Genomic DNA, 57,671 nt, shown 5'->3' with positions numbered 1-57,671 from the left:
GCAGAGTGTGCTGCACCGAGCGGAAGCCACAATGGTCGGCCATCTTGCCTTTCGCACTAACATACACATGGCTCGCCGGATCATCACCCACGACAATTACTGCGAGGCTAGGTTCGATGCCGCTTTTCGTTTGGAGCGAGATAGCGCCTGCCTTGACATTATCGATAATCGCTGCGGCGATGCGTTTGCCATCTATGATAGAGGCCATGGCTCACCCCATCCTTTCCGACGCATAGGATCCTGGGCTCGGGGGAAAGACGACAACGCGGTTGCCGTTGATGAAGCAGCGGTGATGGATATGCGCGTGGATAGCTCTGGCTAGCACTTGGCTCTCGACGTCGCGGCCGATCGAGACATAGTCCTCGGCGCTCTGCGCATGGGTGATGCGGGCAATATCCTGCTCGATGATCGGACCCTCATCGAGATCGGCGGTGACGTAGTGCGCCGTCGCACCGATCAGCTTTACGCCGCGCTCATAGGCCTGCTTGTACGGGTTGGCTCCTTTGAAGCTCGGCAGGAAAGAATGGTGGATGTTGATGATCCGGCCCGACATCTTCTTGCAAAACTCATTAGAGAGCACCTGCATATAGCGAGCAAGCACCATCAGTTCCGCGCCGGTCTGCTCGGCGATCTCGATCAGTTCAGCTTCCGCCTTCGGCTTGTTCTCCTTCGTGACCTTGATGCAGTGGAAAGGAATATCATGGTTGACCACTATCTTCTGATACTCAAAATGATTTGAGACGACTCCGACGATCTCGATCGGTAGCGCGCCGATCTTCCAGCGATAGAGCAGATCGTTGAGACAGTGTCCAAAACGAGAAATCATCACCAGGACCTTCATTCGCCTGGAGACGTCGTGAATTCTCGCGTCCATCTTGAATTCGCAGGCGACAGCCCCAAAGCCGTCGATCAACGTGTGGTGGTCGACGCCCTCTTCTGACATAAAGGATACGCGCATGAAAAACTTGCCCGTATTTAAATCATCAAACTGAGCACTGTCTACTATGTTGCAGCCTTTCCCTGCCAAATATCCAGAGATTGCAGCAACGATCCCGCGCCGCGATTCGCACGAAACCGTGAGTACATAGGTTTTCATTCAGAAGTCCGTTCCATCATCTGGCCCGCACAGCCGATTTGTGACAATTCACACGCTTCTTGATACTCACGCGGGACTTCGAAAGGTCGCGGAACGGGCGGAGGACGGTCGAGGGGCCGCTGAACCCTTGCACCCGACTCGTCTATCAACCCTCGGCAATCCAGTCCGAAAGACTGCGTGCGAAACTTCGCGGCACGACAAGCTCGCACGTCGTCTCACCGGTGCGTAGCATGAGCACAGGCACTTTGTGGAAGGACGTCTGCACTGCCCGTTCAGGAGCCGCCGTTGGCGCATGCCAATCAACGGCGAAACATCCGGAAAGGACCCGCGCAATGTTAGATCCCGCCATTTTTAGGCGCACGCGACCTTCGTCAAGGGCGACCGAACAGCCGATAGCAGGGTCGATGGCAAGTGAAGGCGCGGCAGAGCCATCGTCGCCAAACAGCCAGAGACGGCGAGGGGCGATGCGGATAACACGAAGGCCTTTGTGACGAACTGTCTCTCCCACGGAAGCTGGAAGCCTGATGCCCAGCAAAGCTGAGACGCTCGCCTCAAATTCTGCCAACGTGCTTTCCCATCCCTCGACCTGGGAAAGCGCGCAGTCGACCATTGACAGGCTGAAGTTTTTTACTGGGGTGTGGCTACCCATGCTGCCGCTCTCCTTGCGGATCGAGAAATACTGGCGAGACGACGCGGGCGCGCACCATTTCGCCCTTGATCGGATAGACGGCGACGACCTCGTTTCCTTCCGCCGCGACATCGCCCGCAAGTAAAGCCAACGCGACATAGCATCCGAGTTCCGGACTGAAGGTTGCCGAGGTGACTCGCCCGCGGCCATGGCCGGTGATCTTGTCACCTGGCAGGAAAAGGATGGCGCCGCCGCGCAGCCGGCTGTCAGCCTCCGTGCATTTCAACCCGACTAGCCTTTGCCTGTCCGGCGCCAGAAGGTTGGGGCGGCGTCGGAGTACGTCACCAACAAAGCCGGAGCGCTTGCTCACCAGGCGGCCGAAGCCAATATCGTCAAGCGTGGTCCGTCCATCTATTTCCGGCCCTGCGGCATGACCCTTTTCGATCCGCAGCCCGCCGAGTGCCTCGCGACCGCAGGGTCTCAGCCCCAGCGGTTCGCCGACCTCGAGCATATGGGTCCACAATGTCTCGCCGGCACTTGCGCCGACGTAGATCTCGTATTGACGTTCGCCGGAAAAGCTCAACCTCAGGATTCGCAGGGCATGCCCATTCCATTCGCCTTCAAGCAGCCCCATACGCGGCAGCGCCGTATCGGAAACGTCGAAACCAGGGAATGCAGCGCTAAGGATTGCACGGCTCTTTGGCCCAGCCACCGTCATTGCTGCCCATTCATCATTCACAGAGGTAATAGCGACACGCAATTCGGGCCATACCGTGTCGAGCAGGAACTCAAGACGTGGCAGTACGTCGGCGGCCTTGCCGGTCGAAGCGGTCAGAAAGTACCGGTCTTGTGCCAGCCTCGTCGCGGTACCGTCATCGAATACAATGCCGTCGTCACGCAGCATAACGCCATACCTGGCGCGGCCGACCGGCACGTTTGCAGCGCCATTGGCATAGACGCGGTCGAGGAAGATCGTCGCATCCGGACCCTGAACGTCGATCTTGCCGAAGGTTGAGATGTCGGCGAGTCCCGCAGCTTGGCGAATATACCGCATTTCCGCCACATAGGCTTCTTCGACGTTGCGCCCGGACTGGTGATAGAAGTTGGGCCGCATCCAAAGCCCGTTCTCCAGCATTTCGCCACCATTCCTAACATGCCAATCGTGCATCGGCGTGCGGCGTATTGGCTTGAAATGATGACCGATAGCACGACCGGCGAGCGCTCCGATGGCAACCGGGGTGTAAGGCGGGCGGAAGGTCGTGATCCCGGTTTCCGCGATTGTTGTCCTGCGCAGCGCTGCCATTGCTGAAAGCGCTGGAAAATTGCTTGTCTTGCCTTGGTCGGTGCCCATGCCGAGGGTGGTGTAGCGCTTTAGGTGCTCGACTGATTCATAGCCCTCCCGATGTGCGAGCTCGATGTCCTTTGTCGTTACGTCCATCTGAAAATCAACGAACGCCTTCCCACGCGCAACAAGAGGGGGTTGGCGCACCGGTTCCGTTGCTGTTTCCCCAAGATCGAGTTTCGATACTGCGGGCACCGATTCCCGCTTTCCGCAGTATGACGCCGCATCCACGCCGGCGGTGTGACCGCCTTCAATCGCTTGGGCAGTCGAACAGCCTCCCATCATCGAGCCGGCTCCGAAATGGCCCGCCGGAAAGGCACCGGGAACAAAGGCGTCGATATCATCTCGATATCGGGGTTTGATTCCCAAATGCGACGTGAGGTGCACAGTTGGCGACCAGTCAGCCGACATGCACACCAGATCGCAGGCGACGTGGGAAAGGCCGTACGGTCCGACAAGCTTTACGCCCGTCACAGCCCGAGCACCGCTAACGTCCACGATGCGGGTCGCGGAAAGGACTGTGACATTGAGTCGTGCTGCCGACGCCACAAGTGCGGCTGGCAAGGAGGTGCGCAGATCGGCAACCGTCACCTCGGCGCCAGCATTGGCCAGATCGAACGCGGTGCGCCAGGCGCTGTCATTGTTAGTGGCGATGATGACCTTCTTGCCGGGCAGAACGCCGAAGCGGTTAAGGTAAGCGCGAGCGGCAGACGCAAGCATCACGCCCGGCCTGTCATTGTTCGAAAACACCAGCGGCCGTTCAATGGCACCCGCAGCAAAGACGATCGAACGGGCGCGAAGCATAGTGAAGGTCTGTTTGTTTTCTCCAGTCGGCCGGGGACCGGTGGCGCCATGTCGCCCGACCAACCCTATGACGTTCCCGTCATAGGTCCCAAAAGCTGTCGTCGACTTCATGAACGTGACGCTTTCGGACCTCTCTAGTTCGGCTTCAGTCTGCCTCAGCCAAGAGGCAGCCGCGCTGTCGAGCGGCTCAGTCAGCAGGTGGCCGCCGAGCAGGAAATCCTGCTCGACGATCGCGACACGGGCGCCGGCAGCTACAGCGGCTCGCGCCGCCGACAGCCCCGCCGGCCCGCCGCCGACGATTGCGACGTCCGCAAACGCATGTTGAACCTGGTAGCGATCTGGGTCCCTGTCTGTGCTCGCTTTGCCGAGACCGGCCGACTTGCGAATGAAGTGTTCGTAAAACATCCAGGCCCGACGTGTCGGACCCATGAAGGTCTTATAATAGAAGCCGGCCGACAGAAACGGCGCAAAGAGACCATTTATACTTTGCACATCCAAAGCAAGCGACGGCCAGCGGTTCTGGCTTTCTACGACCATACCGTCCTCTAGCTCCAACGTCGTCGCCGGTAGGTTAGGCTCACGCCTTCCTCCGGTTCCGAGAGTCACGAGGGCATTCGGTTCCTCAGGTCCTGCGGAAAAGATCCCGCGCGGTCGATGGTATTTGAAGCTGCGTCCGACTAATGCGACGCCGTTGGCGAGCAACGCTGATGCAAGTGTGTCACCGCGATATCCAACAAGCTTGCGGCCGTCGAAGGTGAAAGTGACCGGATGCTTGCGGCTTACGCGGCCCCCTGCCGACAACCGTCTCGGATTAGAACTCATGCTAACGATTTCCTGGCGAAGTTCACAGATGCGATGATGTGGTTTCGAGTGTCGCGTTCGACCACTAGCCATTCTCGGCAACCGGCCACGTGTTGCCAGAATTCCCGGTGCTGGCCCGCCGGGTTGGGCCTGACAAAGACATAGCGGTACCAAGCATGTGGATCGGGATCGTTGTGGGCCGGACGCGTAACCGAAGCGTCACCGCCATAGCGGAACTCGTCATGATCGCGCAGACCGCAGCATGGGCATTCAATGCGCAGCATTTCAATGGCCTCCTAGTGCATCCAAGCGAACGGGCCGATTCCGGCCTCGTCGATGGTTCGCCCGGCGCGAAACCGGTCCAAGCTGTACGGGACGACGAGCGGATGTGGCTTGCCGTTCGCAATAGTATGCGCAAAGCACCAGCCGGAAGCAGGCGTCGCTTTGAACCCGCCATAGCACCAACCGCCGTTGAGGTAGAGGCCGTCGATGGCCGTCGGGCAGATGATCGGACTGGCGTCAGGCGTCATGTCCATGACGCCGCCCCAGTGGCGCACTATGCGAAGGCGTGAGACGCACGGCATCAGAGCGATTGCCGCCTCCATCGTTTCGCGGATGACGCCGAGATTGCCGCGCTGGGCATAGGAGTTGTAGCCGTCGATATCACCGCCCAAGACCAGCCCACCCTTGTCCGACTGGCTAAGGTAGTAATGACCGGCGCCGTAGGCGACGACCTGGTCCACAAGTGGTTTCAGAGGTTCGGTAACGAAGGCCTGCAGGACATGGCTTTCGATCGGCAGCTCAAGGCCGGCCTTGGCGCCGAGCACCGATGTATGGCCGGCCACGGCGAGGCCGACCTTGCCGGCGCCGATCCGGCCTTTTGTCGTTTCGACGCCGACGATCCGTTCGCCGTCGCGAATGAAGCCCATCACCTCGCAATTCTGGATGATGTCTACGCCATGGCCATCGGCCGCGCGCGCATAGCCCCAGGCGACAGCGTCGTGCCGCGCCGTGCCCGCGCGGCCCTGGAAGATGGCACCGTAAATTGGAAAGCGCGCCGTATCGGAATAATCGAGATAGGGCAACATCCGCTGAACTTCGTTACGGTCGAGGATATCGGAGTCGATGCCGTTCAGCCGCATGATGTTGGCACGGTGGCTGAAGGCACCGAGTTGGTCGGCCGAATGCGCAGTGACAAGCTGGCCGCGCTGCGAGAACATGACGTTGAAATTCAGCGCTTGCGACATGCCCTCCCAGAGCTTCATCGAAAATTCGTAGAATTGGGTGTTGCCGTCGAGCAGATAGTTGGAACGGATGACGGTGGTGTTGCGGCCGACATTGCCACCGCCGATATAGCCTTTTTCGAGCACGGCGACGTTGCGGATGCCGTGGTTCTCGGCGAGGTAGAAAGCGGTGGCGAGGCCGTGTCCGCCACCGCCGATGATGATCACGTCGTAGGACCGTTTGGGCTCCGCGGCCCGCCAGGCGCGCTGCCAGTTCTTCTGGCCCGAGACCGCGTTGCGGAAAATAGAAAATGCCGAATAGCGCGCCATGATGCGTTCCTAGCGTACGATGGGGCCGGTCGGCGTGCGGGTGAGCAATTCCGCGCCGTTATCACCCAAGAGCACCGTGTTGGAAACGAAGTCGTCTCCCCGCCCGGTCCCCATCAGCCACGAGAGCATGTGAAAGCTCATGCCAGTCTCGATGACGATATCGGAATCGGGTCTGAGCCCGATCACCGAATTGCCGCCGGTCCATGACGGAGGCTGACCGATCCCGATCATATACCCACAGTGGTGCCGGTAGTAATGAGCCAGGCCGGCGTCGTCGACGACAGCTCGCCAGGCCGCGAAAACCTCGCGCGCTATTGCACCGGGACGCAACGCCTTCACTGCGGCATCGAATGCGGCGGCGTTCACCACCGCCATCTCTACGTCCTCGTCCTTGATGTCGCCAATGTGAACGAGCCGACCGAGCGGCGCATGGTAGCGCGAGACGCAGCCGGATAGCTCAATGAGGACGGGTTCACCTTTCCGATAAACGCCATCACCCCAGGTCGCATGCGTTTCGCGCAGACGCGCGCCTGGACGGATGAAAGGTCCAAAGCCCGGAACATGGCCTCCGGCGCGTATCATCGCTGACATGCACTCGGCAGCGACCTCCTGTTCGGAGGCGCCGTCCGAGATCGCCGCAATCGCGGCTCCAGCGGCGGCGTCCGTCACCTTGGCGGCCCGCCGCATCAAGGCTTGCTCCTCGGCGCTTTTCACTCGCCGCATCTTGTCGACCAGACCGGAAACGTCGCTCCATCTTGCGTCAGTCTGCGACTGCAGCGCTACCGCAAGCCCGTGGCTGAGACCTGCCGTCCAGTATTCAAGGCCGATCTGCTTGCTGGACAACCCCATCTCAGCCAGCACCAGCGCGGCAACGTCAGCGGCCGTCTCGCTGTCTGAGTGGCTGCGGAACGTCGCTGCCTTCACCCGGCTTTCGATCGTCCATCTCTCATTGGCACGGGTGACCAGGACAGGTTGACCTTCCTGCGCAACGACAAGCAAATGTGGAGTAAAGTATCCCCAGTGGTCTAGACCCGTGAGATAAAAGACGTTTTCCGGAGAGGCGAAGACCGCCGCGTCCAGATTGCGCTCAGAAAGCAGCACGCGGAGTCTGTCAAGACGCCCTTGGATTTCTGCTTCGGAAAAGGGGTTACGGTCCATCAGGTCCTCGTGCTTGTTGCCGGCTGGTTGCGGGCATAGTCTTTGGTCGGCCGCGATTTCGTGCGCACCATAATCAGTTGATAAGCGCACCACGCCACATGTGCGTTCGCCGCCATTGTCCCTGCGGCACATCCGAGACGTTGTTGTCAGTGACCATTTTCTATTCTCAGCAATAGCTATCCGCACCGGGTATGGGACCGGATGCCGTGTGTCCGCTTCGTCAAAGTACCAGCGTCAAAGGCCGCTATGCGCGAAATCTTTGCCTTTCCACGCAGGAAACCGGCGTTTTCCTATTGGATTTCGCACGTGGGGCAATAGCCGCGCCGGGTCTAGGAGCGTCGAATGACGCCGATATAGTCGCGCAATGGTGGATCGGAACAGGGATGTCGGTGGACAAGTTCAATGCGTGGGGTGTGCTATGCGTCCGCGGTTAGCGCAACCGTTATCCGGCGGTCCTCGCAAAGCGTCGCGAGAAGATCCGACGAGCCCTGCCTGCGCGCGAGATCCATTGAGCGCAACGCGGGAAACATAAATGCAACTTTCCAGCTGCCGTGTACTGATGGGCGCTCCGTGCCGCTATTCATCAACAATTGGCAAAGCCAAGGTAGCTTTGATTCTATCCATCACGACCATCGTCTTAAATCCTTTTATATCCGGATGCTCATAAAAAAACCGGCGAGTAAATGCCTCGTACTCGACCATGTCACGCACAGAAATCGCCAGAACGAAATCTGCTTCACCTGTCACATAGTATGCGCTCATGATCTCAGGCGTGCGCCGGATTGCTTGCTTGAAACGGTCAATGATATCTGATCGATCGCGCTCGAGACTAATGAAAGTCAGCATGATCATTGGCCGACCAACGGCGGCTGGGGAGACTATCGCAACATCGGCCTCGATCACACCTTCGTCTCGAAGGCGCTTCAACCGCCGCTGACACGCGGTCGCCGAGAGCCCCGCAAGTTCGCCCAATTCCTCAGTCGTAAGACGATTGTTGCGCTGCACGGCGATGAGAAGTTTGCGATCAATTCTATCAAGGTCCATCGTCCATCTCTGCAGAAATTGCGAATTTGCGCAGGAAAACTGCGCTCAAGAGCGAGTATTAGCCCGACTTCCGCAATGATCAAGGCCTAAAATGGGACTTCAGCAAACGCCCCATAGAGCCTCAACTGTTTTATTTTCCATGTCCGGAGTCTGCCTATGCAACGCGACCGAAGAAGCGGTTCCCTGGATCCGCACAATTCCTCGCCAATGAACATTGCAGGCAAGCGCAAGTAGTACGCAGATTTTCACCGTTAGTCGCACAAGTGGACCGCCATGCAAACTAATTCTCTTCGTTTGAACCTCCTCCGGGAGGAATTCCCTGCCACGAAAAACGCGATCTATATGGATGTAGCAAACCAAGGACTCATCTCGAATGCAACAATGGCTTCTATTGAGCCGCATTTGAATAATCGGCTACATGGTAGAAATGATGAAGGAAGCATGTTGAAACATGTAGAGCGTACTCGGGCGAGATTCGCGCAACTGATCGGTGCTGAAAAAAATGAAATTGCAATTACAAAGAACGCATCGGAAGGCATTAATATAATTGCCAATGCGATCGAGTGGAGGCCCGGGGACAATGTGATCCTGTGCCCCAAGTTAGAGCACGCTAATAACATCTTGCCCTGGCTTCAGATCAGGAACCGCCACAACGTGGAATTGCGAGTCGTAGAGCCGGCCAGTGGTTCAATGCCGACTGAAGCCATTGTAAAAGCAATCGACTCTCGTACCCGCATTGTCGCACTCGCGACCGTAACAATGGTCCCCGGATTTCGAACCGAGCTGGCACCCATCGCGGAAACCTGCACGCGTGTTGGCGCCTTTCTTTTGGCAGACGGAACACAATCGGTCGGAATACTTCACACCGACGTGACCCAGCTAGGCGTGGACGGGTTGGCGGTTTCGACCGTCAAGGGATTGATGGGGCTTTATGGATCGGGATTTTTGTATTGCCGTCAGGAATGGGCCGATCGGTTGAACCCAGCCTACCTGGCTCGTTTCAGTGTCGATCTGGGGAACGCGCCGGAATCGGCACCGATTCTCAGTTCTGTAAAATTGCGTGACGGCGCCCCTCGTTTTGATATTGGCCACTATAACTTTCCGGGAATGCTGGCCGCTTACGTATCGATGGGGCAATTACTTGAAGCTGGAACCAAGGAGATTGAGCAGAGCGTTACGTCACTGGCAAAGCGGCTGGCTGTTGGTCTTCTGGATCTGGGGCTACCCGTCTGTGGTGGTGCTCCTGGGAGCCACACTGGAAGCATTGTGGCGGTCGGCGATGTGGCTGCGCTCGCAGAGGCGCGCGAGGTCGACAGACGAATTCAATCCCTTCACGATCACTTGCTGAAAAACCAGGTCATCGTCTCGATACGTAGAGGCATGCTGCGCTTTTCACTGCATCTATACAATACCGTGGACGAAGTCGATCGCGTTATCGATTTGGCCAAGGTCTGGTGAATAACCACAAGCACTAGTCGCACAGCAAACAGGAGAGTGCATGCCATCCGTCGCCACAGAAACTGTAGCGCTCCTTCAGGAACTCGTAAAAATCGAGAGCGTCAATCCATCATTGTCGCCAAAGGGAAGTGGCGAAAAGAACGTGGCCGAGTTCCTTGAGCGTTTTTGTAGAGAGCGAACCCTGCCATACGAATTTCAGGAGGTGACAGACGGACGCTCGAACTTCTTGACCTGGGTTCCGGGTGAGAATCCCGACAAGCGCATTCTTTTCATCGCTCATATGGACACTGTGCCTATTGATAAGTGGGAGTCAGATCCGTTCTCCGGCGAGCAAAAGGAGGGGCGAGTGTATGGCCGAGGCAGTTGCGACACAAAGGGTTCACTCGCAGCGATGCTGATGGCGCTTGCCTCCCTTGGAGAACGTCGACCCAAATCCACAATCGTTGTCGCCGCGAGCATTGACGAAGAATTTCGCAAGATTGGGGCTCGTGCAATTGCTCAGTCAGGCCTGACCTACGATGCCGCAGTGGTCGGCGAACCAACTGACTTGGAGCTTGTTGTCGCTCACAAGGGTTCGGTCCGCTGGCAGGTCGAAGTCGAGGGCGTGCCCGCGCATACTTCGAAGCCCCATCTCGGAGTGAATGCGATCACGGGGATGGCTAAGATCGTCCTGGCCCTTGACGAACTCAATCACGCTTTGGCTTTACGTGCGCATCCATTGGTCGGCTCCCCAACTCTCACTGTCAGTCTTATCGAGGGAGGTATAGAACTAACCACCGTACCGCCCGTTTGCCGTATTTGGATTGACCGACGCCTTATACCGGGAGAGCAGCCCCAGCAAGCCATACAAGAGGTGGAGAACGTATTAGACTCTTTCCGCCAAGGCGGAGATAAGATCAAGGTTCGTTCTTTGCTCCCCGCGTTGGAAGATCCCGCTCCAGACAGTGCCGAGTCGAGCAAGATTGCGGCAGTGGCAGCAACGGCCTGTGCTGATATAGCGCGAACTGGGAAATATATAGGGGTGCCCTACGGTACGGATGCAAGTCAACTATCTTTGGTCGGAATTCCTTGCGTCGTTATTGGCCCTGGAAGTATTAATCAAGCCCATACGAACGACGAGTTCGTGGAAATAGATCAGCTAACCATGGCGGTCGAAATATACCAGAAAATCATGCTAAACTATTAGATGGCGCTCGGAGCGGTGGCTGGGCTCCTACGTCTACGGGTGCAGCGGGCGTCCACCCGCGGCATCGCCGTAAGTCGCTGGTAGACCCAGAGGGTTTGCGACGCTCCCTTTTAGGCCGACAGGAGGCCACCACTGGGGTATGTTCTTCTCAAAACCTTGATCTCTTTATTGTCCGGTCTTTCCTTCTGCGCCGTGACCTGCCTCACAGGCGGCATAGCACAGGCGGGATTGCTGGCTCGCTGAGGCAGACGGGACCATGAGTGTCCTCGGGTCGGCTGGCCTGCTGCCGATTTTCGGACACCAGGTTAAGCCAACATTTTGCTCGAACTCGACGGGGCACATATATCCCAATGTCGAGTGTCGTCGCCGAGGGTTGTAGAAGCGCCCGATGTAATCGAACACGTCCGCCCTGGCGCCATCCCTCGTCCCGTGGACCTTGCGTACTCTCCGCTCGGGTGTTCAGCGACGAGAAGAAGCTCTCCATCGCGGCATTGTCCCTGCCCGACCGGCTCATCGAACAGGTGATGCCGTGATCGGCCATCAGGCGTTGGAACCACTGCTCGCTGGTGTATTGGGCGGATTCAAATGGTCATGGCAACACTCTGAAGTTGGAGGTTGCGATGAGCATTGGAAAGCGGAGATCGTCGGGGTCTGGACGAGCGCCATTACCTTGACCAGGACGGCCGCCAGTGGTGGGGCGCGATGAACACGATAGATTCTGGCGGGCGATTGCCGCGCGCAAGCATACATTAAATCGTAAGCTTGCGTGATAGCTTCACTATTTGGCGATATCTCGTCGTCTGGATGGTCGAGCTGACCCATCCATCCCACAATCATCCGAACTGCGTAGATACCAAAATAACGCAGATTCACTGCGCTTGAGCAGTGAATCCGCAGGAAGGCGCGTCCTTTAGCTGCTATATTCTAAGCAGTCCTGCGGTTTGGCATCGGCCATCGGGGTGCGGAGAAAGCCCCGAAGGCGCCGAGGCGTGTTTTCTGCTGCTGGACACGGGAACTGCCGCATACGGCGAGACAAGAGGGAGGAATTTCGTGGATAAACGGCAATACCTCAAGAGCAAGACTGGTCTTTATAGACGCGCCTTCCTGAAGAGACTGGCCGCGGTCGGCATTGCGGCGCTGGCGATTGCCCCGTCTGCTGGATCAGCCTCAGCGCAGTCGCTGCTCGACAAGATCAAGAACGGAGAGACGATACGGATAGGATACTCAAGCCAGGCCCCGTGGGCCTATCCGGGCGAGAACAATGAGCCGCTCGGCTTCGTCAATGCGATGACGCTGGACATCCTGAAAAAGATGGGCACGACCAAAGTCGAGTCGGTCGTCACCGAATGGGGCTCACTCATTCCCGGCCTGCAGGCCGGCCGGATCGACATTATTACTGGCGGCATGTACATCCTGCCAGAGCGCTGTCGCAACGTCCTGTTCACCGACCCTATCGGCAGATTCACTGACGCGCTGGTCGTGCCGAAGGGCAACCCAAAAGGACTGCACTCATACGAGGACGTGCGCGACAAAGGCGTCACCTTCGTTACCGGATCCGGCTACGATTCGGTGCCGATTGCAAGAAAGGTTGGCATTCCCGACGACAAGATCATGCAGGTCGCCGACGATGTGGCAATCGTGCAGGCTGTCAAAGTCGGCCGCGCTGACGCTGGCGGTGTCAACTACTTGAGCGGGAAGAAACTTGTTGAGAAGGAAGCGAGCCTCGAGTTCGCCGATCCGTACACCTCGCCCAAGAAGCCCGGTTTTAGTGCCCTCGCGTTCCCGCTCAATGAGCAGGCTGCGGTCGACGCCTTCAACGCCGCAATGAAGGACTATATCGGCTCCGACGAAATGATGGCGTCGGTTGCAAAATACGGATATGATAAAAAAATGTTGCCGGACGGCACCGCGGCCGCCTCAGCCTGCAAGGGCTAAGGCGCCGTATTGACGGCTCTCCACGACCGACCGCGCTCCTGGCCTTGATGGCCGGGGCCCAGCTGGAAAGGCAAACATGAACGATTTTGCGCTCGGTTTCAGCGTGGCGGCGCTGGCCAACGGCATCCTGGTCACCATAGTCATAACAATCGCGGCATCTCTGGTGGCTATTATCCTCGGCCTGATCGTCGGCCTGATCCGGGTCTCTACCCTTTGGCCGCTGCGCTGGGTGGCGATCGCTTATATAGAATTCTTCCGCGGAACGTCGCAGCTCGTGCAGCTCTACTGGTGGTTCTTCGTGCTGCCGATCTTCGGCGTTACCCTCTCTTCGTGGACCGTCGCCATCGTCGGGATCGGATTGTGCATTTCCGGCTATGGCGCCGAAGTGGTGCGGGGCGCCATCCAGAGTATCGATCGTGGCCAGTATGAAGCGAGCACCGCGTTAAACCTCTCGCGGCTCACTATGATGCGTCGCATAGTACTGCCTCAGGCCCTCCGGGCGATGCTACCACCTTGGGGCAATCTGCTGATCGATGTGCTCAAGGGTACCTCGCTCGTCTTCTTCATCACCATCACCGAGTTCACCAGCGCCGCCAAGATTGCAGGCGACGCCACCGGCAACTACCTGCTGTTTTTCGCGGTGGCGCTGTTCGGCTACTATGTCATCGCGCGCGCACTCATCACGCCCTTCGTGAGCTTGCTGGAGCGTCACTTCTCGCGTGGCTTCGTGCGGGAGGTGTTGGCGTGAACCTCTGGGATTGGTCTTATGTCTGGGAGGCGATGCCGTATCTTTATCACGGAGCCCTCGTCACGGTTCAGGCCACGCTGTTCGGATTCGCACTCGCGCTGGTGCTTGGCCTCGTCTTCGCGCTGATCCGCCAGTCTCCTAACCGCTACGTGTCCCGATCCATGGCGGAGATCGTGGAATTCATCCGCTCCACGCCCTTGCTGCTGCAGGTGTTCTTCGTCTATTTCGTTGGTCCCCAGTTCGGCATCATCATCCCCGCCTGGATCTGCGGGATCGGCGCGCTCGGAATTCACTACGCAGCTTATTGCTCGGAGGTGTATCGTGCCGGGATTCTGGCGGTGCATGAAGGCCAGTGGGAAGCCTGCACAGCGCTTAACCTATCGCGGCGGCAGACTTGGAGCGGGATCATACTGCCGCAGGCAATCCCGCCGGTCGTGCCAGCATTGGGCAACTACTTCATCGGCATGTTCAAGTCAACGCCTATCCTGGCATCCATTGCGATCTTGGAGATGCTGCAGCAAGCTAAGATTTTCGGTAGTAACAACTATCGCTACATTGAGGCGATTACTATGGCCGGCCTCTTCTACCTAGTCTTCACATTGGTCGCGTCCGTGATCGTGCAATCGGTGAGCGTCTGTCTCAACCGCCGCTACCATCTGCAGTGAGAGCTCCGTAATGAACGAACACATGACCCGCCTCGATAATTCTGCAAAACCCCATAGGGCGCCGCGAGCGCTGGACAATATCGATCTCGCGTGCAACGAAAAAGCCATGAGTGAGCCCATAGTCCGATTTGAGAAGGTCACAAAACGCTATGGCGCGCTAACCGTGCTGGACGAGCTCCATCTCGATATCGCCCGTAACGAGAAGGTTTGCATCATCGGCCCTTCGGGCTCTGGCAAGACCACAGTGCTGCGCATGCTTATGACGCTGGAACGAATCCAGGGAGGGGTGATCTGGGTCGATGGAGAGCCGCTTACGCACATGCAGAAGAAAGGCCAGATGGTGCCGGCAAGCGAGCGGCATCTTAGGCGCGTGCGCGGCAAGATCGGAATGGTCTTTCAGCACTTCAATCTGTTCCCACACTTGACGGCGCTGCAGAACTGCATGGAGGCACCGATGTCCGTGCTTCGGCTCTCTAAACAAGAGGCTGAGGCCCGAGCGGCTGAACTGCTCGACATGGTCGGACTCGGCGACAAAAAGAATCACTTCCCTATCCAGCTTTCCGGCGGGCAGAAGCAGCGCGTGGCGATCGCCCGTGCGCTCGCCATGCGGCCCAAGGTGATGCTGTTCGACGAGGTGACCTCGGCGCTCGACCCGGAGCTGGTCGGGGAGGTGCTCAACGTCATTCGCAAGCTCGGCGCTGAGCACGATCTGACGATGTTGATGGTTACGCACCAAATGGGCTTCGCTAAGGAATTCTCCGACCGCGTCTGTTTCTTTTACGGCGGCAAGATCGTCGAGCAGGGCTCGCCCGACCAGCTCTTGGGCAACCCGCAGAACGAACGAACGCGTCAGTTCCTCAGTGCCGTGCTGGAGGCACGGTAGATACAAGGAGTTTTCCGCCCTGCGGAGGACACCAAGTCGGCCGTACTCTGCAAGGGTCATCCGGCGGAGTTGACGCGTATGAATCTCTCACCCACCTCCCTGGCCAGCCCGAGAACCGTATCGTTGCTGCCGGGCTGATGGTTTGCCTGTTGCGGGCTTGGTCCTGTAGATGACCACCCTGGTTCGGTATCGGCGATGAAGAATGCCGAGGAACGTTCGCGCAGAAGTTGTGCAAAGTTCGACCGTAGTAAATCCTGGGGGAATGGTGTCTCACTGCCTTGCCCCCTGTGCCTTTGTTGAGGCGCCACCGCCAGTGGTTTTCAGCCGTCGAGCTAGCCCGACGGCAAAAGCTGCGCCATCGCATCTTCTTCATCATTGCCATGTATGTGCCCGATTCTCCATGGCGCCGTGCAGGGAGCCTCGATTGTCCGCCAGCGAAGACGCGGACCTTGCTGTGGAGAGCAAGGTTAGGCCGCTTTTTGACTTGCTATTAGGACGATCTCCGCTCCCCGTCATTAAAATACTGGTGGATCCTTCCCACTGCCGATCACCGAACATGAAGTTCACGCTTGAAGTTCGTCAGTATTTCACATCCCCCTTCAGTCACCCGGATCGTCTCACTTGTCCCTACGTCGGCAAAACCGAACACCTTGACCAGAGAAGGAATGTGGAAGGTCATATTTGGAAGCAGCTCTCGGGTTTCTCCACGCTTAAAGGAAAGGATATGACCCTCGCCCCAATCCGGCGGAAAGCATACTCCGATCGAGTAGCCCGTTCTCTTGAATCGTCCCTCATAGCCGCCGTCCGTGACGGTGTTCGACCAAACCTTCCAAACTTCCTCCAAGGGGCGCCCAGGCCGGATGGCCTCGAGCATGTTCTCCAGCGCTTTGCGGGACACATCCTCCATGCGCTGTAATTCGCGGCTAACCGGTTTGACGACAATAGTGCGCATGAGGGCCGCACTGTAGCGACGGACAGTACCCGATGGCTCCAACAAAATCGGGTCGCCTTCTTGAATTTTCCGGCCAGCCCATGTTGCATGGGCGTAGCTGGTACGAACGCCTGACGCAACAAACGGCGGATAACCCGGATATTCGCTTCCGATGCTTGTCACGACGCGCTGAATTTCGGCAGCGATATCCTTCTCGCTCGCGCCGACGTGGATCTGGTTTATGCCAGCCTCCATACCCGCTTCAACGATCCGGGCAGCCTGACGAATATATTCGATTTCCAGGTCCGACTTTACCACCCGTACGCTTTCGACGATCATCGATCCGTCCTGGACTCTCGCGCTCTGAAGTCCTTCTCGGATCTTTTCATAGTGGGCAATTGTCAAGAACCAACCGGTTTTCTCGATGCCAATGATGGAGTTGGCGTAGCCCATGTTTCCAATCGTTTCCACGAGGACCTCGATCGGCGATTCGTGGTCCATGTAGCTGGAGCTTTTGGTGAGCCACGAATACGCTTTAACGTTAGTCTGCTCGATGGCGCGAGTCACAATATGCAGCTCGCCGTTGCTTGGCACCAGCAAGAACTGGATAGCTGGATAGCCTAGTGTGTGGTACCCGCTAAGGTAATATATGTTTTCGGGGATACTGACAATCAGCAGGTCCAATCCTCTATTCGTAATCTCCTGTCGAACAGTTTTCAGGCGTCGCTCAAACTCCGAGACCGGAAATGCAAGATCTTTTTCGATAACGGCGTTGTCGATGCCTGAAACTTTCATCTAGTCCATCCTTGGTCCCCGAGGGGACATTCCGTGGTGCTCGATCTACATATCCGGAAAGGTAGCAAGGTCCTATAAGTTGGATGGTGCGAAGTATCCGCTCAGACTGCAGGAAACCAGCGTTTTTGGGAGTTATGTGCACAACATGTCCCCTCGAGTCGGCTGCATCGACTTCTTTGATCCTTGCCAGTCGCTTCGCCCCGGTGAAGCCTCGCCATGAAAGCCGCCGTGGAGGCGTTGACCTAATACGCTTTGGTAGCCACCCCGGATTTGGCGGACGCCATTTACTTGCGGCACGCTGCCGTGGCCAACTCTTGCAGCATGGCTCAGTAGCCCTCCTCGGCTTCGGTCCCGGGGATGTTGCCGGTTGGCTCCTCAAGCAGCCAGCGATCGTTGGATCAGTCGGCCCAGGGCAGCGGATGCGTTTGAACGAAGTCGCTGACGCGGCACTTGGTGCGTGGGTTTGCGGTTGAAGCTTCTGTTGTAAAGGATTGCGGTTAGCAATCTTGACAACAGGAGCAACAAAGATTGCCGAGTTAAGCCCACTCCGCGGCGCACGATCGAAGACATGACGATCCGCAATCTGTCGCCGGCCACGCAGCGATCCTACGTGCACACGGTGGCGAAGTTTTCGCGCTACTTTGGCCGTCGCAGACCGCGTTTGACGGGTTGAACGATGGGACGCGGGGGAGCGCTTCTTTTGCCGTGGCGCAACACCGACGTGGTGCGCCAGGAACTGGCAGCGTAACATGGGATCGTCATGGGGTTCGTTCGGTGGAGCTTCGGGTGCAGCATTGGCGTTGGGAGTTGAAGGCGCAGAAGCGCGCGACAGTTTGGTTGAGACGGCGCCGGGATGTCAGATGCAGATCGACTTTGGCGACACGCGGGTGTGCATCGGCGACGAGCGTGTTCGGCCGCACCTGTTTGCGGCAACGCTGGGTTACTTGGGTCGGCAGCATATCCGTCCCTCGCTTCGTGAGCGCCAGGTGGACTGGTTCGAGGGGACGGAGGAGCTTTCCTCGCTTCCAACGGAAAAGCTGTTCGACAATCCGAACGCGTTGCTCGAACATCACGATGCAACGACGCGGGAGGTGTGGTTCAACGCGCAGCTGCACGCCTCTGCCCGCTACTGGGATTTACGCCGCGGGCTTGTGCGCCCTACGAGGCGCGTAAGAAGGGGAAGGGCGAACGCGGGGTCAGCCACGTCGAGCGCAGTGCAATTGTTGACCGCCGGGCCGAGAATTGGGCGGCGTTCGAGGCGCCGGTGGACGCGCGAGATTGCCGATCAGCGTATGCATGGCACGACCGGCGTGGCTCCTGCGGAACGCTTTGCCGAAGAGGCGGGGACACTTCGCCCTCTCGGCGGACGGGCGCCGTTCGGGCAGCTGCGGGACCTCGTGCGCAAGGTCCAGGCGGACTGCGCAATCGACCTTGACACGACCAGTTACTCGGTTCCCTGTCGGCTGATGGGGGAGAGCGTCCAGGTCGTGGTGCTGGGCGGCACCGTTATCGTGCGTCATGCCGGCGTGGTCGGCGCTGCTGCGCCGGCACGATCGGCGCCGGCGGAGATCGTTGCGCCTTCCGCTCTGTTGCGGCCGCTGGCCGAATATGAGGCGCTGGTTGGAGGAGGTTGGTGATGGCGGCTGTCGATCACGAGATGCTCGTGGCTCAGCTCGACCGCTGAAGCTGGCTGCGATCCGGGACCAACCCGACACGCTGCTGGATGAAGCGGCGCTTTCGGAAATGACTGCGCGAAGCTTTGGCCTTCCCGGTGACGTGCGAGATCGCGCGGCGCGACGAGCGGCGGATCCATTGCAGGCAAGATCGCGCAGTTCCCGTTTGTGCGCGAACTGGACGGCTCCGACTTCGACGCGCAGCCGTCGCTGGATCCGGCGCCAGATCCGGTAGCTTGCGGCCTGCCGCTGGATTGCCTATGGCGACACGGTCCTGTTCCTTGGACCTCCGGGTACGGGCAAGACACATCTGGCGGTGGCTCTCGGGCGCGAGGCGATCCGGCAGAACCATAGCGTCCAGTTCGTCACGGCGGCCACGGTCGTGGCGATGCTGGCCAAGGCCCATGCGAGGTTCACTCGAAAAGCAGCTGACGACCCTGTCGCGGCCGAAAACTGCTGATCATCGACGAGCTCGGCTATCTCCCGTTCGAGGCCAGTGCCGCACATCTGTTCTTCCAGCTGGTGTCGCGGCGTTATGAGGGAGGATCGATCCTGATTACCTCCAGCCGCTCGGTAGGCGAATGGGGCAGCGTGGCAACCGCGATCCTTGATCGTCTGCTTCATCATTCGACAGTGATCACCATCCGTTGTGACAGCTACCGGCTTCGCGAAAAGCGTCGCTCGAGACCAAGGAAACGCAAACCGAATAGAAGGGGGTCAAATCCTCACTTCGCGAGACATGGCTAGAGGTTGCGGTGGCACAATACTGCGCTCCACCGACGGCTTAGTGCAACCGGCGTCCGGACATGGTCGAGGAGGTGATCTACGACCGGCATGGTCCGTTCGTTCCTCAGTGGAGGCGTGGCAGCCTCAGGCCCATTATGCGGCCGCCATTGATCAGGATCGAATCTGGGAGCACCCGTACGACCCAGCGCCACGTCGGCGGTTCGGACTCCGGTACCTTCGCCTCCGATACCGGCTGAACCATCAGCAGACCAGGCGCCACCGGATGGAGCACCGCTTCGAGCTGAGAGAAGGAAGAGCGGATGCGAAGCCGGGCCGCATCTGCCTCAAGCACGATCTCGGCTTCTAGCGCCAGGGTGGGGTCGCCGTAGCGGCCAGTGGCGTTAGCGGGCACGGCCGGGGCCACATCGTCGAGACGGCGATAGCGCCGCTTGCGACCGAACCAGTCGCCATCGATATCACCATCCGGCCGCGGTATGAGGCGAAGCGAGCCTACGCTGCGCTGCAGTGACCGTTCGAACACTCCCGGCTCCACCTCCTCCATCTCATCGCCGCCCACCACGGGAACACCGTTCTTGAGGGCAATTGCGAAGACGTCATCCGTCGTCTCGTCGTGATAAAGGCCTGTAGCGGCTGCAAAGCGTGCACCGGCTTCCGTGGAACATGGAGGACCAGACGGCAACCCGAGCACCGCGTCGACGATGCGCCGAGCCATAAGAAAGGGCGCGATTTCGTCGGTATTCGCAAGGATTAGAATGTCGAGGCCCAAATCGGGGAAGCGTACCCCCTCCGACTTAGCCCCTGCCATCGTCCCACCATGGCCGATGCTGCGATAACCTCGATAGGTGCTCATGTACAGGCCGAGCCCATAGGGGCTCGGACGCCCATTCACCATAGCGCCGGATTGGGCCATCCGCGCCAACTCCACCGCGCCTACCTTCGGATCGTTCAAGTTGGTCAGCCAGATCAGCATATCGTCGAGCGTCGAGACTATGCCGCCATCGCCGTTCGCTTCGTAGCCAGACCAAAAGGCGCGGCGCCATGTACCGTCTGGCCCTCTGGTATGGTGGTCGGCAAGGTTGGGAAGAATTTCGTCGTCATGCTTCATCATCCGGGTATGGCGCATGCCGAGGGGACCGGTGATCCTGTCGTGCAGAAGCTCGTTGTAACTGCGGCCGGAGACCTGCTCGATCACCTGTTGGAGCAGCAGGAACCCGGTATTCGAGTAGCTTAGATCATCGCCGGCCGGGAAATTCACCGCAGAATGCTCGCGCAACATCCGGAGCTGCAGCGCGACCGGCGTCGGCGACAATGGCGATTGGCCAACCAACGCCATGATCTCGAAGTAATCGCGCAGGCCCGAAACGTTGGCGGCTAGGTGCTGCAAAGTTACCGTGCGCGGGAATTCTGGCAGCCAGGGCAGGTGTCGCCGTACGTCATCCTGAAGCGACAACTTACCCTCAGTCTCCAGCATCATGGCCAGCAGCACCGTGAACTGCTTGGTCTGCGAACCGATGCGTATAACGCTGTGTCCCCACAGCGGAATGCTATGCGGCAAATGGGCCAAGCCGTAGTAACCACGATGAATCTCGCGCCCGTCCCGCCGCACGGCCACCACGGCGCCGGGGGAATTCGGCTTAGCCCAAGAGGCAAACAACGCATCGATTCGAAGGGACAGAGCTGCGCTCGAATCGCAATTGTCGTCGAGTGCCGGTATTTGGTTTTCGCTCATCAATATTCCTCAGCAAATTATTCGCGTCAGGTCCGATTTCACGCATCCGGAACGTAGCACCCGCTGGCCGCGCCGCGAATTTTAACAGCTTCTATTGGCCGATGTCGCCGATCAACCTCTGTCGACGCAGGAAATCAGCGAATTCACGGTGAATACGCACAAGAGGCGGCGCTTGCCATAAGCTGGGCGCGACATGCAGGTAGTTTTTGTGAGTGGTTTGGTTTGCCGGATGTTGCTGACGATCGTAACGACCGAGACGCGGATCAGCCACATCGTTGGCGTAATGGTCCGGCATTGGTATGCTGTGGTCACCGCAGCGGCTCGCCAAACTCTCGACTCCATACCAGATCGTACAAACGCGATGGATACCGCGATTAGTCACGGCGCGAGCCTTGTCTCGACAAGTCGGATCCAGAAGGATGTCCCATACAAGATGGCATCGTCGTTGAAGTCGTAAGCTGGATGATGCAATCCGGCACTGTCGCCGTTTCCACAAAGTATGTAAGCGCCCGGAAGGGCATTCAGCATGTAGCCAAAGTCCTCCGCTGCCATAATCGGCCTGGTCGTTTGGACATTGGCTTCCCCAACTAGGTCCTTCGCGACCATTGCCGCCATTTCGGTCTGCTCGGCATGGTTAAACGTCTCAGGAGCCCCGCCTATGAACGACAATCCGATCTGAGCACCGGTCATCTGAGACACCCCGGAAACGATTTCGCGCAAGCGCGCCCTAATAAGTTCATGTACTTCAGACGAAAGTGAGCGGATTGTTCCCCGCAGAATGGCTGATTGAGGGATAACGCCTGGTGTGGAGCCCGCATGAAATTCGGAGATTGAGACTCCCGCTGGTTCTTGAGGGTCTACATTCCGTGCCACGATTTGCTGCAGCGCTGTAATAAGTTGGGCACCGGCAAGAACAGGATCGATGCAGTCGTGGGGCGAAGATGCATGTCCGCCACGCCCTTCAATTTTGATCTCGATGACATTGTAAGCAGCCATCATGGAACCTGGCCGAATGCTAAACGTCCCCACCGGAATGCCGGGCCAATTGTGCATCCCGAAAACCTCGGACAGATCGAAGCGTTCCATTAGCCCGTCCTCGATCATTGCGGCTGCGCCTGCTTCCTCTTCTTCGGCTGGTTGAAAAATAAACACGGCATTTCCTGCGAAATTTCGCGTCTCGGCAAGGTAGCGAGCAGCACCCAGCAACATCGCCGTGTGACCGTCATGGCCGCAGGCATGCATCTTCCCAGGTGTCTTGGAGGAATAAGGCAGGCCGGTAGCCTCCAGGATGGGTAGCGCATCCATATCCGCCCTCAGGCCAATTGCTGGAGATCGGCCCGAGCCGTTCGCCAGTTGCCCTTTGATCACACCGACGACACCCGTCCGCCCAATCCCTTCCACAACTTCGTTACAGCCGAACTCACGCAGCCGAGTTGCAACAAGCGCAGAGGTTCGATGAACATCGTACAGAAGCTCGGGATGTTCATGAATATCCCGCCGCCATCCCATGATGTCTTGGTGCAGATCAGCAACGCGATTGACAATGGGCATCTAAAACCTCCGATGACGCACGGCAGACAGTGGGACTCCCCGAGCAGGGAGGTCAAATATGGAATATTGCCAGGACCTATCTAGGATCCAGATGCACGGCTCTGATGGCTTTCGTTACATTGGTCTTACTGGATCACCCGGCAAAGGACTGAACCATCCGGCGATGGCAGTGTGCTTACCCCCCGGGCCAGGCTTTCAAAGATCGACCGCCACCATGCCCGCGCCAGGCCGGCGTGGACGTCGCCGTGGTGCATCCCGCGAAGCGCGGTGAGCGCCCCACTCGTAGGTAGTGCCACGAGGGGTGAGGCGACGGCCACGATCTCAAATCGACGAGAACTCGTCGCGCACCCTGGGTTTCGAAACCTCGACGCGTTCGTGGCCAGCGGTTTCCGCTCGCGGCGGCCTGCAGCCAGGCATCAAGTACCGCCTCCCCCCATGGCCAGGCTGGACGCCGGTGTCATACGAGCTCGTCACATGCGGCGATGGCCGACCTCCGCAGCTCTCCTTAACCAAGACCGTCCGCTATCTCGTCTACGCCTTCTATGAAGCTAATGGCGCTCGTTAACTATCGCTCGCATCGCTTCCATGCACCTACCGCCATCCGTCCAGGACCCATGATCCTCGCCATGTATGTGCCCGATTCTCCATGGCGCCGTGCAGGGAGCCTCGATTGTCCGCCAGCGAAGACGCGGACCTTGCTGTGGAGAGCAAGGTTAGGCCGCTTTTTGACTTGCTATTAGGACGATCTCCGCTCCCCGTCATTAAAATACTGGTGGATCCTTCCCACTGCCGATCACCGAACATGAAGTTCACGCTTGAAGTTCGTCAGTATTTCACATCCCCCTTCAGTCACCCGGATCGTCTCACTTGTCCCTACGTCGGCAAAACCGAACACCTTGACCAGAGAAGGAATGTGGAAGGTCATATTTGGAAGCAGCTCTCGGGTTTCTCCACGCTTAAAGGAAAGGATATGACCCTCGCCCCAATCCGGCGGAAAGCATACTCCGATCGAGTAGCCCGTTCTCTTGAATCGTCCCTCATAGCCGCCGTCCGTGACGGTGTTCGACCAAACCTTCCAAACTTCCTCCAAGGGGCGCCCAGGCCGGATGGCCTCGAGCATGTTCTCCAGCGCTTTGCGGGACACATCCTCCATGCGCTGTAATTCGCGGCTAACCGGTTTGACGACAATAGTGCGCATGAGGGCCGCACTGTAGCGACGGACAGTACCCGATGGCTCCAACAAAATCGGGTCGCCTTCTTGAATTTTCCGGCCAGCCCATGTTGCATGGGCGTAGCTGGTACGAACGCCTGACGCAACAAACGGCGGATAACCCGGATATTCGCTTCCGATGCTTGTCACGACGCGCTGAATTTCGGCAGCGATATCCTTCTCGCTCGCGCCGACGTGGATCTGGTTTATGCCAGCCTCCATACCCGCTTCAACGATCCGGGCAGCCTGACGAATATATTCGATTTCCAGGTCCGACTTTACCACCCGTACGCTTTCGACGATCATCGATCCGTCCTGGACTCTCGCGCTCTGAAGTCCTTCTCGGATCTTTTCATAGTGGGCGATTTTAGGGCTGCTGGAAAAACCTAGAGCCCGCATCCCTGCCGATCGATCTGCCGTCGCTTAGGACAGTGTATCGGCGCTGGGATGCCCCTGCAGACGGCGCAGGCAAGGTTCGTAGTCCGCCAACCTCAACAAATTGGTATTGGAGGAACTTTCCAGCAAGCTTAATGGAGCGGCCCCCTCGTTCGAACCGAGACAGGCAGCGGGTTGCATAAGGCACCAGCGGTCTCTGAACTCGTGTGGTGAGACGAAGCGGAAGCCGGAGTGCGGCTGGACATTTCGTGGTAGTCGTCGAGCTATTTCGGCGAACAGGGTCACACAGTCGGCGTCGGGCAGAATAACTTTCGGAGTTAGTCCGTTTCAGCGTTTTCACAGTGCCGCGGATATGCCGTTGCGTCGCGCACGGCAGTGAGGCGAGCCTGAGGCCGAGTGCCGCGGCAGCCGTCGCCGTGTCACGGGCGATGCTGCCTAAGCAAACGCAAATTCAAGGTTTCTGAATTCTATGGAGAATTGGAGATTACCGTTGAATTATGGGGCTACAAAGTAGTCTAATTCAGGCTGTGCAGTCGACTCGCGCCAAGAAAACCATCACGGTGGTGTTATCGACCAACCGATTAAGTCGACGGCACGCTGCAGTACAGCCTCCGTCTCAGCATGGCTCGGTGAAGCAGCGATGATATGTCCAATCCTGTCTCGGTAATCGCCTTGCCTGACGATCGGTGTCTTAGGTCCAACATAGAATTTGACCTCGGCGACACCTGATACTGCGGCTGCCCGACTGTCGCCATCGATCCAATCGAGAGTGCCATTGCGATCAGGAGCCAGAAACCGCGCGGCCGCAGTATTCGAATGCCTTCTGCGCAAATCCCATTCCTCGCCGATTGCAAGCTTGATGTGTTCGGTGATGAGATCGATACCGTAAGCCAGCTGAATCAGTTGGGGAGTGGTCCCGCCATGAAGCCGCGGATTGACTTCAATGACGACTGGGCCACGCTTCGTCCACCGGAATTCAATGCCCGTTGGCCCCCAGCCAAGGCCGAGAGCTAGCAAACAGCTCAGCGAAGCATCGGCGATAGGCTCATGCTCGTCATCACTCAGCAGTGCCGGGTAGGTGCCCCCACGAAAGACGAAATGCGGTGGAGGGCCTAACTCCCAGGTGCCAATTGCAACGACCTCCTTTCCCATTATTTCGGCGCTATACAAGGGGCCTTGTGCGAATTCTTCCACCAGTACCTTCGGCGGAGAGCGCCATATGTGCTTTCCGTCCAACAGATAGGCAGTATGTTCGGCCAACTCATCGGTGCTGCGGCACAATCGGACGCCCATGCTGCCACTGCCTACGGCCGGCTTAACAATCACCGGCAGGCCGATCTCGGCAGCAGAGCTTTCTACCTCCGCCGCATTCGTTGCCAACCGATAAGCTGGTATTGGAATGCCGGCCTCCGCGAGGAGCTGACGTTGAGTGAATTTGTCGCAACATTGTTCGATGGATTCGGGGTTCGGTCCCGGTAGATCGAAATGCCGGCAAAGCTTACCAACTGTCGCAGAGACCGACTCGTCGTGGCCGGCAAAGCCGGTAATGCCGGCAATGCCATACGTAGCTCGGAGCCGGGAACATTCGCGAATCAGCGCATCGAGATTGTCTGTATCAACACGAATTGCCTCTATGCCTTCCGCCGCAAGATATTCGTACTGAGCTGGATCGGTTGACAGGGTAATTGGATGAAGACCAAGACGCTGAGCCGCTTGGACGTAGAGCGGACCATTGCGCCTGTGACCTTCGATCAGGATGAGCGCGTTTCTTGCCATTGGCTGTCTCCTCGTCGTGTTGCCTCCTACCTACAGGAGCAAAAATCGGCACCCGCCCGTTCAGCTGTGCCTGACATCGGAAGTGATGTAGCATCGTTGACGATTTGCAGTTGCAAAGATTGTGTATACTTATGCAAAGGATCTGCAACGGTTGGGCTTCGCCCAAGGAAGCTACGGCAGACCGCACAGAAATAGCGTACAGCGGATTCTACCGGGAAGTGCGTCGGACGTGCCTGGATTGTCTGAGACGGTGCAGCTAAAATCCTCGCCCTGACCGACGCTCTTGGCAATCTCGTGCGCTTTCATCTTTTGCCAGGCAACCGATATGACACAGTCGGTGTTGCGCCGCTGATTGATGGCGTCGGTTTCGATACCATCCTTGCCGACAAGGCCTTCGATTCAAATTGGATCATCCAGGAGATGAACCAACGCGGAACCAAGATCATCATCTCCCAACGTCCGCAGCGAAAAAACCCCATCAGCATCGACGCCGAAATCTACAAATGGCGCCATCTCATCGAGAACTTCTTCGCGAAGCTCAAAGAATTCAAAGGCATCGCAATGCGCAGCGAGAAAACCGATCGCAACTTCTCGGCGATGATCTACGCATGCGCTGCCGTCATCAACTCCCGATGATTCTCAACAGCCCCTAGTCAGGATGTGATGCACCGTGTTGTAGACCGGCAGCTTCCACACGATAGCGCGGCCGCCCTCTCGCGAGTGGCTGACGCAAGGCAGCACGATGCCGTCGCTGCGCAACGAGAGGTGGACCTGGCGGATGCTCTGCATCTCAGCGAAGCGGGAGAACACCAGGCGATCGCCTCGCGCACGCGCAAATTGGCGTCCTTTTCGATCCGGTCGCGGCCCGCCCTCACATAGCCGACCGCCACTGTCAGGAAGAGTTCCCCCCGGCGCGCCTTCTGCTTCAAGGCTTCAATCGACCGGGCGCGCAAGATCGACAGCTCGAGCTCGCTCATCGTCCCCTTTCATGCCGAGCAGCAGCCGGTCATTGGGATGTCGCGGCTCATAGATGCCGTCCTCATCGATGATCAGCGTGCCGACGAGACCACAGAACTCGATCAGCGTGTGCCAGTCACGCCCATTGCGCGCCAAGCGTGAGGCTTCGATGGCAAGAACGGCACCGACCCCTGCCTTCGCAGATCGCCGCCAGCAGCCGTTCGAAGCCCGGCCGGCTGATCCCCGATCCCGAACGGCCGAGATCCTCGTCGATGACCGTCACGTCCGTCCAGCCAAGGGCGCGGGCACGTTCGGCCAACCCATATTGTCGCCGGCGGCTTTCGGGATTCTTTACAAGCTGGTCGGCGGTGGATTGCCGGACGTACACGAACGCCCCACGCGCAAGATGCTCAACCGTGATCTTCATCGTCCGTCTGCCTCGCCGGCAGGGTCGATGCGGACTCCTTCAGGAGCGCGCCGATCAGCGGCAGAAGCCGCTTCTGCCGCTCGGGCGGCAGCGGCATTCGCGGCGGCTCGGTGACGAACAGATCCGGTTGGCGGTAACTGGGCTGCCTGCGCTGCATGCTCGTCTCCTCCATGACATGAGTCGTTGCGCAGCAAGCATAGGCAGGCATCGAGTTCGGAACGGAGATCGCGCAGGCATGAAAGCGTCAGACGCGGTGTATCACTGACAGCCATCGTCGCCGCACTGTCCTACATCATCCAGGCCGGCACCACCGCCAGTGTGCCGTCTGGCTGCCGGATGATGAACGGCACTTCACCGCGATAGCGTTGTCGACCGGTCACCGCGACAGCTTCACCGCAGCGCGGATGAAAGACATAGCGGACAATCGAACACGGCAGCCCTGATAGCCGGCAGTATGAAGCTGTTTCGACCGGAACCGGCAAGTCGTGGCTGGCCTGCGCCTTCGGCCGGCAAGCGGCACGGCTAGATCATCCCGTGCTCTATGTGCGCGTGCCGCGCCTGTTCGAGGATTTGGCGCTCGCCCGTCTCGATGGCCGCTTCCCACGCCTCATCGACAAACTCACCCGCGCGCAACTGCTCATCCTCGATGACTTCGGAACCCACTCCCTCACCGACCAACAGCGTTTCCATCTGTTCGAAATCGTCGAGGAACGCTATCGCCGCAAATCCACCCTGATCACCGCCCAGGTCCCGGTGGCCAGATGGCATGACCAGAAGACCCTGAACTTATGACTTTGCGGCGCATTGTGGCCGCGATAGCCGGCGTCGGCGAGAACGCGGCTGATCTCGTTGCCGATGGTCTTTTCCATGTCAGGGATGATCGCTGCGAGCGTGTGGCCATCATAGGGATTGCCGGGCAGCGCTTTTACATGCAGGGCGAACTGGCCACCCTTTGAGCGCAATTAAATTATCTGTCGCAAAGTTTGGAAGTTCTGTTCGGCTGAGTGTCAGGAGGCAGTCCGTCCATCAAGGTTCGCGTGGTCTCGTCAAACAACGCGCATTGATCCATGTCTAATTCCCTAATCGGGCCGCAGCGCGCTAGAAGTTCATTCCCGCGACCTGGTGTTCAGGCATCGTAAGGGTTCGGGCGCGAGGTATGGAATCCACGCGTTACCGGGTCCATCTCGGCGCCAGATGACGACAATACACAAACTGAATTTGACGCAAAATTCCCCCCGATCCACAATCGCCTTAACGGTGGCGCTTAATGGAAAGGGCAACAAATTCGGGAACGTGATGGCGCTCAGTGTGCAAGCAATTCCGCATTTGATCGCCGGGTGCGTCCGTCGGAGTGTTAAGTTCAATAAGCTTACCGCGGAATAGACGCATTTTGTCCATACGTCCGAAAAAAATGGTACCGAAACCTGCAAAAAAATTCGCCACCAGCACGAAATTTTTGGGCTGGTAGAAAGAGTGGATCGACGCGCCACCAACACGAAAGGGGAACTGGAATATGACAATCTCTCGACGCGATCTCATCAAGACGGGCTTGGCCGCCGGAGCAGCTATATCGATCCCATCAGTTCTAAGGGCAAAGGCCGCGTCAGGTAGTACACCGACGGTGCGTATGGTCAAGGCAAGTGACCTGCGCATCTTCGATCCAATTTTTACGGCGACTAACGTCACCGCTGACCACGGCTTGGCGATTTACGATACTCTGTTCGGGGTGGACTCGAAGTTCATGCCGCAGCCGCAAATGGTCGGCAAGTGGGGCGTGTCCGATGACAAAAAGACCTACACATTCGAACTGCGGGACGGCCTAGCTTGGCACGACGACGCTCCCGTCACCGCGGGGGACTGTGTGGCTTCGATCCGTCGCTGGGGGCAAGTAGCTCCAGGCGGACAGTTGATCATGGAGCGCGCAAGCGACATCTCCAAGAAGGACGACAAGACATTTGTGATCTCCCTCAAGGAACCGCTTGGCATTCTGATCGATCTTCTGGCGGATCTGACACCGCCGTGCCTGTTCATAATGCGCGAGAAAGATGCCAGTCGTCCGGCAACCGAACAGGTGACCACGAATGTCGGATCGGGGCCGTTCAGGTTCAATGAAGCTCTCGTCAAGCCGGGCGCGAGCTACACTTACGATAAAAATGAAAAATACGTTCCTCGCAAGGAGCCTGCGGACGGATTGGCCGGCGGTAAGATCGTCAAAGTCGATCGTATAACCTGGGATAATATCTCCGACCCGCAGACAGCATTCGCGGCTTTGCAGGCAGGTGAGATCGATTACGTTGAGCAGCCGCCCAACGACCTATTGTCGGTCATCGAGAGCGATCCCAACCTTGGGGTCGATGTGCTGGACAAATCCGGCAAGAGCATGTTGCTGCGCCTCAATTGTCTCCAGAAGCCATTTGACAACGTGAAGGCGCGGCAGGCGGTGCTTCAGCTAATCGATCAGGAGGCGTTCATGAACGTCCTGGCCCCGAAGTATGGCCGCTCGGTCACTTCGATATTCGGTGGCGATACGCTCTATTCCAACGATGAGAATACGAACTGGTACAAGAAGGGCGGCGACCCAGAAAAGGCCAAACAGCTCTTCAAGGAGGCCGGATACGCGGGCGAAAAGATCGTGGTTCTGCAGGCAACGGATTGGGCGCCTAGCAATGATGGTTCGCAGTTGCTTGCTGCGGCCCTGCACAATATCGGGATCAATGTCGAGCTTGCGCCCAGCGACTGGGGTGGGCTCTCGACGCGCCGCGCAAAAAAGGATTCCGTCGAGAATGGCGGCTGGAGCATGTTCATTACGTCTGAGGTGGATTTCTCCCTCGCCAATCCGCTAGCTACCCCGCTTCTCCTCGCGAACGGAGAGAGCGCCTGGTACGGCTGGCCGAAAAATGATGAATATGAGGCGCTGCGGGCAAAGTGGGCAACTGTCGCAACGCTTGAGGAGCGCAAGGCCCTGGCGCGCCAAATGCAGGGGCTCTGGTGGGACTTCGTGGGTGATGTGCGGTTGGGGCACTATGTCTCGCCGATGGCCCGTCGCAAGACGCTTACCGGCCTTATCGGCATGCCGCAGGTCGTTCCGATGTGGAACATGCAGAAGGCCTGAGCACTGTGGCTGCTTACGTCCTTCGCAGGTTGGTTTCGACTATCGCCGTCATGGCGATGGTCGGGGTATTCGTGTTCCTGCTTCTCAGGCTGGCGCCGGGCGATCCGGCGGCGATGATTGCGGGCAAGTCGGCGACGGCGGAGATGATCGCCGGCATCCGCGAGAAGCTGGGACTGAACGATCCTATGCCGGTTCAGTTCATACATTGGTTGCGCGACATGCTGCGCGGCGATTTCGGCACCTCGATCTTTGCGGGACGACCGGTTCTCGAACTTATGGGTCAGCGGCTCGAGCCGACCCTTTCCTTGTCAATCCTGACTATGATCGTTTCGGGCACGATCGGCGTATCCTTTGGCATCTTGGCTGCGTGGCGCGCTGGCGGCCCAATAGATCGCGTCCTCACTGCCTTCTCGGCATTCGGATTTTCGGTTCCCGTCTTCGTTGTCGGCTACTTTCTCGTCTATTTCTTCGCAATGCGGGCACACTGGTTGCCAGTTCAGGGATACAAGTCCATTAGCCAAGGCCTCGGGCCCTGGTTTGAGCACCTGATCCTGCCAACGACTGCTTTAAGTGTTGCCTACATCGCATTCATCGCCCGGATTACGCGCGCGAGCATGCTGGAAGTTCTTTCTGAAGACTACATGCGAACGGCTGCCGCCAAGGGCGCTTCGTCATATGCCATGCTTTTCCATCATGCGTTGAAGAATGCCGGCGTCCCGATCCTGACCGTCATCGGAATTAGCTTCGCCTATCTTATCGGCGGAGTCGTCCTCACGGAGACGGTGTTCAACATACCCGGTATCGGTCGTCTGGTTGTGGATGCGATCAACAATCGCGACTATCCCATCATCCAGAGCGTACTCATCCTGACTTCGGGTCTGTATGTCCTTATCAATCTCACGGTCGATCTGGCCTACACGCTGATCGATCCCCGGATCCGGTACTGATATGACGCTCATCTCCGCACCAGTTGAAGCCGTGCCGATGGGTCGGCTGCAGCTATCCGATCTTCCGCGTCTGGCAAGGCGACACCCACTGGTCTTCATAGGCGGCGGCCTCCTCATCCACCTGATCATTCTGGCGGTCGCTGCCCCACTTTACGCCGGCGACCCGGTGAACATAAATCCATTCAAGCGCCTCCAGCCGCCCTCGGCCGAAATGTGGTTCGGGAGCGACAATCTGGGCCGGGATGTGTTTGCGCGAACCATCTTCGGCGCCCGGATCTCTCTCCTGGTAGGGCTGCTGTCGGCGGCGTGCGCGGCTATTGCTGGGCTTTTGATCGGTGTCATCGCCGGCTATAGCCGCAGCTTCGACAACGTCGTCATGAGGGTCATGGACGGCCTGATGTCGATCCCGACGATCCTGCTGGCGATTGCCCTCATCTCGCTGACGGGCCCCAGCATCGGCATCCTCATTGTGGCCATCGCGATCCCCGAGACGCCAGCCGTCGCGCGGCTGGTTCGTTCGGTTGTTCTAGGCGTTCGCGAGCGTCCCTATGTGGAGGCCGCACTCTGCGGCGGGGCGCGCCTGCCCAAGGTGCTCTGGCGCCATATCCTGCCGAGCACCATTCCAGCTCTGATGGTCCAGGGAGCTACTGTCTGCGCCAGCGCGATCCTGACGGAGGCGGGGCTGAGCTTCCTCGGCGTGGGCGTGCCGCCCGATATCCCGAGCTGGGGCAACATGATCGCCAGTTCGCGCCTGTATCTCGCTATCGCGCCATTGACGATCTTCGCCCCCGGTATCTGCCTTGCCGTCACCGTCCTTGCCGTCAACCTGCTTGGGGACGGCCTGCGCGACTTGTTCGATCCCCGCGCGAAGCGGAGGCGCTAACATGCAGATGCATCAAACCGCAGGCAACGACGTGCTTCTCGACGTCCGAAATCTGGAAACTCATTTTTACGGCGAAGAGAGCATCACCCGCGCCTTGGGCGGCATCAGCTTCCAGGTGAAGAAAGGCGAGACGCTCGGCGTCGTCGGCGAATCCGGATGCGGAAAGAGCGTCACCGCCCTCTCCATCCTTCGCCTGCTGCCGAAACTGACCGCAAGGACTATTGGTGGCGAGGTCCGCTTTCGCGGACGCGACCTCCTCGAGCTGAGCGATCGGGAGATGCGACATATCCGCGGCGACCAGATCGCCATGATCTTCCAGGAGCCGATGACGAGCCTGAACCCCGTCTACACAGTCGGCCACCAGATCGCCGAGGCGGTGCAGATCCACACCAAGGCCTCGCGGTCCGTTGCCATGGCGAAGGCCGAAGAGATGCTACGTCTCGTCCGCATCGCGGACCCCGAGCGCCGCGTCAAAAACTATCCCCACGAAATGTCAGGCGGCATGCGCCAGCGCGCCATGATTGCCATGGCCCTTGCCTGCTCGCCGGAATTGTTAATTGCCGATGAGCCGACGACTGCGCTCGACGTCACCATTCAGGCACAGATCCTGCGGCTGATCGTCGATCTGAAGGAGCGCATGGGAACGGCCGTCATGTTCATCACGCATGACCTGGGTGTGGTAGCCGAGACATGCCAACGCGTGATTGTCATGTATGCGGGCCAGATCGTAGAACAAGCGAACGTAATAGATCTGTTCGCGCGTCCCGCGCACCCCTATACCCAAGGCCTGATGCGATCGGTGCCTGACCGGCGGCGCGGCCGTCAGCGCCGCCTTCCAGAAATCCCCGGCATCGTGCCTAGCCTGCGCGAGCCCATTGTCGGCTGCAGCTTTGCGCCTCGCTGCCGTTTCGCAATCGATATTTGCCGCGAGAAGACACCGATCCTACGTGATATCGGGTTGAGCCACGCCGCAGCTTGCTGGCGCGCCGAAGAGGTGGTGGGCGCATGAGTGGTCCTTTGCTGAAAGTCGAGAATCTGACCAAGCATTATCCGCTCGGTGCGGGAATCTTCAAGAAAAGCATTCCGGTGATCCGGGCGGTGGAGGATGTATCCTTTTCCGTCGAGGCGGGCGAGACGCTTTGCATCGTCGGCGAATCCGGCTGCGGCAAGTCGACCGTAGCGCGGCTCCTGATGCGGCTCGTGCAGCCGACTAGCGGGCGAGTGCTGATCGACGGCACCGACATTGCAGGCCTCAAGAAACACGCTCTTCACGCCTGGCGCCGTCGGATGCAGATGGTGTTTCAGGATCCCTACTCATCGCTGAACCCGCGCCTTACTGCCGGGCAAATTGTTACGGAGCCTGTCGAGAATTTTGAACGTCTCAGCCGGAAGCAGCGCAACGCGCTCGCCGCGGACCTTCTCAGAAAAGTCGGAATGTCGCCCGAGATGATGCACAGGCTCCCTTCCGAATTGTCGGGCGGCCAGCGCCAGCGGCTCGGCATTGCCCGGGCCCTGTCGCTTAACCCCTCGCTCATCATCGCCGACGAGGCGGTGTCAGCCCTTGACGTGTCCGTGCAGGCACAAATCTTGAACCTGCTTCTGGATCTTCAGCGGCAGATGGGTATCGCCTTCGTCTTCATCTCGCATGACCTCGGCGTCGTAGAGCATATCGCGCATCGCGTCGCCGTCATGTATTTGGGGCGGATTGTGGAGCTCGCCCCGAGCGAGGCGCTCTTCGCGAAACCTGTCCATCCCTACACCGAGGCGCTTATCGCGGCTGCGCCAGTGCCGGATCCGACGCGGGTTCGGCTGGAGGTGCCCCTCGAGGGCGAGGTGCCAAGCCCCATCAATCCGCCGAGTGGGTGCGCGTTCCACCCGCGCTGTCCACTTGCCGTGGCGCGGTGCCGCATGGAGCTACCACCTTTGGTGCCGCTGGCAGATGGGCGCCTCGTGGCCTGTCATGTGCGAGCTCCGGCTACAGACATCCCGGGCCAGCTGGCTGAAGCGCCGAATGTCTCGGCCACGACAGTCCGGCGGTCCATTAAGCAGTCAACCTATTGAGGAAGCAGTGGAAGAAAATTCACACGACAACGGTTCTCACCCAGCCCGGCGGGCTGATGGCTACGATTCGGTCGGCTCGATCGAAACGAACGTTGCGGACGGCTTCACGATGGTGGCAGTCGGCGACCTCATCGTAGCCCGGCCGCTGATGAAAGGCCACCACCCCGGCTTCGAAGCAATTGCCGAGATCCTTCGCAAGGGCGATGCAACATTCGGCAACATGGAAACGCTTATCTTCGATATCCGGTCCTTCAAGGGAAGTCCACAGGCCGAGCATGGCGGTGCGTACCACATCAGCCTTCCAGAGGTCGGACCTGACCTGAAGACGATGGGCTTCAACATCATGGGGCGGGCAAATAACCATACACTTGACTGGGGCCTCGAAGGGATGCGCGAGACCGGCCGTATCCTCGATGAAAGCGGAATCATCCATGCGGGTGCGGGTGAGAGCCTTGCGGCAGCCGGCGCCGCCCGCTTTCTGGAGACGGCGCGGGGGCGGGTCGCGCTCGTGTCATTTACTACGTCCTTCACGCCGATGTCCCGCGCGTGCGATCCCGCCGGTGAAGCGCCGGGCAGGCCGGGACTCTATGCTCTTCGTTTGGCAGAAAGCATCGTGGTGCCAACGACGATGCTCGAAAATTTGCGGCAAGTGCGGGATTCTCTGCCCAATCCAAGTCCCGACTATAAGGACTTGAACCGGGTTGGGCTCGCCGGAGCGAGTTTCAAATCGGGCGACAAGGCCGGTTATAGCTACGAACCCGACGCGGGCGATGTCGCTGATATTCTCCGAAACGTTCGCCGCGGCAAGCAATTCTCTGATTTCTGCATCGTCACAAATCATTGTCACGAGCCCGGAAACTGGAGCCAAGAACCGGCGGATTACGAGCAATCCTTTGCGCGTAAGATGATCGAAGCGGGAGCCGATGCATATGTCGGACACGGGCCGCACCTGTTGAGAGGCATCGAAATCTACAAGGGCCGGCCGATCCTCTACAGTTTGGGGAATTTCTTCTACGACGATCTCCGGACGCCCGTGGGTGCTGACATGTTCGCCCTCTACGGCAAAGACCCAAGAACCGACACAGATGCCGAGGTGACCGTCGACGAAGAGACCAAAGGATATCCCAAGGCAGACGGCTTTGTGGGCGCGCTCGCCGCACCGATCTTCTATGAAAGCATCATCAGCGTCAGCCGATTTGAGAGAAACCAGCTAGCTGAATTGCGTCTCTATCCGATTGAGCTTGGCTATGCGGAGAGGTTTGCTAACCGTGGCATCCCGCGGCTGGTGAACGGGGCGCAAGCGAGGTCTATTCTGGAACGTTTGCAGAAACTCTCGGAGCCGTTTGGGACTAAAATCTCCATCAATGACGGTGTTGGAGTATTAAGGATGCCAGGCGCATCACTTTGATCGGTGATCAGCGTAGATTTCCGGCGATAGCGTTTCTCGAAAATTTCCAGCAGATCGAGACGCTGCTGGTCGGTCAGGGTGCTGCACCCGAGCAGCTTGTCAATGAGACGCGGAAAGCGGAGCCGGGCGGGCCAATGAGGCGATCTTCAGTGCCGAAAACTGGCCGACTTGGAATGGCGGCCGGCTTACGTCGGAATCTGCAGTCGAGGCTCAGAACGAGGCGATCCACGTCTTCGGCCCGCCCACGCCGCCGCATGGCGGGAAACCGCCCGCCGTAGTTTACTTCAACCGCATCGAAACTGATCAGCAGGCGCGGACAGTAGCTTAAACCAGCTAGAAATCTGCCCAAGGATCGAGGAGTAGGTCACTTGGCGCCAGCGCGAGCTGAACGCGTCGCCGGTCAGCTCTTGGAAGAGCACCTACGGTCTGCACAAAGGCTTTGGCCTGCTGCCGGTTTCGTGGACACCGAGATAAGGTGTTTAACGGAATTGGAGCGTTGGAAATGCAAAGAAAGAAGTTCAGCCCGCGAGTTCAAGCTTGAGGCAGTGAGGCTGGTGAAGGATCGGGGGCGTCGCGGTGACCCAGGCGGCCCCGCGACCTCGGTCTCCCGAGAATGTGCTGCGCAAATGGGTGCGCGAGCTATCGGCCGATCCGCAGCATGCCTTTCCCGGCCACGGACAGATGAAGCCCGAGCAGTTGGAGATCGACCGGCTGCGCAAGGAAGTCGCGAAGCTGAAGGCGGAGCGCGACATCCTAAAAAAGGCCGCAGCCTACTTTGCGAGGGAAGTGACATGAGGTTCGCTTTCATCGCGAGGCACCGGGGCATCTGGCCGGTGGCATGGCTGTGCAGTGCGCTGGATGTGTCCCGCTCGGGCTTCCATGCCTGGCTCAACCGCAGCCCCAGCGTTCGCTCCCGGCATGACGAGATCCTCGTTTCCAGGATCGACCGAAGCTTCAAGAGCAGCGACCGCACCTACGGCGCGCGTCGGGTCTGGCACGACGTTCTGGCAGAGGGGCTTTCCTGCGGCCTGCATCGCATCGAACGGCTGATGCGGGAGAACGGGCTGCGGGCCCGGTGCGGCCTCGGCGCCGCGGACTGCCGAAGGACACCGGAGAGCGAGCCGCCGTGTCGGCCAACCTCCTCGATCGCAGCTTCGAGGCATCGGCCCCGAACCAGAAGTGGATCGCGGACTTTACCTACGTCTTGACCGCCGAAGGATGGCTCTACGTTGCCGCAGTCGTCGATCTGTTCTCCCGTCGTGTCGTCGGGTGGGCGATGAAGGCCGAGATGACGGCGCAGCTCGTCACCGACGCCCTCATCATGGCGATCTGGAGGAGAGGCAAGCCCGACAGCCTGCTGCACCACTCCGACCAGGGATCGCCCAATATACGAGCGAGCAGTTCCAGCGACTGATGAGCTTTTTCTCGTCGCTCAAGACCGAGCGGACAGCCCGTAAGGTCTACAGGACGAGGGATGACGCGAGGGCGGATGTGTTCGACTACATCGAGCGCTTCTATAACCCTCGGCGAAGGCACTCGACGCTCGGCTATCTGAGCCCCGTCGAGTTCGAGGAACAAGCTATGCTAGCTTAACCTCGTGTCCGAAAAACCGGCTGCAGGCCCCTTCTCGACTTCTCGCGCCCAGGCAAGACATGCAATCTGCTTGGCGACTTCAGCAACATCCTCAGCGTGCCATGGCCGATCTTCGCCGCGAATTTAAAAAACTTTCAGCATTTCGAAACAAGAGTGTTGCATAGATTTTTCAGAACTTAACCCAAGAAACGAGCATTCCAGGAGATCATGGTGGGGTGTCGCTCAATTATCAGTGCCGGCTCAGAAAAGGTATCTTCCCATGCATATCCTGGAAACGCCGCGCCTCATCCTAAGGCCGCCGACGCGTAGCGACGAGCTACTGCTACATGGACTTCATAGCGACCCGTTCGTGGTAAACGCCATCAGAGATGGATTCTATCCGACGATTGAGCAGTCGAGAGCTTCACTGCTTCAGTTCATCAATCATTGGCAGCACCATCGTTTCGGCTTATGGATGGTGTTCGTCAAAGATGAAGGCCAAGCCAGAGAATTCGCTGGTTATTGTGGATTGACGTGCGGCGACCGGCATCTTCCCGAAGATCCGAATAACGTGCAAATCGTAACCTGCCTCCACCTTGCGGCCTCCGGGAAGGGGATCGCGGTCGAGGCCGGCAGGGCAGTAGTCCAATTTGCTTTTGAGGTCTTAAAGTTCGAGAAAGTGACTGCATTCATTCGACCAAAGAATGTGCGTTCGCTCATAAAAAATATGAAGATTGGCTTTTTATATATCGGTGAAACAGTTGACGAGAAAACCACGAGAATACGTTTAGCTGTTTATCCAACTACGGTCATAAAATCGGAGAATTTGCTTATTTTTGATAGCAAAGAGGCATAATTCTTTCGGAAGCAGTAGTGTCGTCAGCAGAAAAAAATTGTTTTGACGCTGCTTATACGTAGATGGGATTGGCGCAATCTTTGACACCCCTAAGAGACCACTTTGAAATCGACTGGCTGTGGGTTCCGTCTGAGGCTTGGTTATGATTCAAGCTGTGGATGTGGACAAAGCAGACGCGCCATCTTGTCATCCAGCCGAAGGTCCGCTCGAGAGCCCGTGCTCATGCTCGACCGCACACGCGCCCTACTCATGCGACAGCGGACAAAGGCGATGAACGCTTTGCGCAGACATTTGGCGGAATTTGGTCTGATCGCCGCCCAAGGCGCCAAGCATCTAAGAGAGCTCATCGGGGCGATAATCGGCACCAAAGACAAAGACACCACACAACCAGGACTAGCGCGTATCGCGCTCTTGCCGCTCGCCTCTCAGCTCGTAAAACTGCCGGCGCAGATCAAAGTGCTCGAGGTCGAACTCATTGCCTGGCGTCGCTCCAACGAAGCCAACCCACGATTGGAGGGAATCCCGGGCGTAGGCTTCATTACCGCAACCGCCGTCGTGGCAACCGTGACCGATCCCTCTCACTTCACCTCTGGCCGACAGTTCGCCGCCTAGCTCGGCCTGTGCCGCGACAAAACTCGAGCGGCGGCAAGGAACGCCTCGGCTCGATCTCGAAGATGGAGATCGCTATATTCGAACGTTGCTGGTGGTCGGCGCGACTTCGGTGATCCGCTACGCGCGTGGCAAGAATGCCGCCGGCGCCCAATAAATCAACGGGCTTTTGGCCCGCCGGCCGGCGAGATCACACGTGTCTGACAGAGTGGGAGTTCGCATGTACTGCGCATGGCATGGTTGCCTTTAAAACTGCCGACCCACCGCCCGAATCGATTAGAAATTGGCTTGCAAAGACAGATCAGGGGAGATCGCGGCGACGGCAGTTTCGTTAGAGCGGGCGCCAGCCATCTGAAAACGCGATGGTAATGCCCGGGACATTATATTGGCGAACTCAACGCCAAGTGGCGCATACTTAGCGGGCAGCTGATCGAACTGCATGCGCCATCAGCCGTCCGATAAATCGAGCGAAACGAAGTGCAGATCAAAGAAGTCCTGCTCGCGCCTGGCAATGGCGCGTTTTTCTATGACGATCAGGCCGCCATTCGGTCTGGTGCGATGCAAGATGGCTTTATTTATGTCGGCGATCCGATAACGCCTGGGTTCGATCTCATTCGACGTCCAGCATCTTCGCTGGGCATTGGACTTGTCCTGTCCGACGACAACGTTGTTTGGGGCGACATGATGGCGGTCCAATACTCTGGTGCTGGCGGACGCGAACCGCTGTTCGACGCCGACCAAATCTCCAATTTGACGGAACGCGTCGTCGCGCCGCGGCTTCTCGATGTCGATGCGTCTCGCTACCTTGAAGCATGTGCCGGCGTTTTCGAACCTCACGAACATAAGCGGCTACCCCTCGCGCTTGAGTATGGCGTCAGCCAAGCGCTGCTTCGAGCAGCGGCCCATCTTCACCGCAGGACGATGGCAGAGGTCATATGTGCTGACTTTGGTCTGCCGCTGCCGACGCGCAGGGTCCCGATTTACTGCCAGAGCGGTGATGCTCGCGAAATCAACGTGGACAAAATGATCCTGAAGGGGGTGGATGTGCTTCCCCACGGCCTGATCAACTCACGGCAAAAATTTGGCGTCGGCGGTCGGACCTTCATGGAATTCGTGAAATGGGTTGCAGCGCGCACGCGCGAAATCGGCCGCCCGGGCTATCACCCGGTGCTGCATTTCGATGTATATGGCTGGATTGGCCAGGAAATCGGCTTGGATCCGCAGCGCATCGCTGACTTTATCTGCAGGGTCGCCGAGAGCGTCCCGGGTTTCACGGTGAATGTCGAGTCGCCAGCGGACTATGGTTCGACAAAAGCTCAAATTGAAAATTATGCTGAAATCGTATCGATTCTGGATAATCGAGGTTCTAGGGCACGCATCGTCGTGGATGAGAGATGCAATACGCTTGAGGACATTCGGCTCTTTGCCGAAGCGAAGGCCGCGCATCTTGTGCAAATCAAGACCCCGGATGTCGGCTCACTAGACGATACGGCTCGTGCTGTTCTCATTTGTAAGCAGAACCAAGTTGGAGCGTATGTCGGGGGAAGCTGTACGGAAACGGATCTGTCAGCCCAGGCGTCAGTCCACATTTCGGTGGCGACCCAGGCCGACATGATGCTCGCAAAGCCCGGCATGGGTGTCGACGAGGCCTTCTCAATTGTTGGGAACGAACAGAACCGGTTGCTCGCGATCCTGAACCGTCGAGCGACAAAAAATGTCCGGTGAAAAGCGCGGTGTGTCACCAATGCACAATAGCCTTGAGGGGATCACCGTCGTCACTGTGGAGCAGGCCGTTGCCGCGCCTTACGCGTCGTCTCGCCTTGCGGATGCCGGCGCCCGGGTAATCAAGATCGAACGGCCCGAAGGGGACTTTGCTCGAAACTATGACAAGTTGGTCCGGGGGCAGAGCGCTTACTTCGTCTGGCTCAACCGGGGTAAGGAGTCGGTGTGTCTGGACCTGAGATTGGAGGCGGACCGCGAGGTTCTCGATACGCTTATTGTCGAAGCTGACGTCTTTATCCAAAATCTGAAGCCGGGCAGTATCGAAAAACTGGGTTTCGGGTCTGCTGATCTGCGTCGACGACATCCGCGGCTGATCACCTGCGACATCTCTGGTTTCGGCGACACAGGGCCGTATTCCCATTTGAAGGCTTATGATCTTATCGTCCAGGCCGAAACAGGTCTATGCGCGATCACCGGCAACCAACAAGGGTCCGCGCGTGTAGGGGTCTCGGTTTGCGACATCTCCGCGGGCATGACGGCGCACAGTGCCATTCTTCAGGCACTTTATCACCGCGAGGTCACCAGCGAAGGGGCCAGCATTCAGGTGTCGTTGTTCGATGCCGTTGCCGACTGGATGAACGTGCCGGTTCTACAAAACGACTACAGCGACTATCATACGGAACGCGCCGGCGTTAAACACCCGTCGCTGGCGCCGTATGGCGCCTATCGGTGCGCCGATGGCAAAGACGTCATCTTTTCGGTTCAGAATGACCGCGAATGGGTGAATTTTTGCGAGAAGTTCCTGAAGCAGCCCGAGCTCACACGCACACCTGGTTTTGCTGACAATATGGAGCGCCTCGGTCACCGTGCGCAACTTGATGAGATCATTGAACGGCGGTTTTCTGAACTATCCTGCCACGAAGCAATGGAGGAGCTTGAGGCGGCCGGTTTGGCATATGGCCGACTGAACGAAGTTGCGGATGTTTCAAGGCATCCACATATTCGCAGGGTGCAGGTTGGAACACCCGAAGGAACCGTAGAGACGATAGCGCCGGCGGCGATTTTCAACTCTGGGCGCCCTTCGCTGCGCCCAGTTCCGGCTCTTGGCGCTCACACGGAGACTGTCCGAGAAGAGGTTCTGCGGATTTTGCGTGAAAGAGCCGCGTCGGCGTGAGCGTGCGTCTTGTCGGTAAGGCGGGTGCGCTCACGATCTACAGGAGAGCGTGTGTACCTCGGGTCATCCAGCGAATCGGCGGCCCAGCGAGCTCGCTAAAATCAGCCGCAGAGGCGACTCCATGATCAAGGACACCTTTCCGGCCATTGAAAGCGCTATGTCTGTACCCCGCTGGAGATCCCTGCTCTTCGTTCCCGCTCACGTTCCGCGCTTTGTTAAGATGGCCCATGAGCGGGGTGCAGATGGCGTCATTCTCGACCTGGAGGACTCTGTTCCCCAGGATCAGAAGGGCCAGGCACGGCGGCAGCTCCCAGAATCCGTGACAAAAGTGGGTCGTAACGGCGCGTCGGTTTTGGTCCGCGTGAACCGTGGCCTGCGCGCGCTGGCTGCCGACCTTGAAGCAGGGATCGTCGCAGGCGTCAATGCGCTTGTCCTTCCCAAGGTGGAGTCGGCCGAGTGGGTGATGGAAGTCGCTGATGCCGTGACTGAACTTGAGCACGAAAGGAATCTTGACGCGGGAAGCGTTCGGTTCGTTGCCCAGATCGAAACTCCGGGGGCATTGACGAGACTCGCGGCAATAGCTTCGGCCCATCCACGGATGGCCGCGATGGCGCTTGGCCCGGAAGATTTCAGCGCGGCCGTTGGCGGGACACCAGGTCCGGAGCTTCTTTTAGGACCGAACCTTTCGGTCTTGTTCGCCGCCCGCGCGAAAGGTCTGCTGCCTCTGGGATTCGTTGGGAGTATCGGGGAGTTCTCGGACACGCAGAAGTTCCGCGATGTCGTCATACAGGCAAGGCGGCTCGGTTTCGTCGGAGCGTTGGCAATTCATCCGACACAAGTTGCCATCCTGAATGAAGCCTTCTCGCCTAGCGCAGAGGAGTTCGAGTGGGCCCGGCGCGTGCTCGCGGCCGAAAGGGATGCTGCGGCAGAGGGTAGAGGTGCTTTTACCTTGGACGGAAAGATGGTCGATGCCCCAGTTGTCAGGAGGGCCCGTGAAATCATCGCCATGGGTCCGAAAGCCGAGTTGGGCGTTTGAACAGCTGATTTAACCCAGACTCGGACGACACGACACGAAGGTGCTCCACTTGCCTCGGCCGTGGATTGCCACGGCGATTGCTGCAGTGCGGCACAATTATTGCTTTCTCGCCATCACTTTTCGAGATAGATAGGGGGAAGTTGGGGAAAGTGCCTCAGTTGGGCTCTTCAAGTTATGGAAATTAGGCAGTTAAAATACTTCGTCGGCGTAGTCGAAGCAGGCAGCTTCACGAAGGCCGCTGCGTTCCTCAATATTGCTCAGAGCGCTCTGAGCCTGCATGTGCGTCAGTTGGAGGAAGGCTTCGGCACTCAGCTGCTGATACGCGACAGGACCGGCGTGAGCGTGACGGCGTCAGGAGCCAAACTGCTCGAACGAGCGCGGGCAATTCTCAAGGAAATTCGACTCACCGAGGCGGAATTGACCAACACAGCCGCTTCCCCTGCCGGGGAGGTGACCATTGGCATTCCGTCCGGAGCCGCTCGCGTGCTGAGCGGCCCCCTGCTTGAATCAGTGAGAGCCGAACTGCCGAGGGTCTCACTAAAGATGATCGAGGGCATGACGGGACCGCTGGAGGAGTGGATGGCTGCTGGCCGCTTCAATCTGGCAGTTCTCTACCGCACCGCGGATGGTGTGGCACGAATGACAATCTTGGCGCGCGAAGAGCTCTGTCTCGTGGTGCCGTCAGGTGAACCGCCTTTCGAAGATTCGATATCTCTGGCGGATCTACACGCGTTCCCGCTGGCGGTTCCCATGCGCAATAACAATGTCAGACGTTCGGTGGCTGACGTCGTCGCACAACACGGTTGCGCGCTGGACGTCAAGTTTGAAGTGGACTCGCTCTCAACGATCATCAACATGGTTATAGAAGGAAAAGCCCATTCTATTCTCGCCCCCTCGGCCGTTCAAAAAGAAGCCTCTCAAGGGCTGGTTAGGACGGTCAAAATCGTCGATCCGGTGATCACCCGTTCCGTCGTGCTTGCCGTAAATCCGAAAGATGAGCGTTCTGCGGCCGTCTCCGCGGTCCGCAAGCTCATTCCCAAGGTCGCCAGAGAATTAATTGAGAGTCGCGCCTGGGCAGCCGCGGCACCTGACGCGGCCTGAACTCTTCACCCTATTTGGCAAGGCTATGTCTTCTTGCGGCCATCAGGGTCAGATCGATCTGGATTCCAGATGGATTTCGGCAATATTCGATATTTGACCTGCCGCGACACTCGCGATGAAATTGGCTCAAGCGAGTTCAGCGGTTCGGTGTCGAATGGCGCTCGTATGGCAAAAATTCACATAAGTGGAGCACGCGATGTCAGACGCCAGGAGGCACGAGCTCTTCATCAACGGCAAATGGCGGGCCGGTGGTAGCAGAGCCACATTGCCGGTGATTAATCCGGCAACGGAGAAGGTATTTGCCTCGGTGGCCTCGGCGACGGTGTCGGATCTGGATGAGACCCTCGCTTCGGCAGAACGCAGCCGAAAGGCTTGGTCTTCACGGCTTGCAAAAGAACGTGCCGAAATCTTGGTAGCAGCCGCAAGAATCTTGGCAACGAAGATTGAAGCAGCAGCCAGGGAGCTGTCGGCCGAACAGGGAAAGACGGTCGCCGAAGCGACAGGTGAGTACGCGCGCGCTGTCGAAACGCTGGGATGGAACGGCAGGCATGCCGAAGAGCTGTCGGCACCGATACCGTTGGGCCCGAACCGGATGATCGTCCCGGAGCCGCTCGGTGTTGTTGCTGCCTTCACGCCCTGGAACTATCCGGCCGTTCTCATCGCCCGCAAGCTCGCCCCCGCGCTGGCGGCAGGCTGCCCGGTGATCCTCAAAGGGGCTGAAGAGACCCCGAGCGTGGCTGTCCATATCGTTGAATCGTTGCGCCAAGCAGGCATCCCCGACGGCGTGGTCAGTCTTGTCTTCGGTGTTCCGGTGCATATATCGCGGCATCTGCTCAGTTCGCCAATCGTGAAGGTCTTGACTTTCACGGGCTCAACCGCGGTTGGAAAACAGCTAGCCACGCTGGCCGCGAATAACTTGCAGCGTTGCATCCTTGAACTCGGTGGCCACTCGCCGGTCATTGTGTGCGAGGATGCCGACCTGGCAAAGGCCATACCGGCTATTTCGGAATACAAGTTCGAGTGCGCGGGCCAGAGCTGCAACGCGCCCAGCAGGATCCTCGTCGCGCGGACACTCTACGAGGAATTCCTGTCCCGGATGACGGAAGCCGCCCGCAAGATCAGGATCGGCCAACCGGACGACCCTGCAACGGAGATGGGACCGATGGCAAACGCGCGGCGAATCGAGGCCATGCAGCGTCTGACCAAGGATGCAGTCGATCGTGGCGCCCGCATCGAGACTGGTGGAACCCGCCTCGACGGACCGGGCTTTTACTGGCCGCCAACCATCCTGACAGGCGTGCCGAAGGATGCCAGAGTACTTCATGAAGAGCCGTTCGGACCGATCCTCACCGTGGCTCCGTTCGATTCGCTCGAAGAGGCCATCGAGGAAGCCAACGCCACTGAGTATGGCCTGGCCGCTTACTTCTTCACGGACGCTGCCGATGCGCAACGAAAGCTGACCATTAGTCTTTCTGCGGGCGCTGTCAGTGTGAATTACCTGAAAGGGGTATCAGCGGACGCGCCTTACGGAGGCGTCAAGCAGAGCGGCTATGGATATGAAGGCGGCGAGCAGGGGGTGCGAAGCTTCCAAATCCTGAAAATCGTGAATGGCCTTGGCTCATTTGGATGAAATCTGGTGGGAAATAGAACGCGCACCATCGCCGGCAAGGACATCACAACGAGCGTCGCCGACGCCCTTCAGTACATCTCGTACTACCATCCTCCAGATTATATCCGCTCTCTTTCGCGAGCATATGCGCGCGAACAGAGCCCGGCGGCGAAGAACGCAATAGGGCAGATTCTGCTGAACTCCCGCATGGCGGCCTTCGGGAGGCGCCCGATCTGCCAAGACACCGGCCTTGTGGTGGTCTTCGCAAAAGTCGGCATGGACACCCGCATCAAGTCAACGGTCAGTTTCGCAGATCTCGTGAATGAGGGCGTCCGTCAGGCCTATCTCGATGCGGACAATCCGCTTCGGGGATCGATCGTTGCCGATCCTCTCGCGGGGCGGGTCAACACTCGTGACAACACGCCGGCAGTCGTCCACGTTGACCTTGTGCAAGGTAATCAGATTGAGATCACCATTGCCGCAAAAGGCGGCGGGTCGGAGAACAAGGCGCGTTTCACCACCCTTATTCCCAGCGCGTCCGTTGCCGACTGGGTGGTCGATACCGTTTCCACCCTCGGCAGCGGATGGTGTCCGCCCGGCCTGATCTCTGTTGGCGTCGGCGGTAGCGCCGAAAAGGCGATGCTGCTGGCCAAGGAGGCCATGAACCAACCCATCGATATATCGGAATTGATCGCCAGGGGGCCATCAAGTGCGGAGGAGGCACTGCGGGTCGAGCTTTATGAACGAATTAATGCCCTAGGCATCGGCGCTCAGGGCCTAGGCGGCCTGACGACAGTCGTTGACGTCAAGGTTGCGACCTATCCTACCCACGCCGCGTCCAAGCCCGTGGCACTCATTCCGCAATGCGCCGCCAACCGGCACCTGAAGTTTACCTTGGACGGCTCTGGACCCATCAGGCTTCAGCCGCCCGACTTGCGCGAATGGCCCGATATTGGAACCGACGAATTGAGTCCAGCCGGCGTGCGAAGGGTCAACCTCGATGCACTTACGAAGGAAGAGACGGCATCGTGGCGCTGCGGTGAAACGCTTCTTCTGTCCGGAAAGATGCTGACAGGCCGGGACGCCGCCCACAAGAGAATCGTCGAGTTGATCGACGCCGGCAAGCCGCTTCCGTTCGATCTGCAGGGGCGCGTTATCTACTACGTTGGACCCGTCCGCGCCGTGAGAGATGAGGTCGTCGGACCGGCTGGCCCAACAACCTCCAGCCGCTTGGACGATTTTACGGACAAGGTGCTCGCCGAAACCGGGCTTTTTGCGATGGTGGGGAAAGCGGAGAGGGGACGGGCGGCCATCGAGTCGATCGTAAGGTACAAAACGCCGTATCTCATCGCAGTGGGGGGGGCTGCCTACCTAATATCAAAATCGATCAAGTCAGCGCGGCTCATTGCCTTCGAAGATCTAGGCATGGAAGCAGTCTATGAATTCGAGGTGCAGGACATGCCTGTCATCATGGCTGTCGATGTTGAGGGAAACTCCATTCACAATTCCGGGCCTTTTGAGTGGCGCAAGCGCATGGCGGCGGACAGCATCGCACGCAACATCGGCATTTGAGCCTTCCCCGCCAGGCTCGGTTGGTTGGAATCATCCCATTGCCGACAACGGCTTTAGAGCAGAAGGTCATGAAGTCGAAATCCAATCCTGCGCGCCTGGATGCTTGGGATATCCGGATTCTTTCGGAGATTCAGTCGGACGGCCGGATTTCAAAAAGTGAGCTTGCAAAACGCGTTCATCTTTCGGCTTCGGCCTGCTCGGAGCGGCTCCGTGCACTCGAGATCGCAGGGATTATTGAGGGGTTCTACGCGCGGCTGAGTCCGGCCCTCATCGGCGGCATGGTCTTTGTCATGGTGGAGGTCGTGCTGGAACGTCATCGCCTCGAGGACCAAAGACACTTCGAGACTGCGATCCGAGAATTTCCGGAAATCCTGGATTGCTGGGCTATCGGCGGGCGGATCGATTATCTGATGCGCGTCGCATCTCCTTCTATGGCTGCGTATCAGGATTTCATGGAGGGATTGTTGCAGGCAGGCCTGGGGATCGACCAGTATTACAGTCTTGTGGTGACCAAACCTGTGAAATCCAATGCGCCGGTCCCCTTGTCTTCACTAAGGCAACGGTAAACTTCACAGGCGTTGGTTTCCACGGGATCGGATCTCCATTCCGCGAATTCCGTGGCGAAACACGCGCATTCCCGTGAAACCCAAAGGAACGCTTCCCGTATAAGAGGCGGCTGCTCGAGCGTTCCCTCGATCAATGGTAGGAGAGGAATAGACGCGCCTCAGCTGTCTTGGAACATGCAACTTCCAGAGAAGGATCGAAGCTTATTGCTCGCCATGGCCGGCTAGCGGCCCAAACTTTAGGGAGCGAGCGGGTCTAGGGTACAAGATCGGCAAGCTTTGACATAAAGCAGGTCTATATCAGTCGCTATCTTTTCCGGCTACGAGACCGACCGCACATGCTCTATCCAATGGGCAGGCAACGCCGGAGCGAGCCGTGGGCGCGACTACTTCGCCGTTCTCCTTCACGTAGAAGGCAGTGAACTCATCCAAGAAGCAAGACAGATATAAGAGAAGCTTCATGTCGACAACAGTTATTGAGAACGAATGGATTGAAATGCCTGATGGGCGCAAATTGGCGGCCAAGCTTTGGCTTCCTAACTCCGAGGGGCCGTTTCCTGCTATTTTTGAATACCTGCCCTACCGCAAGCGCGATGGGACGGCAGCGCGCGATGAGACAACGCATCGCGTTTTTGCTGAAGCGGGCTACGCATGCGTACGTGTCGATATCGCGGGATCGGGCGATAGCGAAGGCCAGTTCGACGATGAATATTCAGAGCAGGAGTTGAGTGATGGCGAGATAGTTCTGGCCTGGATCGCAGCGCAGCAATGGTGCGATGGCAACGTTGGAATGACCGGCATCTCCTGGGGCGGTTTCAATGGTTTGCAGCTGGCGTATCGACGGCCACCCGCGCTGAAGGCGGTGATCAGCATGGCCTCGACCGTCGATCGTTACGCCGACGATTGTCACTTCATGGGCGGCTGCCTGCTCAGTGCGAATGTTGATTGGGCAACCCAGTTGGGTGCCTATCTCACTCGTCCGGCCGATCCCCAACTGCGTAAGGATTGGCGTGAGGATTGGATCCGACGGCTGGAAACTTTGCCTTTCTCTGCGGTTGAGTGGATGCGTCATCCCACGCGGGACGATTTCTGGAAGCACGGCTCAGTCTGCGAGGATTGGTCGCGCATTGAGGCACCGGTGCTGGCAATTACTGGCTGGGCCGACCCGTATGTTAATGCGCCGCCAGCGCTCGCAGCAAATCTTCAGGTTTCGTGCAAGGCAATGATCGGGCCCTGGGAGCATAGTTATCCCCACCTATCACGGCTCGATCCTGCAGATTTCCATTCGGAAGCGTTTCGCTGGTTCGACCGTTGGCTGAAAGGAGATCGCAACGGCGCGGAGTGCCTTCCCGCCTATCGCGTTTACATTCAGGAGCATTTCAACGCGAGCAAGGAGTACGGCCCGCGGGTGGGGCGTTGGGTGGCGGAGAAGAGCTGGCCCTCATCCCACGTGAAGGACCGGGTTCTTTCCTTGGGCTTAGATGGTTTGAAGGACAGTGGGACTGTTGGGACAGTGCCCGTCTCAAGCCCCGCGCACGTCGGTCAGGCAGGAGGGTACTACTGCCCCGGCATGCGCATCGACAACGAACTGGCCGAGGATCAGTCACCTGACGATGCTCTGTCGACCTGCTTTGACACCGCACCGCTGACCGAGCCGATGGAACTGCTCGGTCGTCCCAAGGTGAAGTTTGCCTTCTCAGTTGACAGGCCAGTGGCTCAGATTGTGGCGCGGCTGTGCGACGTCTCGCCAGGGGGCGTGTCTCAGCGGATCACCTATCGGCCGCTGAACCTGACCCATTTTGTCAGCCATGAGAGGCCGCAAGCACTGGTTCCGGGGCAGGTTTACGAAGCCGAGATAGAGCTGAACGAGTGCGCCCATCGACTGAGAACCGGACATGTGCTGCGGCTGGCGCTGTCGACCTCCTACTGGCCGCTCGTCTGGCCAGCGCCTGAGAGTGCGGTGGTCACGTTGCACCTGGAAAACAGCACACTTCACCTGCCCATTCGAACAGTTACCGAGGAAATCCCGCCCCTGAACCCCAGTCCACCACGGGAGTGTCCAAAGCTACAGACCCAGCAGTTGCGTCCGGCCAGCAGCACCTTCAAGCGGCATGCCTTGGAGGATGGCACGGTAGTCCTGGAAACTTTCGACGACTTCGGCCAGAACATCAATCCGCATCACGGAATGACGATAGGCAGCGATGTTCGGATGCACTGCAGTATCCATCCTGCCGATCCAGCGTCGGCCCAATATCTTGGCGAGTGGCATTTCACGTTCAGACGTGACGAGTGGCAGGTTGCGATTGAGACCGAACAAAGCATGAGCTGCGATTCCAAATACTTCCATCTGCGCCGCAAGGTTCGCGCCACCGAGGGATCGGGAGAAATAGAGATGTTCGCAAGAGAATGGTCCGAAGCCATTCCGCGCGAGCTGCTCTAGATGTCATTTCTATAATTGATTCAGCGCTACGAAGGCGGCCCTGTCTCGAACGGGAAAAGCTCACAAAAGGGGAACTAATATGAAGACTGATATCGCTGGTATCTTAAGCCGCCGCGACTTTCTAAAGACCGGCGCCGTGCTTGGCGGAGGAGTTGTAGCAAGCGGCATGCCGCTGTGGCAAGCTATCTGGGCAGCCCAAGGCAAGGTGCTCAGGGCCTGTTCCAATGGCGACGTCACCAAACTCGACCCCACCTTCGTCGGGCGCAGCGTAGAAATTGACGTGATTAACTGCCTTTATTCGAAGCTCATTCGTTACAAGCTGGGCTCCGAATGGGCTTGGGAGTTGGAAGCGGCAGAAAAGATCGAGCAGGTCGACCCGACGCACATTCGCTTCCGCCTGAAGAAAGGCATCAAATTCACTGGCGGCCACGGCGAAATGACCGCCAGGGACGTTAAATTCTCTTTCGAGCGCTCGATCAAGCACAACTCGCCCAGCAAGGAGTCATGGGGTTCGTTCGATCAAGTCGAGTTAGAGGACGACTATACTGGTGTGATCGTTTTCAAGACGCCATATGTACCGGTTTGGCAGGTTGCGCTCCCCAGTGAAACCGGCCAAATCGTTTCCGAGGACGCGGTAATGAAGGCAACCAAGGACGGCGGTGATTTCGGCATGAAGCCGCCAGCGTTCTCTGGTCCGTACGTGCTCGCCGACTGGAAGGCCAACCAGCACATACTCTTGACACGCAATCCGGAATGGTCAGGCCCGAAGCCGGGCTTTGACGAAATACGTATTCTACCGGTCGCCGACCTTAAGGCCCGGGAACGCGCTTATCTGGCGGGCGATGTCGACTTCACCTCTATCAGTCTGGATTCGCTGGCGAGCTTCAAGAGCAACCCGCCCGCCAACACAAAGGTCGAGGAAAGACCCTCGCTCGGTTACACCTGGATTGGCATGAATATGGATCACCCGAAGCTGAAGGACATCAACGTCCGCAAGGCGATCCAGTGGGCGATCAATGTGCCGCAGATCTTGGATGCTGCCTATTCGGGCCAAGTCAATGTGGCGACAGGCCCGATTGCTCCCGGGCTCGTCGGGCACCGTGCGAAGGCGCTCATTCCTCCAGGAGGCGATCTCGCAACAGCAAAGGAGTTTCTGGAAAAGGCCGGCGTGAACGATCTGACCTTGAGCATCGATTGCACAAACGATAGCCTTAATTCAGCCACAGCCCAGATGGTGCAAGCACAATTGTCCCAGATCGGCATTTCGGTCGAGGTCAATGCCCGAGATTCCAGCACATTCTGGACGCTCGGCATGGAATCGGAGGGCGAGCGCTGGAAGGACTTGCAGCTCATCCTAAACGGGTTCATCGGTCTGCCGGATCCGCATTACGAAGTGACTTGGTTTGTGAAAGATCAAGTGGGCGTCTGGAACTGGGAGCGCTTCCGCAGCGCGCGCTTTGACGAGCTGGTTGCTAAGGCGGTCACGATCGACGACCCGGAAGCGCGGGGGAAGCTCTACCATGAGATGCAGGATCTTATGGAAGAGTCGGGCGCCTACCGGTTCCTGACCAACGGGGCGACGCCGATAGTGTACCGCACCACGCAAATCGAAGCTGCAACCCGTCCGGACGGCAGCCCCCTCTATTTAGATTTCAAGCCGGTCTAGGCTCGAGTAACGTGATCGGGGTGGAATCATGTTGCTCTATCTCCTGAAACGCATTGTCCTTGCGGTCGCCATCACCGTGACCGCGGTGACACTTTTGTTCCTGATGATCCATGCCGTACCGGGCGATCCCGCAGTAGCGTTGCTCGGCCCCCGGGCGACCCCGGAGATGAAGGCGCAGCTCCATCAACAGATGGGGCTCGACGAACCTCTTATCGTACAGATCGCCACCTTTTTTGGCAAGTTGCTCCATGGCGACCTTGGCTTCGACGCCTTCAGCCAAAGACCTGTTGCGGACGTCGTGTTCGGGCAGCTGCCCTATACAATCGAACTGATCTTCGTCTCGATCTTGTGGGCAGTCGCGATAGCCGTGCCGCTCGGCTGCTACTCGGCAATGCGGCGCAGTTCGTTGGTTGACCAGGTGGCCGGCATCGTGACGGTGGCCACGATCGCCATTCCGTCCTTCGTGATGGCGGTTTATGCGGTGCTGATTTTTGCCGTGGCTCTGCGCTGGTTGCCAGCGATCGGGGCCGGAAATGGCTTCTGGGATGGACTTGTGCACCTCATCCTCCCAAGCTTTGCCATTGGCATCGGCTGGGTCGGATATATCTCCCGACTGGTGCGCGCATCCATGCTTGAGATCTTGGGAGAAAACCACATCCGCATGGCCCGCTCTTTTGGACTCTCGGAATGGCGCATTGTAATGAGTTACGCGCTGCCGCTCGCGATCCTGCCGACCGTGACCATACTAGGCGTAGGCATAGGTTGGCTGCTTTCTTCCTCGGTTTTTGTCGAAGTGGTCTTTGCCCGACCCGGCATCGGCGCATTGATCGTGAATGCGGTCAATACGCGGAACTATCCGATTGTGATGGGCACCGTGCTCGTCACCACGGTCCTTATTGTTGTCGCCACGACGCTCTCCGATGTGGTCAACGCATTCCTCGATCCGCGAACCCGGGAAAAGCTCTAACATGGTGAGTGTGGAAGCCATCCGTCCAGCGACCAACGATGCAATCGATACCGGCTCCTTTCGCGCCTTTTTGCGGCAATTTCGCAAAACCCGATTGGGCGTGCTCGGAGCAGTGCTTGTCGTACTCATAGCAGCAGTTGCGATCTTCGCTCCGCTCATGATCACGCACGAACCGACGCGGATCATGGTCGGGCCGCGTCTGGCCGCACCTTCACTGGATTTTCTGTTGGGCACTGACCAACTGGGCCGCGACACGTTTTCTCGCGTAGTTATGGGGGGCCGCATCCCGCTCCTCGTTGCGTTCGCCTCTCTCAGTAGTTCGCTGGCAGTCGGCCTCGTACTTGGTTTGGTCGCGGGCTTCGGTCCGCGTTGGCTCGACAATTTGCTCCTGCTTCTCTTCGATACGATACGTTCGTTTCCGGGCATCATTTTCGCGCTAGCCCTGATCGCACTTCTCGGACCAAGTCTGGCGAGCGTCATTTTAGTTATCTTAATAACGTCTATGCCCATTTACGCGCGTGTCGTGCGCACCCAGACAGAAGCGCTGCGTAGTAGTGAGTACATCGCCGCAGAGCGTAGTATGGGCGCCGGCACGGCGCGCATTCTCGCTGTGCACATACTGCCCAATGTCATCGGCCCGCTTCTCATTCTCGTGAGCATGGACGTTCCGGCCGTTATCGCCGTCGAGGCGGGTCTCAGCTTCCTGGGCATGGGCGTGCGCCCACCAACGCCCGATTGGGGAGCTATCCTCAACGATGGCTATAGCTACATTGATCAGACGCCCTGGCTTGTAATCGGCGGCGGAATTCCCATTGTCCTCGCAACGCTTGGCTTCACATTCCTGGGCGAGGCGCTGCGCGACATGTTCGATCCCAAGCTGCGGAAAGACCTATGAAACGCGAGGATTCGATTTCCCATACGTCCGCCCGGCCGCTTCTTGAGATTCGTGACCTAAACCTCGATTTCGGTACACCGCGCGGGCGCGTCCATGCCCTGCGTAACGTTTCGCTCGATGTCCCGGCCGCCCAGGTGGTTGGCATAGTCGGCGAAAGTGGATCCGGGAAGTCGACGCTCGCTTATACGGTCATGGGCCTGCTTCCAGAAAATGCAGATGTGACAGCCGGCAGCATTCTGTTCGGAGGTAAAGACCTGCTCAAGATGCCCGCTCAGGCGCGTCGTAGCCTGCTCGGCGATCATCTATCGATGATCTTTCAGGACCCGATGACGGCACTCAATCCGGTGCGGACCATCGAGAGCCAGATGATCGATATCCAGCACCGCGAACAAGGAAACCGGAGCGAAAAGCGCGCTCGTGCCCTCGAGATGCTTCACCTGGTCGGAATTCCCGATCCTCAAAGCCGTATCGGCGCCTATCCGCATCACTTCTCTGGCGGTATGCGTCAGCGCGTTTGCATTGCCATGGCGCTGCTTGTGAAACCAGCGCTCCTCGTCGCCGACGAGCCAACCACTGCGCTCGATGCAACACTGGAAGTGCAGATCATTCATTTGCTCAAGGATCTGCAAAAAGAAATTGGTTGCTCGATTCTCTTCGTCTCCCACCACCTCGGCGCGGTGGCTGAGTTGTGCGACCGGGTCGCCGTCATGTATGCGGGCGAAGTGGTGGAGGAGGGCGCCGTTCGGGACATCTTCCACAATCCTGCTCACCCTTACACGCGCGCGCTGCTTGAGTGCGATCCCGGGCGTACCAAAAAAAGCACACGCACTTTGCCGACCATCCCGGGCGAGGTGCCCAGTCTTCTGGGCAGCAAGCAGGGGTGTATCTTCCGCACGCGATGCCCGCAGGCATTTAGTCGCTGTCTGCAAGAGAACCCGGTTGAGTACCGCATCGGCGCGGACCAAGTCGCTCGATGCCATCTTCTTGCCGAAAAGCGGCTGGTTTCGGCATGAGCGCGCTGCTTCGGGTTGATGACTTACGGGTCCGCTTCCGCACGATGGGTCCGCTGAAGGCGCTCGCAACCAGGACGAAAGCCCCTTTCATCGACGCGGTATGCGGTGTGTCCTTTAAAATCGATAAGGGCGAGACACTCGCCCTTATCGGTGAAAGCGGCTCAGGCAAATCCACCATCGCGCGCACGATAGTCGGCTTGCAGCGGGCTGTCAGCGGCAGCATCAGCTTCGACGGACAGGAAATTGAGGAGCTCAGTGGGGCTGAACGCAAGCCCTACTTGCGGCGCATGGCCATGATGTTCCAGGATCCTATCGGCTCGCTGTCGCCGAGGCTGACCGTGCGATCACTGTTGACGGAGCCTTTTCGCATCCATGGATTAACGCCTCGCGATGCCGGAGGCGAAGCGGAGCGCCTGCTTCGGATGGTCGGTTTGCCGGCGGATTTTGCTCGCCGCTATCCCCATCAGCTTTCCGGAGGTCAGGCCAGGCGTGTCGGTATCGCGCGTGCTCTGGCTCTGAATCCGGACTTGATTATTGCCGATGAGCCGACCGCTGGCCTCGACGTCTCAGTACAGGGCGAGGTGCTCAATCTCCTCGCGCGGCTTCAAGACGAACTCGGCATGGCGATCCTGATTATCACGCACAATCTTAACGTTGTGCGCCACATGACCGATCGAATGGCAATCATGTACCTCGGCCGCTTTATTGAGGTCGGCTCGACCGAGCGTATCTTCGATCAACCGCGGCACCCTTACACGGCAGCGCTGCTCGCGGCCAATCCGGAGCCAGACCCGGATGCGGTGCTGAACCGGATAGAGCTCAAGGGTGAGGTGCCGAGCCTGTTGCGCCGGCCATCCGGCTGCGAGTTTCACACCCGTTGTCGTTACGCGAAGGATATCTGCAGCCGCGTCTTTCCCAAATCTTCAACAAACCCGGATAAAGCGCATCACAGCTTTAAATGCCATTTCCCGCTCGATCGCAATAGTGCCAGGGAACGACCATTCCCCGTCTCAGTCGAGCCCACCTGACGATAGGAGGCAGGACTATGAAAAAGGAAGCCCTGGGATGCAGACAAAGAACCAAACCCTCGGCGCTGTTGAGCAGCTAGCAAGGGAGCGCTCCAGTCACGGTTCCCGCGATGCAAGCAAATCCCTCAGTGCCTTTGATCAGTCAAAATGGTCTGGCCCGACGATTCCTGGGTGAACGCAACCCTCTCAAGAAGCTCGAAGCCGATCCGGATTCGGCGCTTAATAGTGCTACAACGCTGGCGCCGCAAAGCCATCCAGCCGGGCACGAAGTCCGGCGTATCGTTGTCGCCTATGACGCGATGGCTTTTGGTTGGGACGCGTCATACGTCCCTTAAGCATTGCGGTTTCCCGCGGCCGCAGGGTCGTCTCGGCCTTCATCGGCACCGCCTTTGCCCAAGAAGCGCCCGAGGCCGCAAGCACGCAATGACGCGCCGTCCCCAACCAGATCAGGCCGAACATTGTCCGGTTTTGTGAATGTGCAGGTCCTCCTAGGAATCACTGAAGTCTCGCAATCTCAGCTTCTTTGCTCAGGCCGAATGCAATACCAAATGTTAGTTATGGAGTGAACGGTCGCTGCAAGATCACCTTAAGCAACAGTAAGAGCGCTAGTACTACAGTTGCGGATCATTTGATTATGATTCCGTTCGACAGGTTATGGAGGGAGCCATGTCTGTCGCTTCGTGGTCGGGGTCACTGTTGGCTTGGGAGCAGGAGCTCGCAGCGCTGAAGGCGCGGGTTGGGCGGGTGCTTCCTCGTCGTGAGCTGCGAGAGACGGGCGCAGATTTCCTTGACGGCCTTCATTGAACGCAAGACGGGCTGGTTGATGGCTGAGCAGTCCGGAGCGGAGCGCCCCCTATCGGATGCAGTTGCTGTTGGGGCGCAGCCACTGGGACGCGGATCGGCTGCGAGGTGAGGTTCGCGATTATGTAGCGGAGGCGTTGGGCGATGAGGATGGCGTCTTGATCGTCGACGAGACGGGATTTGTGAAGAAGGGCGATCGTTCCGCCGGTGTTGCGCGTCAATACTCGGGAACGGCAGGGCGGATCGAGAACAGCCATAACGGCGTGTTCTTGGCTTACGCGAGTCGCTACGGTCAAGCGCTGGTCGATCGTCGCCTTTACCTACTGGAGAGCTGGACAAAGGATCGGGTGCGCATTTCGCAAAAGCCGGACAGGGGTTCCGCTAATTCCCGGACAGTGGTGGAGTGCACCCTCATAATGAGACAGAGAAATTGCGGGACAATTTCAGGCTTTGAGTTCAAGTACGGCATTTTTCCGGCGATTTCGATAAGGTCTGTTCGTATTCCTCCGGGGTGAGGTAGTCGAGGGCTGAGTGCAACCGTTGCCGATTGTAAACGTCTTCAATGAAGCTCGCGATACGCCGCCGGGCGTCCGAGGCATCGCGATAGGCCCAGCCTGCGACTTCTTCCTGCTTCAAGGTTTTCATGAAGCTTTCCGCACGTGCATTGTCATACGGATTGCCCACCCGGCTCATACTCGGCTGGATTCCATGCGCATGGAGGATATCGGAATAGCTGCTGCAAGCGTATTGAACTCCCCTGTCCGAGTGATGAATTAAACTGCCAGGAACTGGAGCACGTGCGGAGATCGCCATCTTCAGGGCATCAACCGCAAGGCTGGCCCGCAGGTGGAGTTCCAGGGCCCATCCGATGACCTTGCGGCTGAATGCATCAAGCACAACCGCCAAATAAGCGAACTGCTCGGCAAGGTGCAGATAGGTGATGTCGGCGACCCAAAGCTGATTGATCCCTGTCAACTCCATGCCTCGAGCAAGGTTAGACACCACCCGCCAGCTATGCCGAGAATCCGTGGTGCGCGGCACAAATGGCCGACTGCGCAAACACAAGAGATTATCCTCCCTCATCACCCGCAACACACGTTTATGGTTTGCGCCCCCACCCCACCCCCCCCCCAAGGGCCCCCG

General features: G+C 58.3%; 49 protein-coding genes and 6 pseudogenes (1 of these 55 running past the window's edge). 34 read left to right on the top strand and 21 right to left on the bottom strand.

Going from position 1 to position 57,671, the window contains the following annotated elements:
* The 8 genes from folD to AC0L14_RS25720 form a co-directional block, all read right to left on the bottom strand.
* On the bottom strand, positions 1-208 hold the 5' portion of the coding sequence (gene folD / locus AC0L14_RS25755) for a bifunctional methylenetetrahydrofolate dehydrogenase/methenyltetrahydrofolate cyclohydrolase FolD (RefSeq protein ID WP_473751156.1). 704 nt of this gene lie to the left of the window's left edge; 208 of the gene's 912 nt are visible here — the first part of the coding sequence; it begins with the start codon at positions 206-208; the stop codon falls past the left edge of the window.
* Between the two features lie 3 nt (positions 209-211).
* On the bottom strand, positions 212-1,096 hold the full coding sequence (gene purU, locus AC0L14_RS25750; protein ID WP_473751155.1) for a formyltetrahydrofolate deformylase: 885 nt from the start codon (positions 1,094-1,096) through the stop codon (positions 212-214).
* Between the two features lie 145 nt (positions 1,097-1,241).
* A complete protein-coding gene (locus tag AC0L14_RS25745) occupies positions 1,242-1,745 on the bottom strand; it encodes a sarcosine oxidase subunit gamma family protein (protein ID WP_473751154.1) in 504 nt (167 codons plus the stop codon).
* Complete coding sequence (locus AC0L14_RS25740; protein WP_473751153.1) at positions 1,738-4,692, bottom strand: sarcosine oxidase subunit alpha family protein; 2,955 nt, start codon at positions 4,690-4,692, stop codon at positions 1,738-1,740. The genes AC0L14_RS25745 and AC0L14_RS25740 overlap by 8 nt, the downstream gene beginning before the upstream one ends.
* On the bottom strand, positions 4,689-4,955 hold the full coding sequence (locus AC0L14_RS25735) for a sarcosine oxidase subunit delta (RefSeq protein ID WP_473751152.1): 267 nt from the start codon (positions 4,953-4,955) through the stop codon (positions 4,689-4,691). Before AC0L14_RS25735 ends, AC0L14_RS25740 begins: the two co-directional genes overlap by 4 nt.
* A gap of 12 nt (positions 4,956-4,967) precedes the next feature.
* Positions 4,968-6,224, bottom strand: a complete 1,257-nt coding sequence (locus AC0L14_RS25730) for a sarcosine oxidase subunit beta family protein (RefSeq protein ID WP_473751151.1) — start codon at positions 6,222-6,224, stop codon at positions 4,968-4,970.
* A 9-nt stretch (positions 6,225-6,233) separates the two neighbouring features.
* Positions 6,234-7,382 carry a M24 family metallopeptidase gene (locus AC0L14_RS25725; RefSeq protein ID WP_473751150.1) on the bottom strand — a complete coding sequence of 383 codons (1,149 nt, stop codon included), beginning with the start codon at positions 7,380-7,382 and terminating at the stop codon, positions 6,234-6,236.
* A 576-nt stretch (positions 7,383-7,958) separates the two neighbouring features.
* Complete coding sequence (locus AC0L14_RS25720) at positions 7,959-8,426, bottom strand: Lrp/AsnC family transcriptional regulator (protein ID WP_473751149.1); 468 nt, start codon at positions 8,424-8,426, stop codon at positions 7,959-7,961.
* 273 nt (positions 8,427-8,699) lie between these two features.
* Between AC0L14_RS25720 and AC0L14_RS25715 the strand changes: the two genes are divergently transcribed.
* The gene (locus AC0L14_RS25715) at positions 8,700-9,884 is read left to right on the top strand and encodes an aminotransferase class V-fold PLP-dependent enzyme (RefSeq protein ID WP_473751148.1); all 1,185 of its coding nucleotides are present in this window, start codon (positions 8,700-8,702) and stop codon (positions 9,882-9,884) included.
* Between the two features lie 40 nt (positions 9,885-9,924).
* Positions 9,925-11,070, top strand: coding sequence for a M20 family metallopeptidase (locus tag AC0L14_RS25710; RefSeq protein WP_473751147.1), 1,146 nt, complete (start codon positions 9,925-9,927; stop codon positions 11,068-11,070).
* Between the two features lie 306 nt (positions 11,071-11,376).
* On the opposite strand, the pseudogene AC0L14_RS25705 reads toward AC0L14_RS25710, so the two are convergent.
* Positions 11,377-11,653: pseudogene (locus tag AC0L14_RS25705) on the bottom strand (IS3 family transposase); the annotation flags it as partial.
* A 302-nt stretch (positions 11,654-11,955) separates the two neighbouring features.
* Here AC0L14_RS25705 and ehuB point away from each other — a divergent pair.
* From ehuB to ehuA, 4 genes are all read left to right on the top strand, one after another.
* Complete coding sequence (ehuB, locus tag AC0L14_RS25700; RefSeq protein WP_473751146.1) at positions 11,956-13,005, top strand: ectoine/hydroxyectoine ABC transporter substrate-binding protein EhuB; 1,050 nt, start codon at positions 11,956-11,958, stop codon at positions 13,003-13,005.
* A 76-nt stretch (positions 13,006-13,081) separates the two neighbouring features.
* A complete protein-coding gene (ehuC, locus tag AC0L14_RS25695; protein ID WP_473751145.1) occupies positions 13,082-13,753 on the top strand; it encodes an ectoine/hydroxyectoine ABC transporter permease subunit EhuC in 672 nt (223 codons plus the stop codon).
* Positions 13,750-14,418 (top strand): ectoine/hydroxyectoine ABC transporter permease subunit EhuD, encoded by a 669-nt coding sequence (gene ehuD, locus AC0L14_RS25690; RefSeq protein ID WP_473751144.1) that lies wholly within the window; start codon positions 13,750-13,752, stop codon positions 14,416-14,418. The genes ehuC and ehuD overlap by 4 nt, the downstream gene beginning before the upstream one ends.
* 106 nt (positions 14,419-14,524) lie before the next feature.
* Entirely contained in the window at positions 14,525-15,301 is a 777-nt protein-coding gene (gene ehuA / locus AC0L14_RS25685) for an ectoine/hydroxyectoine ABC transporter ATP-binding protein EhuA (protein ID WP_473751193.1), read from the top strand.
* Positions 15,302-15,848: 547 nt separating this feature from the next.
* Here ehuA and AC0L14_RS25680 read toward each other — a convergent pair.
* Positions 15,849-17,027 (bottom strand): M24 family metallopeptidase, encoded by a 1,179-nt coding sequence (locus AC0L14_RS25680; protein ID WP_473751143.1) that lies wholly within the window; start codon positions 17,025-17,027, stop codon positions 15,849-15,851.
* 651 nt (positions 17,028-17,678) lie between these two features.
* On the opposite strand from AC0L14_RS25680, the pseudogene AC0L14_RS25675 reads away from it, so the two are divergent.
* The 3 genes and pseudogenes from AC0L14_RS25675 to AC0L14_RS25665 form a co-directional block, all read left to right on the top strand.
* Positions 17,679-18,664 (top strand): annotated as a pseudogene (locus AC0L14_RS25675) (Mu transposase domain-containing protein); the annotation flags it as partial.
* A gap of 289 nt (positions 18,665-18,953) precedes the next feature.
* Positions 18,954-19,160 carry an ATP-binding protein gene (locus AC0L14_RS25670; RefSeq protein ID WP_473751192.1) on the top strand — a complete coding sequence of 69 codons (207 nt, stop codon included), beginning with the start codon at positions 18,954-18,956 and terminating at the stop codon, positions 19,158-19,160.
* Positions 19,154-19,447, top strand: a complete 294-nt coding sequence (locus AC0L14_RS25665; RefSeq protein WP_473751191.1) for an ATP-binding protein — start codon at positions 19,154-19,156, stop codon at positions 19,445-19,447. The genes AC0L14_RS25670 and AC0L14_RS25665 overlap by 7 nt, the downstream gene beginning before the upstream one ends.
* 103 nt (positions 19,448-19,550) lie before the next feature.
* On the opposite strand, the gene AC0L14_RS25660 is transcribed toward AC0L14_RS25665, so the two are convergent.
* The 5 genes from AC0L14_RS25660 to AC0L14_RS25640 all read right to left on the bottom strand — a co-directional run bounded on the left by AC0L14_RS25660 (position 19,551) and on the right by AC0L14_RS25640 (position 26,109).
* Positions 19,551-21,176: a serine hydrolase domain-containing protein gene (locus AC0L14_RS25660; protein WP_473751142.1), complete on the bottom strand. Its 1,626-nt coding sequence runs from the start codon at positions 21,174-21,176 to the stop codon at positions 19,551-19,553.
* Positions 21,177-21,267: 91 nt separating this feature from the next.
* On the bottom strand, positions 21,268-21,471 hold the full coding sequence (locus tag AC0L14_RS25655) for a hypothetical protein (protein ID WP_473751141.1): 204 nt from the start codon (positions 21,469-21,471) through the stop codon (positions 21,268-21,270).
* Between the two features lie 83 nt (positions 21,472-21,554).
* A complete protein-coding gene (locus AC0L14_RS25650; RefSeq protein ID WP_473751140.1) occupies positions 21,555-22,727 on the bottom strand; it encodes a M20 aminoacylase family protein in 1,173 nt (390 codons plus the stop codon).
* A gap of 793 nt (positions 22,728-23,520) precedes the next feature.
* Complete coding sequence (locus AC0L14_RS25645; protein ID WP_473751139.1) at positions 23,521-24,243, bottom strand: M24 family metallopeptidase; 723 nt, start codon at positions 24,241-24,243, stop codon at positions 23,521-23,523.
* A gap of 645 nt (positions 24,244-24,888) precedes the next feature.
* The gene (locus AC0L14_RS25640; protein ID WP_473751138.1) at positions 24,889-26,109 is read right to left on the bottom strand and encodes an ATP-grasp domain-containing protein; all 1,221 of its coding nucleotides are present in this window, start codon (positions 26,107-26,109) and stop codon (positions 24,889-24,891) included.
* A 261-nt stretch (positions 26,110-26,370) separates the two neighbouring features.
* On the opposite strand from AC0L14_RS25640, the gene AC0L14_RS25635 reads away from it, so the two are divergent.
* Positions 26,371-26,745 carry a transposase gene (locus AC0L14_RS25635; protein ID WP_473751190.1) on the top strand — a complete coding sequence of 125 codons (375 nt, stop codon included), beginning with the start codon at positions 26,371-26,373 and terminating at the stop codon, positions 26,743-26,745.
* A gap of 3 nt (positions 26,746-26,748) precedes the next feature.
* Here AC0L14_RS25635 and AC0L14_RS25630 read toward each other — a convergent pair whose 3' ends face one another.
* The 4 genes from AC0L14_RS25630 to AC0L14_RS25615 all read right to left on the bottom strand — a co-directional run bounded on the left by AC0L14_RS25630 (position 26,749) and on the right by AC0L14_RS25615 (position 27,650).
* A complete protein-coding gene (locus tag AC0L14_RS25630; protein WP_473751137.1) occupies positions 26,749-26,919 on the bottom strand; it encodes a hypothetical protein in 171 nt (56 codons plus the stop codon).
* 123 nt (positions 26,920-27,042) lie between these two features.
* Positions 27,043-27,222, bottom strand: a complete 180-nt coding sequence (locus AC0L14_RS25625) for a hypothetical protein (protein WP_473751136.1) — start codon at positions 27,220-27,222, stop codon at positions 27,043-27,045.
* Positions 27,203-27,493: a recombinase family protein gene (locus AC0L14_RS25620; RefSeq protein WP_473751135.1), complete on the bottom strand. Its 291-nt coding sequence runs from the start codon at positions 27,491-27,493 to the stop codon at positions 27,203-27,205. The genes AC0L14_RS25625 and AC0L14_RS25620 overlap by 20 nt, the downstream gene beginning before the upstream one ends.
* The gene (locus AC0L14_RS25615; protein ID WP_473751134.1) at positions 27,477-27,650 is read right to left on the bottom strand and encodes a hypothetical protein; all 174 of its coding nucleotides are present in this window, start codon (positions 27,648-27,650) and stop codon (positions 27,477-27,479) included. Before AC0L14_RS25615 ends, AC0L14_RS25620 begins: the two co-directional genes overlap by 17 nt.
* Positions 27,651-27,961: 311 nt before the next feature.
* Between AC0L14_RS25615 and AC0L14_RS25610 the strand changes: the two are divergent.
* Positions 27,962-28,264, top strand: a pseudogene (locus AC0L14_RS25610) (ATP-binding protein); the annotation flags it as partial.
* Here AC0L14_RS25610 and AC0L14_RS25605 read toward each other — a convergent pair.
* A pseudogene (locus tag AC0L14_RS25605) lies at positions 28,210-28,452 on the bottom strand (IS5/IS1182 family transposase); the annotation flags it as partial. The pseudogenes AC0L14_RS25610 and AC0L14_RS25605 sit on opposite strands and share 55 nt — an antisense overlap.
* A gap of 554 nt (positions 28,453-29,006) precedes the next feature.
* Here AC0L14_RS25605 and AC0L14_RS25600 point away from each other — a divergent pair.
* From AC0L14_RS25600 to AC0L14_RS25490, 23 genes and pseudogenes are all read left to right on the top strand, one after another.
* Positions 29,007-30,605 (top strand): ABC transporter substrate-binding protein, encoded by a 1,599-nt coding sequence (locus AC0L14_RS25600; RefSeq protein WP_473751133.1) that lies wholly within the window; start codon positions 29,007-29,009, stop codon positions 30,603-30,605.
* 5 nt (positions 30,606-30,610) lie between these two features.
* A complete protein-coding gene (locus AC0L14_RS25595) occupies positions 30,611-31,552 on the top strand; it encodes an ABC transporter permease (RefSeq protein ID WP_473751189.1) in 942 nt (313 codons plus the stop codon).
* Position 31,553: 1 nt separating this feature from the next.
* Positions 31,554-32,435 carry an ABC transporter permease gene (locus tag AC0L14_RS25590; protein WP_473751132.1) on the top strand — a complete coding sequence of 294 codons (882 nt, stop codon included), beginning with the start codon at positions 31,554-31,556 and terminating at the stop codon, positions 32,433-32,435.
* 1 nt (position 32,436) lies between these two features.
* Complete coding sequence (locus tag AC0L14_RS25585) at positions 32,437-33,444, top strand: ABC transporter ATP-binding protein (RefSeq protein ID WP_473751188.1); 1,008 nt, start codon at positions 32,437-32,439, stop codon at positions 33,442-33,444.
* The gene (locus AC0L14_RS25580; protein ID WP_473751187.1) at positions 33,441-34,496 is read left to right on the top strand and encodes an ABC transporter ATP-binding protein; all 1,056 of its coding nucleotides are present in this window, start codon (positions 33,441-33,443) and stop codon (positions 34,494-34,496) included. The genes AC0L14_RS25585 and AC0L14_RS25580 overlap by 4 nt, the downstream gene beginning before the upstream one ends.
* A 7-nt stretch (positions 34,497-34,503) precedes the next feature.
* A complete protein-coding gene (locus AC0L14_RS25575; protein WP_473751131.1) occupies positions 34,504-35,904 on the top strand; it encodes a CapA family protein in 1,401 nt (466 codons plus the stop codon).
* Between the two features lie 502 nt (positions 35,905-36,406).
* Positions 36,407-37,497 (top strand): annotated as a pseudogene (locus AC0L14_RS25570) (IS3 family transposase).
* A gap of 259 nt (positions 37,498-37,756) precedes the next feature.
* A complete protein-coding gene (locus tag AC0L14_RS25565; RefSeq protein WP_473751130.1) occupies positions 37,757-38,332 on the top strand; it encodes a GNAT family N-acetyltransferase in 576 nt (191 codons plus the stop codon).
* A gap of 270 nt (positions 38,333-38,602) precedes the next feature.
* The gene (locus AC0L14_RS25560) at positions 38,603-38,944 is read left to right on the top strand and encodes a transposase (RefSeq protein ID WP_473751129.1); all 342 of its coding nucleotides are present in this window, start codon (positions 38,603-38,605) and stop codon (positions 38,942-38,944) included.
* A gap of 474 nt (positions 38,945-39,418) precedes the next feature.
* Positions 39,419-40,666 carry a methylaspartate ammonia-lyase gene (locus tag AC0L14_RS25555; RefSeq protein WP_473751128.1) on the top strand — a complete coding sequence of 416 codons (1,248 nt, stop codon included), beginning with the start codon at positions 39,419-39,421 and terminating at the stop codon, positions 40,664-40,666.
* Positions 40,667-40,685: 19 nt separating this feature from the next.
* Positions 40,686-41,837 (top strand): CaiB/BaiF CoA transferase family protein, encoded by a 1,152-nt coding sequence (locus AC0L14_RS25550; RefSeq protein WP_473751186.1) that lies wholly within the window; start codon positions 40,686-40,688, stop codon positions 41,835-41,837.
* Between the two features lie 121 nt (positions 41,838-41,958).
* Entirely contained in the window at positions 41,959-42,873 is a 915-nt protein-coding gene (locus AC0L14_RS25545; protein WP_473751127.1) for an HpcH/HpaI aldolase/citrate lyase family protein, read from the top strand.
* A gap of 174 nt (positions 42,874-43,047) precedes the next feature.
* The gene (locus AC0L14_RS25540; RefSeq protein WP_473751126.1) at positions 43,048-43,974 is read left to right on the top strand and encodes a LysR family transcriptional regulator; all 927 of its coding nucleotides are present in this window, start codon (positions 43,048-43,050) and stop codon (positions 43,972-43,974) included.
* A gap of 196 nt (positions 43,975-44,170) precedes the next feature.
* On the top strand, positions 44,171-45,604 hold the full coding sequence (locus tag AC0L14_RS25535) for an NAD-dependent succinate-semialdehyde dehydrogenase (RefSeq protein WP_473751125.1): 1,434 nt from the start codon (positions 44,171-44,173) through the stop codon (positions 45,602-45,604).
* 6 nt (positions 45,605-45,610) lie between these two features.
* On the top strand, positions 45,611-47,155 hold the full coding sequence (locus AC0L14_RS25530) for a fumarate hydratase (RefSeq protein ID WP_473751124.1): 1,545 nt from the start codon (positions 45,611-45,613) through the stop codon (positions 47,153-47,155).
* 68 nt (positions 47,156-47,223) lie between these two features.
* The gene (locus AC0L14_RS25525) at positions 47,224-47,721 is read left to right on the top strand and encodes an Lrp/AsnC family transcriptional regulator (RefSeq protein WP_473751123.1); all 498 of its coding nucleotides are present in this window, start codon (positions 47,224-47,226) and stop codon (positions 47,719-47,721) included.
* Positions 47,722-48,178: 457 nt separating this feature from the next.
* Entirely contained in the window at positions 48,179-50,158 is a 1,980-nt protein-coding gene (locus tag AC0L14_RS25520) for a CocE/NonD family hydrolase (protein WP_473751122.1), read from the top strand.
* A gap of 79 nt (positions 50,159-50,237) precedes the next feature.
* Positions 50,238-51,824, top strand: coding sequence for an ABC transporter substrate-binding protein (locus AC0L14_RS25515; RefSeq protein ID WP_473751121.1), 1,587 nt, complete (start codon positions 50,238-50,240; stop codon positions 51,822-51,824).
* Positions 51,825-51,852: 28 nt separating this feature from the next.
* Positions 51,853-52,791, top strand: a complete 939-nt coding sequence (locus tag AC0L14_RS25510) for an ABC transporter permease (protein WP_473751120.1) — start codon at positions 51,853-51,855, stop codon at positions 52,789-52,791.
* A 1-nt stretch (position 52,792) separates the two neighbouring features.
* A complete protein-coding gene (locus AC0L14_RS25505; protein WP_473751119.1) occupies positions 52,793-53,686 on the top strand; it encodes an ABC transporter permease in 894 nt (297 codons plus the stop codon).
* Positions 53,683-54,699, top strand: a complete 1,017-nt coding sequence (locus AC0L14_RS25500) for an ABC transporter ATP-binding protein (RefSeq protein ID WP_473751118.1) — start codon at positions 53,683-53,685, stop codon at positions 54,697-54,699. Before AC0L14_RS25505 ends, AC0L14_RS25500 begins: the two co-directional genes overlap by 4 nt.
* Positions 54,696-55,727, top strand: a complete 1,032-nt coding sequence (locus tag AC0L14_RS25495) for an ABC transporter ATP-binding protein (RefSeq protein WP_473751117.1) — start codon at positions 54,696-54,698, stop codon at positions 55,725-55,727. Before AC0L14_RS25500 ends, AC0L14_RS25495 begins: the two co-directional genes overlap by 4 nt.
* 787 nt (positions 55,728-56,514) lie before the next feature.
* Positions 56,515-56,881 (top strand): annotated as a pseudogene (locus AC0L14_RS25490) (IS701 family transposase); the annotation flags it as partial.
* 103 nt (positions 56,882-56,984) lie between these two features.
* Here AC0L14_RS25490 and AC0L14_RS25485 read toward each other — a convergent pair.
* Complete coding sequence (locus AC0L14_RS25485; protein ID WP_473751185.1) at positions 56,985-57,662, bottom strand: IS3 family transposase; 678 nt, start codon at positions 57,660-57,662, stop codon at positions 56,985-56,987.
* Positions 57,663-57,671: the final 9 nt, after the last annotated feature.

It is taken from the genome of Mesorhizobium sp. WSM4841 (assembly GCF_055811515.1).
The sequence above is the reverse complement of the archived record's forward strand: the minus strand, read 5'-3'. Positions and strand labels throughout refer to the sequence as shown.

Excerpts from the sequence above, each read along its gene's own strand:
- AC0L14_RS25645 (WP_473751139.1), bottom strand. The coding sequence starts at position 24,243 with ATGATCGTCGAAAGCGTACGGGTGGTAAAGTCGGACCTGGAAATCGAA.
- ehuC (WP_473751145.1), top strand. The coding sequence starts at position 13,082 with ATGAACGATTTTGCGCTCGGTTTCAGCGTGGCGGCGCTGGCCAACGGC.
- AC0L14_RS25545 (WP_473751127.1), top strand. The coding sequence starts at position 41,959 with ATGATCAAGGACACCTTTCCGGCCATTGAAAGCGCTATGTCTGTACCC.
- AC0L14_RS25735 (WP_473751152.1), bottom strand. The coding sequence starts at position 4,955 with ATGCTGCGCATTGAATGCCCATGCTGCGGTCTGCGCGATCATGACGAG.
- AC0L14_RS25680 (WP_473751143.1), bottom strand. The coding sequence starts at position 17,027 with ATGAAAGTTTCAGGCATCGACAACGCCGTTATCGAAAAAGATCTTGCA.
- AC0L14_RS25505 (WP_473751119.1), top strand. The coding sequence starts at position 52,793 with ATGGTGAGTGTGGAAGCCATCCGTCCAGCGACCAACGATGCAATCGAT.
- AC0L14_RS25615 (WP_473751134.1), bottom strand. The coding sequence starts at position 27,650 with ATGCAGCGCAGGCAGCCCAGTTACCGCCAACCGGATCTGTTCGTCACC.
- AC0L14_RS25590 (WP_473751132.1), top strand. The coding sequence starts at position 31,554 with ATGACGCTCATCTCCGCACCAGTTGAAGCCGTGCCGATGGGTCGGCTG.
- AC0L14_RS25655 (WP_473751141.1), bottom strand. The coding sequence starts at position 21,471 with ATGCCGGACCATTACGCCAACGATGTGGCTGATCCGCGTCTCGGTCGT.
- AC0L14_RS25520 (WP_473751122.1), top strand. The coding sequence starts at position 48,179 with ATGTCGACAACAGTTATTGAGAACGAATGGATTGAAATGCCTGATGGG.
- AC0L14_RS25510 (WP_473751120.1), top strand. The coding sequence starts at position 51,853 with ATGTTGCTCTATCTCCTGAAACGCATTGTCCTTGCGGTCGCCATCACC.
- AC0L14_RS25580 (WP_473751187.1), top strand. The coding sequence starts at position 33,441 with ATGAGTGGTCCTTTGCTGAAAGTCGAGAATCTGACCAAGCATTATCCG.
- AC0L14_RS25515 (WP_473751121.1), top strand. The coding sequence starts at position 50,238 with ATGAAGACTGATATCGCTGGTATCTTAAGCCGCCGCGACTTTCTAAAG.
- AC0L14_RS25725 (WP_473751150.1), bottom strand. The coding sequence starts at position 7,382 with ATGGACCGTAACCCCTTTTCCGAAGCAGAAATCCAAGGGCGTCTTGAC.
- AC0L14_RS25585 (WP_473751188.1), top strand. The coding sequence starts at position 32,437 with ATGCAGATGCATCAAACCGCAGGCAACGACGTGCTTCTCGACGTCCGA.
- AC0L14_RS25540 (WP_473751126.1), top strand. The coding sequence starts at position 43,048 with ATGGAAATTAGGCAGTTAAAATACTTCGTCGGCGTAGTCGAAGCAGGC.
- AC0L14_RS25500 (WP_473751118.1), top strand. The coding sequence starts at position 53,683 with ATGAAACGCGAGGATTCGATTTCCCATACGTCCGCCCGGCCGCTTCTT.
- AC0L14_RS25565 (WP_473751130.1), top strand. The coding sequence starts at position 37,757 with ATGCATATCCTGGAAACGCCGCGCCTCATCCTAAGGCCGCCGACGCGT.
- AC0L14_RS25720 (WP_473751149.1), bottom strand. The coding sequence starts at position 8,426 with ATGGACCTTGATAGAATTGATCGCAAACTTCTCATCGCCGTGCAGCGC.
- AC0L14_RS25740 (WP_473751153.1), bottom strand. The coding sequence starts at position 4,692 with ATGAGTTCTAATCCGAGACGGTTGTCGGCAGGGGGCCGCGTAAGCCGC.
- AC0L14_RS25560 (WP_473751129.1), top strand. The coding sequence starts at position 38,603 with ATGAACGCTTTGCGCAGACATTTGGCGGAATTTGGTCTGATCGCCGCC.
- AC0L14_RS25660 (WP_473751142.1), bottom strand. The coding sequence starts at position 21,176 with ATGAGCGAAAACCAAATACCGGCACTCGACGACAATTGCGATTCGAGC.
- AC0L14_RS25600 (WP_473751133.1), top strand. The coding sequence starts at position 29,007 with ATGACAATCTCTCGACGCGATCTCATCAAGACGGGCTTGGCCGCCGGA.
- AC0L14_RS25495 (WP_473751117.1), top strand. The coding sequence starts at position 54,696 with ATGAGCGCGCTGCTTCGGGTTGATGACTTACGGGTCCGCTTCCGCACG.
- purU (WP_473751155.1), bottom strand. The coding sequence starts at position 1,096 with ATGAAAACCTATGTACTCACGGTTTCGTGCGAATCGCGGCGCGGGATC.
- AC0L14_RS25640 (WP_473751138.1), bottom strand. The coding sequence starts at position 26,109 with ATGGCAAGAAACGCGCTCATCCTGATCGAAGGTCACAGGCGCAATGGT.
- ehuA (WP_473751193.1), top strand. The coding sequence starts at position 14,525 with ATGAGTGAGCCCATAGTCCGATTTGAGAAGGTCACAAAACGCTATGGC.
- AC0L14_RS25730 (WP_473751151.1), bottom strand. The coding sequence starts at position 6,224 with ATGGCGCGCTATTCGGCATTTTCTATTTTCCGCAACGCGGTCTCGGGC.
- AC0L14_RS25650 (WP_473751140.1), bottom strand. The coding sequence starts at position 22,727 with ATGCCCATTGTCAATCGCGTTGCTGATCTGCACCAAGACATCATGGGA.
- AC0L14_RS25535 (WP_473751125.1), top strand. The coding sequence starts at position 44,171 with ATGTCAGACGCCAGGAGGCACGAGCTCTTCATCAACGGCAAATGGCGG.
- AC0L14_RS25620 (WP_473751135.1), bottom strand. The coding sequence starts at position 27,493 with ATGAAGATCACGGTTGAGCATCTTGCGCGTGGGGCGTTCGTGTACGTC.
- AC0L14_RS25745 (WP_473751154.1), bottom strand. The coding sequence starts at position 1,745 with ATGGGTAGCCACACCCCAGTAAAAAACTTCAGCCTGTCAATGGTCGAC.
- AC0L14_RS25715 (WP_473751148.1), top strand. The coding sequence starts at position 8,700 with ATGCAAACTAATTCTCTTCGTTTGAACCTCCTCCGGGAGGAATTCCCT.
- AC0L14_RS25525 (WP_473751123.1), top strand. The coding sequence starts at position 47,224 with ATGAAGTCGAAATCCAATCCTGCGCGCCTGGATGCTTGGGATATCCGG.
- AC0L14_RS25550 (WP_473751186.1), top strand. The coding sequence starts at position 40,686 with ATGCACAATAGCCTTGAGGGGATCACCGTCGTCACTGTGGAGCAGGCC.
- AC0L14_RS25710 (WP_473751147.1), top strand. The coding sequence starts at position 9,925 with ATGCCATCCGTCGCCACAGAAACTGTAGCGCTCCTTCAGGAACTCGTA.